Raw genomic sequence first — 48,064 nt, 5'->3', positions numbered from 1 at the left:
ACTACGAGTACACGCTATCTTCTTCGGTTGGTTGGCTGCTTTTAGCCAACATTCAGATCATGTTGCAACGAATCAAACCAACACCCCCAATATAATTCCCCAACACCTTCTTAACCGTCTATTAGGATACTATATTTAATCTACATAGATAAGTTAGACTGTTCTTTAGAATGGCAAAACGAAAGACTTAGAATATATTATTGATTTTATCCACGAAAACGCTGAATTATACATTTGGTAACGACCTAATCACCCTTTGCTGATCCAGTCCGATGCACGCTTACTTTTTCCGGTTACTCTGGCTCCTGGCAGCCGTTGCGTTTCTCCGCTGTTCCAGCCGGGAGACGGGCGAAACAAAAACCGATACGCCCGGTCAGGAAACCTTCGGCGATGCCCTTTCTTTTCTCAAAAAGCACACCGACGTTATTGTGCTGACCGCCCCCGACAACGACTCGGCGCAGGTTGCTGTCGTGGGTGCCTACCAGGGCCGGGTCATGACGAGCACGGCTACGGGCAAAGCGGGAAGCAGCTACGGCTGGCTGAACCGGACGTTTATTGCGGCCAACCGCTACGAGCCACACATGAACGCCTACGGGGGCGAGGACCGAATCTGGCTATCGCCCGAGGGTGGGCAGTTCTCCGTTTATTTCCGTCCGGGTGCACCCTTTGATTTTGCCAGCTGGCAGGCCCCGGCCATCATCGACACCGTTCGCTACCGACTGGTCAGGCAGGATAAGACGCAGGCCCTGTTCAGCCAGTCGGCCACGCTCGTCAATCATAGCGGCACGCGTTTCGACATCCGGATCGATCGGAAAATAACCGTACTGCCCCGGGCGCAGATCAGTCGGTTGTTGGGGGTAGAGACGCTGGCGGGACTGCAGGTGGTTGGCTACGAAACCGAGAATACCCTCCGGAACGAAGGGGCCGACTGGCAGCGCGACAAGGGCGCGTTGGGTATCTGGATACTGGGCATGTTCAACCCTTCACCCCAGACGACCATTATCGCCCCGTTCACAAAACAGCGGTCGGCCAGCGTGCAGCTGACCGACAACTATTTCGGCAAAATTCCTACTGACCGGCTACAGATTCAGGACTCGGTGGTGCTGCTCCGGGCAGACGGCACATTCCGCAGCAAGATTGGAATTGCTCCCGCGTCGGCGCGACCAGTGGCGGGCAGTTACGATCCCGTGCGGGGCATACTGACGCTGGTCCAGTTTGACCTGAACCCTACCGGCGACTACCTGAAGTCGGCCTGGGAACGGCACAAAGAACCCTACAAAGGTGATGTGCTGAACGCGTACAACGACGGCCCCCTCACCGACGGCAGCCAGATGGGGCCATTCTACGAACTGGAATCCAACTCGGCGGTACGTCCGCTGAAGCGGGGCGACAGTCTCATTCATCACCACCGGACGTTTCATGTCGAAGGAGACCGGGATGCGTTGCAGCGCCTGGCCCAGGCCGTTCTGGGTGTCGACCTCCGGCAACTACCCAAGTGGCCAAACAAGCGGGATTGATCGGTTATACTCTGACCATCAGCGGCTTATTTCATTCCAGCCGAGTCCCTTTGGCGAGCATTCTCCTTTTCTACGGTAAAAGGCGTATTTTTAACAAAAAAAAGCCCAATGGTCGTGCGCCAGCCCATTCCTTTTCAAGCCTTCGTTTTTGGCTTTCTGCGGCTTATCCGGGTGCAGAATCTGCTGATCGTTGTGCTGACGCAATTTCTGGCCCGTATCTTCCTGGTTGGTCCGGAGCCTGATAGCGTCCCAACCCATTGGCTCCGTATCCTCACCGACCCAACTATCTGGCTGCTATCGTTGTCGACGGTGTTTATTGCGGCTGCGGGCTACATCATCAACGACTATTTCGATGTAAAAATCGATCTCGTCAACAAGCCGGATCGGGTCGTTATTGGCCGGTATCTGAAGCGTCGGGTGGCTATTGGGGCTCATCAATTGCTAAGCGTTATCGGCTGTCTGATCGGTTTGTACTTAAGCCGTTGGGTCTTTGTCATCGACGTCATATCGGTATCGTTGCTCTGGTTCTATTCGGCCCAGTTCAAGCGCCAGCCCCTGATCGGCAATATTGTCATTTCCCTGTTAACAGCCCTGTCGTTCATTGTGCTGGCCGTTTACTACCGCCAGAATGCACAGATGCTCCTCATCTACGCCCTGTTCTCGTTCGGTATTTCACTGATACGGGAAATCATCAAGGATATGCAGGACATTCGGGGTGATGCCCGCTTCGGGTGCCGAACGCTACCCATCATATGGGGGTTACGCCGAACGAAATACCTGCTGTATGTACTTATCGGGGCATTTGTCCTGACCTTATTTCTCATTGCCGACTCACTGGGCAACCATCACCTGACAATAAGTTTCGGGCTGTTACTGCTTCCTCTGGCTTTCTTCACCTACCGCCTGGTTCTGGCCGACACCCGGCGCGACTTCGGTTACCTCAGCACCTTATGCAAGTTCATTATGCTCATGGGCGTCATGAGTATGATGTGGGCCTGAACTACCAACCATATGTATTTTATATACATCATTACATAAGTGGGTCTGTGTGTGTATCTTGTCACTATCTTCCGTTTAAACCACCACACAGATGAAAAAAGTACTTACTCTCCTATTGATCAGCCTGTATGCAGGCATCCCCGGCCATGCTCAGGAGTGTATGGGCATGACCCTGAAAACGGGTATGAGCTTCGAAATGACCAATTTCAACCCAAAAGACAAACCCACCGGCAAAATGGCCTACCAGGTTACGAAAGTCGGTAAAGAGGGCGCATCAACCGTTGTCGACATTACCGTTCAGATGCAGGACGACAAGGGCAAACAGCAACCACCCTACAGCGTTCGGTATACCTGCAACGGCAATGAACTCGTAGCCGATCTGTCGGGGATGATGCAGGCCATGCAGACCAGTATGAAAGACATGGAGGTGCGGATGAAGTCGAACAAACTGATTTATCCGGGCAAGTTGAGCGTAGGTCAGACGCTGGTCGATGGTGAACTGGAAGCCGACATGTCCAGCAAAGGCAACACCATGATGCAGATGAGCATGAAGATGACCAATCGCAAAGTCGACAGCAAGGAAACGGTGACGACACCGGCCGGTACGTTCGATACCTATAAAGTTTCGTCAGATATGAACGTAGAGAACCGGGTTATGGGTATGCCCATCCGTAGCACTATGCACACCGTTAGCTATCGTGCTGATAACCAACTCCTCGATATCAAGTCAGAAACCTACAACAAGAATGGTAAACTGATGGGTTACTCGCTGCTGAGTAAGGCGAACTAGGCCGGTCTGTCAAAAAGGATAAATATTCGCAACTAAGTTGCAAAAAAGCGAGTTAAGGCAAAGTACGATTCGTGGAAGCGTCGTACTTTTGTGTGCTGCTTATGAAAACAGACCTCCTTTCCCGCAAAGCCGACTACATCGGTATCACCGGTTCGGTGCTGTGCCTGATCCATTGCCTGATCACACCAGTGTTGCTGATGACGAGTGCGCTGATGCGTGACGAACACCTGCGCATTGGGTTCCTGAGTCTGGATTATGTCTTTATTGGCGTCAATATCATAGCCGTTTACGCGGCTACCCGAGGGCATGTCTCGCCTGGCATCAAGCGGGCCTTGTGGGGATTTCTGGCCTTGTTTGCAACGGGCATTTTACTGGAAGATGTCAGCGAGTCTTTTGAGCTTATGGGGTACATTGCCTCGGCTGGCCTGGTTATGACCCACCTTCTCAACATCCGTCAGCACCAGCAGAAACATGACCATTCCCGGTCAGTTCGGACCAAGCCGCCGGTCGCTGATGTAGTCGAAATCGGTTAACGTCTGCAAAAACGCAATAATCTGCTTTTGCTCTGTTCCCGTCAGCGGAATACCCGGCTTGCCATCCGTACGCAGCGCCGGGTCCAGTTCGGGTACCTCCTGCACCCCACTCGCGTAATGCTTCAGCACCTGTTCGAGGGTCAGGAAACGGCCATCGTGCATGTACGGCGGTGATCGATCGACGTTACGAAGACCCGGCACTTTAAACCGGTATTTGTCTTCCGGCCGCAGCGTAACCAGCGACCGCCCTTTGTCCTGATTCAGAGCCCGGCTCAACCCGTTATTCCGAAATGTCTGGTCGGTAAACAGCTCGCCGGCATGGCAGGTGGCGCATTTCTGCTGGAAGAGCGTCTGCCCGGCCAGCTCATCGGGGAGAAGTTCACCACCCGCTTCCTTCCGAACAAACTTATCATAGCGGCTATTGGCCGACACCATCGTCAGCATAAACTGCGACAGCGATTTCAGAAACCGTTCGGTTGTGATAGAGTCTGATCCATAGGCCGTTTTAAACAGGGCCGGGTATTTTGGGCTTTTCCGCAGGTTTGCCAGCAGGACGCCCATATTGTGGCCCATCTCGACCGGATTTTCGATGGGTGCAATGGGTACAAGATCCAGATCCGATACGCCCCCGTCCCAGAAAAACGACTTGTAAAACGCCAGGTTCTGAAGGCTCAGGTTGTTGCGCGTACCAATTTTGTCGTTTATACCGTGGCTCAGCGCGTGGTCGGTATGGGCAAAAGCCGACCCCTGCTGGTGACAAAAGCCACAACTGATGGTTCCATTAGCCGACAGGGCATCATCGTAAAACAAGACACGACCCAATTCAACGCCCTCCACCGTCATGGGATTTCTGGCGAAATTATAGATCGGATCGGGAAAGTTGGCAGGCTTTTGCCAGATGTAGGGCGTCGTTTTATAGTCGACCGGTTTAGGCCCGACCGGAACGACCGGCTCGCTCCCACCCGGCTCGCCAGACTGGCAGGACACCGCAGCGCCAAACAGCCCCACACTCACGATTAGCCCGATCAGGTTCCAGCGACGCATAGATTTAGTTGCTTGTAGCCGTTGTCATTCCTTTGTAGGTCATCATCCGCGCGTAGTTGTTGGCGACAGTTTGCGAATAGTCGGACACCATCACCTCCGGATTTTTGGCGATGCTCACCGCAGCGGGTCCCTCGAAGATTTTAAGCACATCGGTTTGTACCGTCACGGTCGGCACCTGCGCTGGTTTTACCGAGGCCAGGTCACTGCCGAAGTCGATCGTGACCGTTTTCAGGTTGTTGATCGTGCGGGTATCGCGCCCGCCGAAGAAACCAACGTGGTAGCGAAAGGTGCTGTTACCAGTGGCATCCGTCGGGGCGCTGGGCGATGTCCCTTCGAGCTTCATGAAAATGTAGCCCGAATTCCACGACCAGTACATCCCGTTGGCGCTGGTATGATCACCCGCCGGATCGAGAACCCCCGTCCGCCGACCAATGTCCATGGTGCTTCGCAAACTGTCGACACCAATCAGGAACGAAACCGATTTGTAATCGCCCACCGGTACGTTTGCCAGCGATATTGTTTGCGAAGTCGGCACATTCTCCCTGATCAGAAAATAGCTGCTATCCTGCGGCACTATGTATTGGCGGCCATCGGTAGCAGTCAGTTTGATATTGCTGACGAAATAATTGAAAGCCGTGGGCGTGAACGATTCACCCGTGGCATTGCGGTAGGTTCCGGTAGTGAGCTGTAGATCCTGGGCACCCGCCACATTGTCGAAGGTCAGGTGCAGGGTGCCGGTTTGCACCAGATCGGGGTCGGCGGTATCGCAGGCCCATACCGCCAGACCGAACAGCCCCGTCAACAGCAGCGATCTGTACATAGTTGGTTTCATGCCGGATCTATTTTCGTCTAACTACCCTAGTTTATTACGCCCGAACAGGACGATCAGCGCGATGATACCCCCGCTGATGAACATCAGAAACAGCCAGACAACAGCGTCAGTGGCATTGAACGGCTTCTGCAAAAACTCATTGATCAGACCAACCACAGTGCCGATGAAAATACCGATCAGGCTGATAAAAATGAACTGGACAATAGGCGGCAGTCGACGGAGCATATATATAGCAGGGGGACAAATGGTTAACGATCAACGCCATGTACTATTTTTTAGTTTGTTCTCTTTTTCGACCAGTTAGCGCCCGTCTTGCCCGATTTTTAGTAAGTTAAACTATGGGTATATCCTTTCGATCATCCGGCTCGCGGGAAACAGAATTCGTTTCCATGCAGTTGCGTTACTAAATTATATGGCTCACGCACACGATCACTCCCACGATCACCACCATCACGGCCCCACCGTTCTGACGAACGTTAACCGGGCGCTGATCATCGGGGTCGTTTTAAACACGGCTTACGTGCTGGTCGAATTCAGCATGGGCGTGTACTACAACTCACTGGCGCTCATTGCCGACGCAGGTCATAACCTGAGCGATGTGGCGGGTCTGCTGCTGTCGTTGCTGGCCTTTCGGCTGGCCCGGGTCCGGCAAACGCCCACCTTCACCTACGGCTATCGGAAGAGCACGGTGCTGGCCTCGCTCATCAACGCGGTTATTCTGCTGGTGACGATTGGTGCTATTTTATGGGAAAGTATCCAGCGGTTCAAGGATCCTGAACCCATTCCGGGCATACCGGTAGCGTGGGTAGCCGGGCTCGGACTTGTGATCAATACCGTATCGGCTCTGCTTTTTTTTCGCGATAAAGACCATGACCTTAACGTCAAAGGCGCTTACCTGCATCTGATGGCCGACGCGCTGGTATCCCTGGGCGTCGTCATTGCCGGTATCGTGATCAATTACACGGGCTGGTCATGGCTCGACCCCGTTATTGGCGTCGTGGTGGCCTTCGTGATCCTGGGTTCGACTTGGCGACTGTTGAGCGAAAGCCTGCGGTTATCGCTCGATGGGGTTCCGGCCGGAATCGACATGGAGGCCGTTCTAACCGATCTGCGGGATGTGACGGGTGTTCAAACGGTACACCATGTACATATCTGGGCCATGAGCACCACCGAAAATGCCCTTACCGCCCACCTCGTCTTAACCCCAGGCCTTACCGACGCCGATGTGAGCACCCTCAAGGCCGATGTCCGCCACCGGCTCGAACACCACGCCATCCGCCACGCTACCCTCGAAACAGAGATCACCGCCGAAGCTGAACACAAAGCCTTCAACTGCTGATACCCCGAACCCAGTCCGAAAAAAAACGGTTGGCTACCATAAACCCGTTCCCATCTATGGTAGCCAACCGCCCAACGGTTCGTGTGGCGCTGGTGCAGGCCGCACCCGTCGCGTTTGATCTTGAAAAAACACTCGATAAACTTCAATCGCTGACGAACGATGCGGCCCGGCAGGGTGCGCAACTCGTGCTTTTCCCCGAAGCATTCGTATCGGCCTACCCGCGCGGGCTGGACTTTGGCGCGGTGATCGGGTCACGGACCGATGAAGGGCGCGAGTGGTACCGGCGCTATTGGGCCAGTTCCATCGAGCTACCCGGCCCCGATGCCGACCGCATGGGTGCCATGGCCCGCGATGCTGGTGTTCATCTGATAGTGGGCGTAATTGAGCGCGATGGGGGCTCACTCTACTGCTCGGTGGCTTTTTTCGGGCCGGACGGTACGTATCTGGGCAAACACCGCAAACTGATGCCTACGGCTGCTGAACGCGTCGTCTGGGCGCAGGGTGACGGTACAACACTACCCGTTTTCAATACGCCCATCGGCAACATCGGCGCGGTGATCTGCTGGGAGAACTACATGCCCCTCCTTCGAATGGCTATGTATGAGCAGGGAATCGAACTCTACTGCGCCCCCACCGCCGACAACCGCGACAGCTGGATTGCCAGTATGCAGCATATTGCGCTCGAAGGCCGGTGCTTTGTGTTGTCGGCAAACCAGTTTGCCCGGCGCAGCGATTACCCGGCCGACTATCCAGCGTCGTTTATGGATGCCCGTGAGGAGACGATCATAAGCCGGGGTGGCAGTTGCATCGTGGGGCCGATGGGCCAATTGCTCGCCGGACCGGTATACGACTCCGAAACGATCCTGCTGGCCGACCTCGACCTGAACGACATCATCCGCAGTAAGCTCGACTTCGACGCAACCGGCCACTACGCCCGACCCGATGTTTTTAAACTGCTGGTCAACAAATAAATCCGGATCGAAAGAACGTCTGCGGATCGAATACCCAAAATAGTATGTTGTGGACGGGGTAAGTTGGTCATCGGTCGTTGACGATGCGCGACTCTCCGATTACTAAAACATCAGGTGCAGTTAATGGGTAAGCTAGCCCAACTGCGTATTTTTATAGCCGTTTATCAACGGCTTTAGCCCCTCATTCCATGCAACTTCTTTACAGTTATCTGCGCCGTTACTGGGGCTTGTTGATCCTCGCTCTGGTGCTGGCCGCTATCAATCAGATCTTCTCACTGCTCGATCCGTATATCTTCCGGAAGATCATCGACCAGTACGTTGTCAAACCCGGCGGATCGCTGCAAAAACTCAACTTCTGGGACTTCCTCGGCAACGGAGCCGGTCTCCTGATCCTCCAGGCGCTGGGTGTGGCCATGGTCAGCCGGATCGCCAAGAATTTTCAGGATTATTACGTCAACGTAATTACCCAGCGGCTCGGGGCGCAGCTTTACACCGACGGCCTGCGCCACTCCCTCGAACTGCCCTATCAGGTATTCGAAGACCAGCGGTCGGGCGAAACGCTGGGTAAACTCCAGAAGGTACGCTCCGACGTAGAAAAGCTGATCCAGTCGTTTGTCAACGTCCTGTTCACATCGGTTGTCGGGATTATTTTTGTGATGTGGTACGCCAGTACGGTCTACTGGCCCATTGCCCCGGCCTATTTCCTGACCATTCCCCTGCTGGGTTTCGTGAGTTCGCTGCTCAGCAAGAAGATCAAGACGGTTCAGAAAACCATCGTGGCCGAAACCACCGCCCTGGCCGGATCAACGACCGAGAGCCTGCGTAACATCGAGCTGGTCAAAAGCCTGGGTCTGGCGCAGCAGGAAACCGAGCGGCTCAATGCTACAACGGAAAAGATCCTGAAGCTGGAGTTGAAAAAAGTGCGCTACATCCGGTCGCTGTCCTTCGTGCAGGGTACGTTCGTGAACCTGCTCCGGAACGCGATCATGCTGCTGATGCTGTTTCTGGTGGTACAGGACCGGATTACGGTGGGCGAATTTTTCTCGCTGTTCATCTACTCCTTCGCCATCTTCGGACCGCTACAGGAGTTGGGCAACATCATCAACATTTATCGCGAAACGGAAGCCTCGCTGGCCAATTTCCAGCAGATTCTGGATACGCCCCGCGACGTGAAGCCCGCCAATCCCCAACCGGTCCGGCAGCTCAAAACCCTCGCTTTCGAGAATGTACGCTTCAAACACCTTACGGCAGAGAACCCGGCGCTGGATGGTATTTCGTTCGAGGCTTCGGTTGGCGAAACCATCGCCTTCGTTGGCCCCAGCGGATCAGGAAAAACAACGCTGGTGAAGCTGCTCGTGGGCTTATATCCACCCCTGGCCGGGCGCATTCTGTATAACGACATTCCCGGCTCCGACGTCAATCTTGATGAACTGCGGGAGCAGATCGGTTTCGTGACGCAGGATACACAACTTTTTGCGGGTACCATTCGGGAGAACCTGCGCTTTGTAGCACCCCAGGCTACCGACGATGAATGCCTGACGGCACTGCACCAGGCGGCAGCCGATTCGTTGCTATCCCGTGCTCCGCTGGGGCTGGATACGGTCATTGGCGAAGGGGGCGTGAAAGTATCCGGGGGCGAAAAACAACGGCTGAGCATTGCCCGCGCCCTGCTGCGCAAACCAACATTGCTTGTGTTCGACGAAGCAACGTCGGCTCTCGATTCGCTGACGGAAGAAGAAATTGGGCGGACGGTGCGCGAACTGTCCGGGTCGCGTCGGCACATCACCATCCTGATTGCCCACCGCCTGAGCACGATCCTCCACGCCGACCGGATTTTTGTGCTGGAGCAGGGACACGTAGCCGAGCAGGGACGCCACGCCGAGTTGCTGGAACAGAAAGGGCTCTACTACGCCATGTGGCGGCAACAAATTGGTGAGCGCAAGGAAATGGTAACGGCTTAGTAAGAACCTGTCCAGGGTTTTACGTTGGCCTATAGTTTATCTGGCCAAGCGACCAGTGTATCCTGGACGGCCACGTCCGGGGTGAAAATGTATGTCATCTATACCCGGACGTGGCCGTCCAGGATACGCTGGCTATCAATTCACTACTTCATTTTATAACACTGTTATTAATTAGATAAAAATAAAAGGCTATAAGCCCTTTATAAACCGATTGATAGCCTCTTCTACCAACTGCTCGAAGCGGTTGACCTGCTCCGGGTGGGAATCGTGACGGGCCAGCGCCACAAACCCTTGCATGGTAGCAAACCAGTGCATCAGTACCGAATCGACGTTTTCTGTCGTCAGTTGTTTCAGTACCGTCCGAATCTGGTTCATTCCCGCCATGGACTCTTTGGACTCATCATGATGACAAACGGCACCGTCGAGGTTAAACATCAACGCATACCGCTCCGGATTCTCCATGGCAAAGTGTAACATGGCCATCGATACCGCTTTCAACTGCTTTTTCGGTTTTCCTTCCCGGCTGGCCAGCGCAGCCAGTTGAACCGCACATAGCTGCCGGAATCCTTCCTGCTGTAACTCAACCAGTATGGCATCTTTACCGCCGAAATAGTGATAAATAGCCGTTGTACTCGTGTTCAGCCGATCAGCAATCTTGCGCGTCGATACACCCGGCCAGCCTTCCTCACCAGCCAGTGTTAGGGTCTGGTAGAGAATATCCTGCTTTAATGATTCCTGATAGTCGGCTTTTCTAGACATAACGTAATTCCTGTAACAGTGTTATAAAACAAACGTTTACAGATGGTTGAATCCATAATCACGTTCTACTTTACAGATTCTGACTTTGTAGGATTCATACCACTTTTCGCGGCCTGTCTGTTGGGCCAGCCGGTGCTCGGCATCCTGTTTCCAATGCCGAATGGCTTCCAGGCTAGCCCAGTACGAAACCGTAATGCCTACCGCCTGCCGGGCTGATTCGACGCCCAGAAAACCGGGCTGACCGTGAGCGAGTTCAACCATCCGGTCGGCTGTATCACCGTATCCCTCTGTCACATCGGTACGAATGGATGTAAAGATAACGGCATAATAAGGTGGTTCGGGGGTTTGAGCGAGCATGGCCGTATCTGTCTAACGAAGCGTATGCAAGTATACGACTTTACGCGCTGGCAACTGTTTGCCCGTGAAATCCAGCTATCTATCTTTATCGATCTAAACACCCTAACCGTATGCGTGCTACGCTCTTACTCCTGCTCCTGAGTTGCTTAACCCCGGCCATGGCGCAACAGTCGCCAGCCCGACCGAACGCGGCCCGACCGAACGCAGCCCGACCGCCCGCCCGTACCTATTGCAACCCAATGGATATCAGCTACCGGTATAACTTTGAGCAACTGAACGAAAAGGTATCGTACCGCTCCGGGGCCGACCCGGTTATCATCAACCACAAAGGTGAATATTACCTGTTCGTAACCATTCAGGGCGGCTGGTGGCACTCCAAAGACCTGTTCAACTGGAATTATATCGTGCCGGACAAGTGGCCTATGGAAGACATGTGTGCCCCGGCCGCGCTGTCGGTGCGCGACACGCTGTACCTGTTCCAGAGCACGTTTGAGCAGCGTCCTATCTTCTACTCCACTGAGCCCGAAAAAGGCAAACTGAAGTTTTATAACCGCTGGCTACCGCGTCTGCCCAAAGATATTGGCCCCTGGGACCCGGCACTCTTCCACGACGACGATACCGACAAATGGTATATGTACTGGGGGTCATCCAACGTTTATCCGCTTTTTGGGGCCGAGCTGGACAAAAGCCGCAACCTGACCTACGCGGGCAACAATCCCGCCGAAGCCTACAAAGCCATGCTCTGGCTCGACCCCTATAAACACGGCTGGGAACGCTTCGGGCCCAACCACTCCGACCCCTTCAAGCCCTTCACCGAGGGGGCCTGGATGACAAAATACAACGGCAAGTACTACCTGCAATACGGTGCGCCCGGTACCGAATACAACGTATATGGCAATGGAACGTACGTCGGGAACAGCCCGCTGGGACCGTTCGAGTATGCGCCCTATAATCCCATTGCCTACAAACCGGGCGGCTTCGCTACGGGCTGCGGCCACGGCAATACGTTTCAGGATGTATATGGCAACTACTGGAATACCGGCACCACCTGGATTGGCGTGAACTGGGGCATGGAGCGCCGGATTGTCATGAACCCCGCGGGCTTCGACAAGGACGACCAGCTCAATGCCAACACGCGCTTCGGTGACTATCCGCACTTTCTGCCAACCCGGAAAGTACAGAGCCGCGATGAACTGTTTACGGGCTGGATGCTGCTGAACTACCGTAAACCCGTAACCGCTTCGTCAACGCTGGCAACGGCTCCAACCGATACGGTTACCGCCGATCGGGTGGCCGACGAAAATCCGCGCACGTTCTGGGTGGCCGGTCAAAATCACCCGGGCGAAACCCTGACCACCGACCTCGGTGCGGAACACGACATCCGGGCCGTGCAGGTCGATTACTTCGACTACAAACTCGATATCTACAACTCCGATTCCACGGTGTATACCCAGTTCAAAATCCTGACCTCGGCCGATGGGAAGACATTCGAGGTGGTGGCCGACCTGACCAAAGAACCCAAAAAAGACCATGCCTGTGCTTACGTGGAGATTCCCGCCCGCGCTGATGGCAAACCTGTTCGGGCGCGGTATGTCCGCTATGAGCACGTGTATACCGCCGGAAAGCACTTGGCCATAAATGCTTTTCGCGTATTTGGAAACGGACTGGGGAAAGCGCCCGCGCCCACAATGATGACTGCCAAACGCCAGAAAGACGAGCGCAACGCCGACCTAAGCTGGACCAAAGTACCGGGTGCTACGGGCTATAATGTTCGCTGGGGGATAGCGCCCGATAAACTGTACCAGACCTACCAGTTCTGGAACGACCACGCCAACCATTTCGAACTCCGCGCGCTGAACGTAGGTGTTCCCTATTACTTCGCCATCGAAACATTCAACGAGAACGGCGTTTCGACGATCAGTACTGTTGTGAAAGCTCAATGATGATTTTCCACCGTTTTTATTTCAGAACTGCTCTATGCCCGACTACCAATTCCGTAACGACCAGCCCGACGATTTTCTCAATACCCTCCGCGAAGTAGGACAGTGGCTGGTCGACAGCGGTCAGGAAATGTGGGAAGTCCAGACCCTGACGCCCCATAACCTTATCGACGCGTATACAAAGGACAATTGCTACGTCCTGTACGCAACGGGAGCCGATGGTACGGCGGTGCCCGCAGCCACCTTCATTCTGCAATGGGAAGACCCGCTCTACTATGCCGAAGTCCCGCCCAATACCGTAGGCATCATTCATAAAGTAGCCATCCGGCGGGCCTTCGCGGGTCAGAATCTGTTTCAAGTCTTACTCGATTTTTGCCAGACCGAGTGCCTGAAACGAGGTATCCACGAAATCCAGCTGGAGACCGATGCGACGCGCCCGGCCCTGATGCGTTTCTACGAACGACATGAATTCGAACCCACGTATCAACAAACGATCCACGAGTTCGGGCAGACGTTTGTATGTCAATACTACCGGCTCCGCTTCTGACCGGATATCAGCGTATTGTTATTAGTGCGGACTGAAGCGGAGTCGTCCGCCCGGCCGCGTTACGTAACGCGGCCGGGCGGACGACTCCGCTTCAGTCCGCTTGGTATAGCCCATTTCAGACAACTGAATTTACATTAGTCAGGCTGCCCGTTTTAGTATAGCATCGTCGCTGAAAAATACGTTTCGCCGAAACCAGAGGTAGCCGCTCAGGCCAAGCAAGAGACTGATTTCGGCGAAGGGACGCGCCAGCCAGATCCCATTCAGGTGCATCTGTAACGGATCGGGGAGCAGAAACAGGAACAGCGCGATCAGCACGAAGCCCCGCGCAATGTTGATGGTCGTCGACAGCACTGCCTTCCCGATGATCTGAATGTACATCACCAGAATGTAGTTGGAACCCGTTGCCAGAAACAGGACAAATGAGAGCAGAATGGCCTGGGCGGCTACCCGTTTGAACTCACCCGATTCATCGCCGGACACGATGTCGATCATGAAATTGGCCAGAAAAGCCCCAACCAGAAAGACCCCAATCCCAACGGCAAACGAGAAAATCAGCGCAAAACGCAGGGTCTCGAGGACACGACGCGGGTTCCGGGCGCCAATGTTAAACGCCATGATGGGTTGAACAGCCAGCATGGACGCGGTGAACAGCCGAAGAAACAGGTTGCTTAACAAACTCACGACGCCAAAGGCCGATACCGCCAGCGTACCGTAAGGCAGCAGGTTCCGGTTGATGAGCAGGAAGCCGACCGCTACCGACAACTCCGACACGAACGACGGAAAACCCGACCGTAGCAACTCGCGCCAGTCCGCCAAACGAAGCGTGAACTGAAACCGGCGGAGGTCGAGGTGCCCGTTGCGGTTGCGGATACGCACAAAGAGATACGCTAGCCCCACCAGCAGTGCCAGACCCGTAGCAATGGCGGCACCCGCCACCCCGAATGGAAAGACGATCACCAGCAGCACATCGAGCCCAATGTTAACCAGGGCCGACAGCATACTGGCATTACGCGACACGTCGGGCGCGTTGTCATTCGACAGAAATCCGCCCCAGAGCACCCGGAGCAAAAAAGCAGGCAGAAAAATGATGCTCCAGAAGGTGCATTCGGTCGTGTACTGAACAATGAGCGGGGACTGACCAGAAAGGGCGTGATAAACGGCGCGTATAAGGCAACAAGGCCACTGACGAGCACTACCAGCGTGGTACAAAACCGGAATACCTGCCGGGCCTCGTCGTACCGCTGCGCCCCTACACGCTTGGAAAACAAGATACCGCCACCAATCATCACCGCCAGCACGAAAGCAATGAAAACGAACAGGACGGGTGTGTACAGGCTGATAGCGGCCAATGCTTCTTTGCCCAGTTGCTGCCCCAGAATGATGCCGTTGATGATCTGGTGAAGCGCAATAGACGCCATACTAACCAGACTCGGCCCGTAAAACCGAAAAAACAGCGACCGCACAGGCGCATGACCTAAATCGCTGATTACGGGCTGTTCGGTAGTATTCATAAAGGGACGGAAGGAAACGGGGCCACGAAGGTAACAGCCAAACCCGTGTTGCGAAGCTTCCGGCGCTCATCTAGTGCATTTTACAACAAATCCCCGACCGCTACCCGGATACTCGCCGACATCCGGTCGGTGGGTAGATCGTTGTCGTCCATGCCGAACGGGTCTTCGATTTCTTCAGCGATCAACTCCAGACTGGTCAGCACATAAAACACGATCATCACCACGGGAATAACCCAATAGTGCAGCGACAGCACGTAGCCAATGGGCAAGGTCAGGCAGTAGAGCGCGACGAATTTCTTCAGGAACGACGAGTACGAATACGGGATAGGCGTGGTGTGAATACGTTCGCAGATGCCGCAGATGTCCGTGAAGGATTGAAATTCGGCGTTGAGCACCAACAGATGTTCAGGTCGCAGCACCCCGCGCTGGTAGAGTTCATCCATCTTGCCAAACAGCCTTGTCGCAATCTGGTTGGGCTGGTGGCGCTTAGTGTCAATACTGGCCGGATCGAAACCGGGGCAGGCTTCCCACTCGTCGGGCTGGGCAACCCCGCGCAGGTGGTTCTTCAGCGCATAGGCGTAGTTGGGGATCATGGCCCGAAAAAACTGTCGGTCGGCTTCATGGTCGGCCAGAATATGGGCCAGTTTAATGGCCAGGTTGCGCGAATTGTTAGTCAGACTCCCCCAGGCCTTCCGTCCCTCCCACCAGCGGTCATAAGCCGTGTTGGTACGAAACACGAGCAGGGTCGAAATCACGAACCCCAGCAGCGAGTGCATGATGGCAATGTTCTTCAGATCGGAGTCGGGTCCGGGATGAACGTATTCGATGATAAAGTAAGCAACTGCCGTGCAGTAGGCCATCATTCCAAACAGAACGAACCCCAGTTTACGGGCAGTGTCGCCTTTGTGGAGCGAGAAAATAGTGTGTAACCACTCCTTCGAATTGTAATCAACCATATATCACTAACAAAAACCCGGGGTAAAGTTACAAATTCCAATGTAGAGACGCGACCCTTCGCGTCTGGGATGCGTCAGCAACGATTGTAGAATTACCCAGACTACCCAGACGCGCCAGGGCTGACGCGTCCCAGACGCGAAGGGTCGCGTCTCTACACGGTTACTAGGCCTACTTTCTGTCGTCTGTACGAATAAACATGCAACAGGACAAATTTGAAGGCCGTTACCGGATTGACTCAGCACGACTGGCTGAGTATGATTACGGATCGAATGGAATGTATTTCATTACCATCTGCACGCAGGATCGAGAGCGCTGCTTTGGCGAAGTGATTGCCGATAAATCAGGTGAATGGACCATCCAGCCTACGATCATCGGGCAACGGGTTATAGATGGCTGGTTCGCCATCCCACACTATCAACCCTCTGTCTTGCTGGACGCCTTTCAACTTATGCCGAACCATGTGCACGGCATATTGTGGATCTGTAAATCCGATTACGACGATTGGCAACCAAATACATTTGGGCCGCAACGACGTAATCTGGCCTCCATCGTACGTGGATTCAAATCCGGCGTCAAAACGTTCGCTACCACGAACGGGCTCCTGTTTAACTGGCAACCTCGCTACTACGATCGGGTTATTCGTGATGATGATGAATTAAGACGTATACGCCATTACATTGACGCCAACCCATCCAATTGGAACAAAGACCGTGACAATAAAGAGAATTTATACATGTAGAGACGCGAAGGGTCGCGTCTCTACAGAATAATAAATCCGGAACGCTGTATGAGCGGATAGCGGGGTAACTTTGTACTATGCCGAATCCTCGTCCGACCCGCGATCGCCGACTGCTTCATATCTACGCTATTATCTTTATCGACGTTATCGTTGGTTCGGCCATTGGGCCGGTGCTGCCGGAGTTTGTGAAAGGTCGTTCGCAGCCGCAACTGTGGCTGGCGCTGGGTACGGCGCTGTTCCTGGGGGTGCAACTTTTTTCGGCTCCGCTGCTGGGTAAACTTTCCGATGGCTACGGGCGACGGCCAATTTTTATCATCTCAGCTATTGGCACGTTCCTGGCCGACTGTCTGCTACTGCCCGTTACGCTTGGCTCACAGCTCGCCAACCGCTTCAGCGACGGGCTTACCAATGGCATGTATGCCACGGTTCGGTCGGCCATCACCGATATATCACCCAAAGAAGAGTTATTCAAGAACCTCGGCATAGAGGGGGCCATTCTGTCGCTGGGGTTCGTTATTGGACCGGCCGCGTCAGGACTACTGCTCACAACCTTCGACGTCGTAGAAGGCGATCAGGCGCGGGTGGTGGTCATTATGGCCGTTATCCTGTCGTCGGTGAACATGCTCCTGAGCTGGACGCTGCGCGAAACCCATGCCAACCCGTCCGGCGTATCGACCCAAGCCCTGAAAACAGAACTGATCAACTCGCTCAACGTCCAGCGGCTCTGGTCCCGCCTGACCGACAAAGACCGTAAGCAACCCGGCCTAAAGCGGCTCGTTCTCATGCAACTAGCACTCACGATGAGTACGGGTTATTATTTTTACTTTGTGACATTTGCCAGTTTTGGAGCACTGAACATGGATGCCAAAGCTATCTCGTACTTTTTCATGTATTTTGGCGCGTTGAGTGTCGGCATCAACTACGTTTTCTATACCTACTTCGCCGACCGAATCAACCAGCGACGGGGAATCCTCTGGCTGGCAGCACTGGGCGCACCGGTACTGGCAGGATACGGATTCGTTGGCACATCGGCCCTGTGGCTTTACATACTGGTCACGCTCGATTGCCTGACGTTATCGCTCATCCAGGGATTGATTGAAGGCCTGATGGCCCAACTCACCAACGACGATGACCGGGGCGAAGTATTCGGTATCAACCAGGCATTGCAGGGGGTAGCCAGTTTTGGTACAACGGTGGTATTCGGGGCCTTGTCCACACTCGACCTTAGGCTTCCATTCGGCTGGTTTGCGCTTTGTCTGGCACTGGTAGCAGTACTGGCCAGTCGGACGAAGTCACCCCCGGTTCGCGAAGCTCAGCCCACTGAGTAAGCAACGCGCCTACCCGCCTTTTTCAAGTATGCGTCCTGCCCTCGTTTTGTCGCTGCTCGTGCTGGCCCTGAGCTGCCAGTCGCCATCCCAGCCTACCCCTGTTCCCGCCACGGAGCCAGCCCAGTATAGCGTACCGGCTGAGGTGGAACCCTATGTAGCGATTTTCCGGGATATGGCCCGCCAGCGAAATATGGCCATTCAGGCAGATAATCTCATCATTACATTCGGGAAAACGACTGAAGTCGGTGCCTGTGGACAGTGTTTGCTGGAAACGGGAAAGACGCCCCGTATCACCTTAAGTACCGATCCTACCTGCTGGAAGCAGGTCAGCACCAATGAGCGGGAATGCCTTGTCCTTCATGAACTGGGCCATTGCCTGCTCAAACGCCCGCACCTGACCACGCGCTTCCCGACGGGCATGTATGCCAGCCTGATGAACCCCGACGATATTGGCGTGTATGCTACCTGCATTTATCCGCTCGATACCGATGTGTGCGATAAACGCCCCCGCCGGAATTATTACATCGATGAGCTTTTCAATCCAACTACCCCCGTACCTGTTTGGAGCAATCAATAACTTACTGCACCTGAACTAACGCCTTACCCACCACCGGCCGACCATCGGACGTGACGCCCTGAATGACGATACGCATGGTTCTGACAACGTCGGACAACGGCACAATCAGCTGGGTGTGGCCCTGACTGTCTGTCTGGCTGACCGGCTTCCAGTACAATACGTCCCGCCGGTCGATCCGGGCCGACTCGTCCGATGGATTTTCGTCAGTCCTGCTTTCATAGCGAGGCACGTAAAACTCGCGCCGAACCGAAGGATAACCAATGAGCGACAGCGTTGTCGAACTGGATTTAGACCCGGTGATGAGCTCCCCCGGCCGGAAACGTTTGGTGTAAAAAGCAATTGCCCCGCTCCCGCCCCGAACTCCATATATACCCGCTGTACCCGCATTTTTCAATACCTCGACCCGTTCGATGTCCTCGGGATTAAAGGCGAGCAGACCTGTTCCGTCGGTACTCATCACCGGCCGCCCATCCATCAGGAACAAGGGTTGTGTACTACTTTCCAGACTACCCACACCCCTTATGATTACGCTGTACTCACCGGTTGTCATGTTCTGCGAAACGTTTACCCCCGCCAGCCTGCCCCGGATCATTTCATACAGATTGGCAAACCGGGGCGATCGGTCATCGAACACAAGGGTAGCGTCGGGCCCGCCGTGCAGACTCGCCCGCCGAACATCATCCGGACGTTCTTCCAGCTTCCGCGCCCGGACCGTCACTTCTTTCAGGAGTTTAACAGTTTTATCGCGGTATAGATCAGCATTGCCGTCTTGCCGGATTCGGGCTGCGGCCAACTGAGCCCGCAACGAAGCCCAGTCCGAAAGTAGACTGGTGTCCTGCTCCCACGATAGGCCCGGTCCGTCGAGCACGACGCGCGCTTCCTTCACCGGCAGGTTTTTCAATTGCCGGTCAGCCAGTTGCATCAGCAGTTTCACAGTATCGGCAATGGCAAGCCCCGCCAGCCGAAACCGACCCTTTTCATCAGCTCCCGCCGATCGCATGAACGACAAACCCGATGCGGTTGACGCCACGATAACCTGCGCGCCAGGTATAGGCTGGTTTTTTGCGTTCAGCACCCGCCCCATCAGCGAAACACCGCCAAGCGTTTCGGTAGCGGGTGTGCCACGCACGCGTCGCCAACCCTGCGTCAATAGCAAATCGTCTAGTGCCCGGCGGGACCCGGATGAGCTTTCGTTGAAATAGGCATTGGGTTGTTCGACCTTCCCCCGCAGTTCGCCCGTCAGCAACAAGTGGGCCTGAATGGTAGCTGCAGCCGTGTCGTCGGGTACCTGTTCGGCATCGGTGATAGCGACCGACAGCGCGGCTAGGGCAGGCAGTCCATCGTCATTCAGAGTAACACTCACAATAGCCTGTTCACGGGGTTTATAGCGGGCTTTGTTCACGCTGAGCACAACACGAACGGGCGGCACACGTTCGGGCAAAAACACCAGCCGTTCGGCCTGAGGCCGCGCCATCGCGTCGTAAAGGGTAATCTGATTCAGGCCGGCAGGCATCAGCGCGGTTGACAGACTCACCCGCGCCGTTCCGTTCTCTAGCTGTATTTTGCGCTGATCGACCAGCCGCCCCTGTTGTTGAATCAGCACATAAACCGAATCAAGGTCAAACTTTCTGCCACCCCTGATCGTCAGTAACAGCCGGTTCGTATCACTAACCGCATCGGCCGACAGCGTGAGTCCTTTCGACTCGAACGGGGGCAACGGCACTACCTGATTCTGGCTATGATGGTGAACGTCGGCCGTATACGTTTGTCCCGCCAGTGGCGTCAGCACAAAGCTGCCCATCCCTCGGGCACTGGTTTTAAACTGACCTACTTCAACTCCCTCTTTGTTTACTATCCGGCCCGTTGCCGACACGCCACGCCCATCCGGCCCAACCAGTTTAACGCCCAGACGCGATTCTACCCCCGCCACCCAGCGTCCGCCTTCGGGCAGAAACTGAACATCAATCGGTTGAGGAGTGGTATCGGGGAGAGCAGGAGGAGCAGACCGGGTCAAATTATAAACAGCCACCGATCGCTCGAAAGCCGGTCGCCGTTGTTCATCGTCCTCATCGGTATAGGCCCGGAGCCGGTATGTTCCCGTTTCCAGCGAATCCGACAGCCGAAAATCACCGGCCGTTCGCCCATCGTCAACGCGTAGCCACTGGTGTTGCACGAGTTTTCCGCTGGGCGTCAGCAGGTCGACGTGAATAGCCGTTTCCCCGGCGAGTAAGCGATTGGTACCCGCATCGAGCAGATAGGCACTCAGCCATAATCGATCACCCGTAGCGTAGATCGGCTTATCCGTATGCACAAACAGCACCGGGGCCAGCGCACGAAAGCGTTCGTTGAATGTCGCTGTAATTCGCCCGAGCCGGGCATCGGGCGGCATCAATTTTCCCTGGGTGAGGACGGGTGCAGCGGCAACCGGATCGGCCCGGTTCGGCTTCCAGTCATCGGGCAGCATCGTCGACAGCCGGTCATCGGCTAATGATCCTTGAATTTCCATACCCTCCGGGGCCGTGATCACCCCATCAACAGTGAGTTGCATGCGCCCGGCGGGCAGTGTTATCTGCGAATAAGCAAAACGGGCGTCAATGTAGGGGGAATAGTTTGATGTGGCCAGTGTGTTAAACACGACGAGTTGCCGATCCGATACCAGGCGCCGTTCGAACGGCAATTGACCCGGCAGAATCAGCTGCTTGATGCGAAGCGGTTGCAGTCGATTATTTATGGAACCAGCCAGCGTCGTCCGGTTATCCCGGTTTCTGGCGATTGACTTCGTCATGTCTTCCTGATACACCAGAAACCCCTCGCGCTCATAAGTGCTGTCAATCAAGCTGGTCATCAAATGTCGGATCGAGCCTTTATAAGCACGCATCCGGTTACGCAGAAACCGGTTCGCCTGCCGCTCGTCGGCAGCCTTCAATTCCTCGAACCGCGTTGTACCTGCGTAGTATACCTTTTGAGAGTTTCCGGCGAAATGAATCAGTTCATACCACATGCGATAACCCAGGGCCTGGTTTTCGATCACAATTGGCTCGGTAGCCGTAGCCCTCAACTGCCCGTTCTCTTCCTTGAAACTGAGCACCTCACTATTCATGATCTGGCACTGCGCTCCAAAGGGTTCGCCAAACAATTGCCGCTGAAATTGCTTGAGATGACGCTGCCATAACTTTGGGTTAGCCCGAACAATTACCGTAGCCAGCGTTTGGTCACTGGGTTTGAGTTGAAAGTTAGCCCGCATTCCCTGGCTGTCATTCAGCCGAAGGGTGCGCCGTTGGGATTGGTAGCCCACAAACGAAGCCACTACTTCGACCGTACCGAGGGGCACACCGGATAGTTTATACTGGCCGTTTTCATTGGTCAGCGTACCCCGGGTGCTGCCGTTAAGGTATATGTTGGCAAAGGGCATGGCTTTACCGGTTACCGCATCGGCCACAGCGCCCGTAAGTGTCGTAGTCTGGGCAACCGTTATCGTAGCCAGCCGGCTGAGCAGGCCAATCGTTAACCAACTGATAAAGAGCCAACGATTCATGGAGTCCGGCCGTTAAGTTGCCACTATACAGAAGCTGAAAATCAGTTGTTTTTACTCACCGATCCGGCGGCAGTACCTCCTCCAGTTTCTCTCCCGAGAAGGCCACGGCTTTGTCGGCAAAGAGTAATTTGGTGGCGGCCCAGGTGGTGCGGAACAGATCGCTCCGGCGGTAAGCGTCGAGATCGTCGGCGGAGTTCCACAGGCTATAAGTCATGCGGATTGCCGGGTTGTCAGGATCACGCAGCAGTTCGAGGTGGGCGTTGCCGGGGAAAGCCCGGATATGGGATTTGGAGCGGTCGAAGATAGCGTGAAAGTCAGCCAGTTTATCTTCCTGAAACGTCATACGGACGATACGAACGAGCATAGCGGGTGCGATGAGATGCTGGTACGAGTTACGATTTTTTGCCAGTATTCGCTATCTTCCGGCTTCTCCCCCACTAATTCTCTACGACATGTTTTCCTTTCTACGTGCTATCCTGCTGGTCGGGGTGCTGCTCGGCCATTCTGTGTCGGCCCAGACCTCCTATTTTTTCCCCGCCAACCCCGGCCCGCTTAACCCGGCCATTCCCACACCCGAACAGTTTCTGGGCTATCCCGTCGGGTCACATATGACCCGCTACGACCAGATGGTGGCTTACTTCCGGGAGCTGGCCCGGCTCTCCGACCGCGTTCATGTTGAGGAGATTGGCCGAACCTACGAACACCGGCCGCTCCTGATGGCGTCATTTACCAGCCCGGCCAATTACACCAACCGCGAAAGCATCCGCCAGAATCACCTGAAACAAGCCACCGCCGATGCCGGAACGAACGTACCGCTCGTTATTCAGATCGGGGCCAACGTCCACGGCAACGAACCCTCGGGGGGCGAATCGACCATGCTGACGGCCTACTACCTGGCCGCTTCGGAAAGTGAGGAAGTGAAGCGATGGCTGAACGAGATGCTTATTTTCGTGGAGCCGATCCTGAACCCCGATGGCCGCGACCGATTTGCCAACTGGGCCAACATGCACAAGAGCGAAACGTCGGTGGCCGACCCGGCCGATCGGGAGCACAATGAGATCTGGCCCGGTGGCCGCATGAACCACTACTGGTTCGACCCTAACCGCGACTGGTTCCTGTGTGCTCATCCCGAAGCGCAAGCGCATGTGCGCTGGTTTCATGAGTGGATGCCGTATGTCGTCGTCGACCATCACGAGATGGGCACGAACGCGACGTTCTACTTCGATCCCGGCAAGTACAGCAGTAACAATCCGGTCGTACCCGCCTACCTCTACGACACCGTTTATCCGGCTTTCGGCAGCTACTTCGCCAAAGCCATGAACGGTATCGGCTCGCTTTATTTCACCAAAGAAACCTTCGACAAGCTTTATCCCGGCTATGGGTCCAGCTACACCAATTTTTATGGCGGGGCGGGGTTTCTGTTCGAGCAGGCCAGCGCGCGCGGTATTGTGCAGGAAACAACCACCATTCCCATCACCTTTGCGTTCACCGTCCGTAACCAGCTGACAGCCGCCCTGACCACCATCCGGGCGTCGCTGGCCGAGAAGCCCATGCTACTGAAACTCCGTCGGGATTTTTTCACATCGGCCACCGATCAGGCCCGGAAGAGCGCTGTCAAAGGCTACGTCTTTGGCGAACCCGCCGACCCGACCCGCACCCACGCGTTTGTAAACCTGCTCCGTCGGCACCAGATCGACACCTATGAACTCGACCGCGACGTAACCGCCGGGGGCCGTACCTTCCGCAAAGGGCAGGCGTTTGTCGTGCCTACCGAGCAGCGCAATTACATGATGGTCCGGTCGGCGTTTGAAAAGCAGATCACCTATACCGACAGCCTGTTCTACGACGCGACGACCTGGTCGCTGATCCACGCGTTCGGCCTGCCCTACGCTGAACTGAGCAGACCAACAGGCAAAGGCGCAGTGGCTGCCTTACCCCTCGGCAAAGCGATTACGCAACCATTGACGAGTTCGGTACCCGCCGTTGGGCGTAGCGCCTATGCCTACCTGATAGCGGTAAGTGACTACAATACCTACAAAGCCCTGTATAGTTTACAGGTGGGCGGAGCCATCGTCAAAACCGCCTTCAAACCGTTTACCGCTCGCATCGGCCCTACCGACCAGTCGTTCGGTTATGGTACCCTGGTCATACCTGTACAACAGCAGACGCTCACGCCCGACTCACTCTACCGCCTGGTCAGTAGCGTTGGGCAACGGTCGGGTATTACGATTCAGGGGATCGACACAGGCTTCAACACCCAGGGTGTCGATTTGGGCAGTAATCAGGTTCGTACCCTGCGCCGGCCCGAAGTCCTGATGCTGGTAGGTCCGGGCGTAAGTCCTTATGAAGCGGGCGAAGTCTGGCACCTGCTCGATCAGCGCGTGGGTATGCCGATCACCAAACTGGACCTGGCCAACCTGGCGCGCGTGAACCTCAACCGCTACAACACGCTCGTGATGGTGTCTGGTGCCTATCCCGCCGACAGAGCGATAAGCGACAAGGTGAAAGCGTGGGTGCAGGCGGGCGGTACGCTCATCACCCTTAAAACCGCCAGTGAATGGGCTATCAAACAGGGGCTGACCAAAGAAAAGCTTTTGGCCGCCGACACGACCCGTAAAGCCCTGCGCTATAACTACGACGAAGCGACCAACTACGAAGGGGCCAAAGCCCTCGGCGGCAGCATTTTCACGGCCGACCTCGATCTGTCGAGCCCTATCGGATTTGGCTTCACGGACCGGCGTCTGTCGCTGTTCAAAAACAACCAGACCATTTTACAGGCCAGTCAAAACCCGTATAACACCGTAGCTCAGTACACAGACAAGCCACTGGTAGGGGGGTATGTACATCCGTCTTCCCTGAAACGTGTTGCGAAGTCAGCGGCTATTCTGGCCAGTGGCGACGGCGCGGGACGGGTGATCCTCTTTGCCGACAATCCCAACTTCCGGGCCAGCTGGTACGGCACGAACAAGTTATTCCTGAATGCGCTTTTCTTCGGCGGTGTGCTAACGGTACCGAGTGTTGAGGGCGAAGAATAATTTTATCCTATCCTCCGAACACACCCTGACTTGCCGTGTTCACTAGAGTAAACCAGACCCCGTCCGGGTCTTATCGCTGCGTTTAAATTAATTGTTGATTATGCAATACCGTACATTCGGCCGTACTGGCTGGCAAGTTTCTGAAATTGGTTATGGCATGTGGGGCCTCGCTGGCTGGACCGGCTCCGACAAAGCCGAAGTCCTGCGCGCCCTGCAACGCTCCGTTGAACTGGGTTGCAACTTCTTCGACACGGCCTGGGGCTATGCCGAAGGCGTCAGTGAACAGATACTGGGGCAGTTGCTGAAGGACAACGCGGACAAAAAGCTATATGCTGCCACCAAGATCCCGCCCAAAAATCGGACGTGGCCTTCCAAACCTGAATTCTCCATCGACGACGTATTTCCCGCCGACTACATTGTTGAGTACACGGAAAAGAGTCTGCAAAACCTGGGCGTCGAGACGATCGATCTGTTGCAGTTTCACGTCTGGGAAGACGGCTGGGCCGACCGCGACGAGTGGAAAGAAGCGATCCAGAAATTAACCGAGCAGGGCAAAGTGAGCGCCTGGGGCGTTTCGGTGAACCGCTGGGAGCCGGAAAATTGCCTGAACACACTCCGCACAGGCCTGATCGATTCCGTGCAGGTGATCTACAACATCTTCGACCAGAATCCCGAAGATGCGCTCTTCCCACTCTGCCGCGAGCTGAACATCGGCGTTATCGCCCGCGTCCCCTTCGACGAAGGTACGCTGACGGGTACGTTCACCAAGGAAACGACTTTCCCGGCCGACGACTGGCGGTCGACGTATTTCGTCCCGGAGAATTTGAACAGCAGTGTCGATCATGCCGATGCCCTCAAGCCGATCATTCCGGCGGGGATGACGATGCCCGAACTGGCGCTGCGTTTCATTCTCAACAATCCCGATGTGCACACCACCATCCCCGGTATGCGCCAGATCCGCAATGTAGAGGCCAACACCGCCGTGAGCGATGGTAACCCATTGCCTGCCTCGTTGGTACAGGAGCTAGCAGGCCACCGTTGGGACCGCACTCCAACCGAGTGGAGTCAATAGCCCACCATTTTAATGGTGGGTTGCTAAATGGTGGTCGCCAAATAATGGGACACCCAATAGTGGGTTTCGGGTGGTTTAAATTCCATTAAAACTACCTGTTCTGTTCATAGGCAGGTGATGACGAACTGTACCTTTCAGCTCGATATCACCTGCCTATGAATTTTTTAGTCACTACATTTTTCTTCATTCTGATCGCGATTGCCAGTCTGGGACAAACCAGCCGTGTTATCCGCGTCGAGGATAGTATTACCCACCAGCCCGTTATCGGGGCTACGGTTCAGTCGAAAAGCCGGGTTAAACCGGTCGTCGGTGCCCTGACGGACGTGAACGGAATCGCCAGTTTATCCAACCTGTCCGGTGAACTTACGGAGCTTGTAGTTAGCGCTGTGGGCTACGAAACGGCGATCTTCCCCCTGGGCGGTGCTTCCCCCGTAGACACGCTGGTCTTCAGACTGAAACCAGCCACCGAATCGATCGACGAAGTAACGGTTACCGCTACCCGGACCAACTCCCGCATCGAGGACCTTCCTATTAAAGTGGAGGTGCTGGGGCCGGAGGACATGGACGAAGAGAGCGCTGTGGTGCCAGGCAATGTGAGCAGCATTCTGGGCGATATTTCCATCATTCACATCCAGCGGACATCGGCCGTCAACGGCAACCAGGCCATCCGAATGCAGGGGCTTGACCCTAAATACACGCAAATTCTGCGCGATGGATTACCCCTTTATGAAGGTTTTTCGGGAAACCTGGGCGTCCTTCAGATTCCGCCCCTCGACCTGAAGCAGGTAGAGATCGTAAAGGGCTCCGTCTCGACGCTCTACGGGGGCGGGGCCATTGGCGGCATGATCAATATTGTTTCCAAATCGCCCACCTCCGAAACACCCGAATTTACGGCCCTCATTAACCGGTCGGGACTGAAAGAAAGCAACGGCAACGCCTATTACTCGCAGCGCTATGCCGGTGGCAAAACCGGCCTGACGTTCTTTGCGGGCTATACCGACCAACAGGCCGTCGACGTAACGGGCGATGGGTTTACGGATAGCCCGCTCATCCGGCAGTTCAACCTGCACCCGCGCTTTTTCTGGAACCCGTCGGACCGGACCCGGCTCAACATCGGCTACGCCTACACCAACGAGCACCGCGAAGGTGGCTACCTGCCCGCGCTGGAGGGCACACTCCCGAACGCTTACCGCAACATCACCGATCTGCAACGCCACACGGTCGATTTCAACGCCAGCCACAACACCTCGGCCAGCAACGTGATCTCGTTCAAGGGAGCCGTCAGTACGTTTCACCGTCAGAATACCGATTACCAGAAGCTCTCCGACGGCCGCCAGGCATCAGTCTACCTGGAAGCCAACGACCTGGTGCAGGTTGGTAAACATCAGCTCATTGGCGGGTTGAACCTGACGACCGAAGCCTTCCGGAAGAACCGGGACAGCACGCGGCTCGTTGATTACACCTACCAGACCGTCGGTGCGTTCGTGCAGGACGACTACCAGTTGACCAACAAAATTGCCGTGCAGGCCGGGCTTCGGTTCGACCACCACAATACGTTCGGAAGTTTTCTGCTGCCGAGGATCTCGGTCAAACTCAAACCGTCGGAACCCTGGACGGTGCGGCTAAGTGTGGGAACGGGCTATAAAACCCCAAACCTGTTCGTTAATCAGACACCCGGCCAGCTGGGCGTAAGCCTGATTTTCCCGCGTTTGCTGCCCATTAATCCAGCTACCGTAAAAGCCGAGCGGTCGATAGGAGCCAACGCCGATATTGCCTACAGTAAGACGTTTGAAAATGGTCTATCGGTGCAGGTCGATCAGGCCTTTTACTACACCATCGTCAACGCGCCGGTGGTGTCGACCTTTGCCAGCACATCCAGTAACCTGGGCGCTTACACCCAGTTCGTCAATGCGCCCTATGACCTGCTCAGTGTGGGCACCGATACCTATGTACGACTCGAATACAAGGCGTATGAACTGTACCTGGGCTACAACCACACGCTTTCGCGACGCAACGGACCGGCCGACAAGTCTTTTCTGGCACTAGCTCCGCAAGACAAGTTTTCGACAACGCTCGCCTGGGAGAATGACCATTTCCGGTTTGGAGTCGAAACGGCCTATGTAGGCAGGCAGTATCTTTATACGAACCAGCAGGTGCCTAACTACTGGTTCTTTGCCGGGGCCGCCGAGTATCATTATAACGAACACTGGCGGTTGGTGCTGAATGCCGAAAACCTATTTAACGTAAGGCAGGCCAGGTACGAAACCGTCGTAACGGGCTCTATTTCCCAACCCACGTTCCGGCCCGTCTGGGCTCCTCTCGAAGGCCGCATTGTGAACCTGGCCCTCAAGTATACGCTGTAGCTTGTTAATGAAGAGGGTAAGTGATTAGCCAGATGCCACCTGACTGATCACTTACCCTCACCCGTCTATTCGTTCTGCGGCTAGTACTCCTGCTCCAGCGGGTGTACCATAAATTCGTCGATGACGACGTGGGCGGGGCGGCTGACGATGAACAGCATCGACTCGGCCACATCCTGCTCTTTCAGGTAGTGCGCCGATGTTTCATGGCCATGTCCTTTGTCGTGAAAGTGCGAATCGACCAGACCGGTGTAGACACCACTCACTTTGATACCCATTGGCCGGACTTCTTTGCGGAGCGCTCCCATAAAAGCTTCCTGCGCATACTTGCTGGCGGTGTAAAGCGAACCGCCTGCAAACGTTCGTTTCGCCACATCCGACGCAACCACGACCACGTGGCCCGATCCCTGCGCTTTCAGCGTGGGTAGTGCGGCTTTGGTCAACAGGAACGTACCTTTTACGTTGGTTGCCATCAGGTCGTCCCACTCGGTAGCCGTGATCTCTTCTACATTCTTGAAAATGCCGTAACCGGCGTTGTTAATCACGATGTCGATCGTACCGAATCGATCAAGCGCCACCTGTACGACGTTGGCCATATCGGCTTCGTTGGCAACATCGCCGGGAACAGCCACAATGCCGGGGTGTTCCTCTTCGAGGGCCGCCAGATCCTTGGCGTTACGGGCGGTAGCGATGACGTTGGCCCCCTGATGGGCCAGTAGCAGGGCCGTAGCCCGGCCTATGCCGCGCGACGCGCCGGAAATAATAACGGTCTTGTTCTGAATGTTCATGGAGCAAAAGTACGGGTAAATTATACAGAGCGCGGAGACCCCCGCAAAAACAGCGACACCAACTTTTCCGTAGCTTTGCCGTATCAACTAACCAGCAGCACCTGTTTAGGATCACCGGCAGGAAGCGGTCTGTTGTATCCTGGCCGGGCTGGCACACCAGCGGCCACGTCCGGGTGAGACTATTTTATCTAGGCCTGGTCCGGTTAGTGTATCCTGGACGGCTACGTCCGGGGTGAAAATGTTTTATCTACGCCCGGACGTGGCCGTCCAGGATACACTACCTTTTCCCTTGCCTCATGCACGAATCCCTTTCCGATAAACTAACCCAGCTGGAACAGAAATTTGCGGCTATGGGGCAGGATATGGCCTCCTACCTCGAAGGCCTCCTCCAGGCCGACTACCTCACCTACTGGGACTATGTGCATCTGGACACGTTACTGTCACTGCAAACGCCTAAAACGGCTTACCCCGACGAACTGATCTTTGTAACCTACCACCAGATCACAGAGTTGTATTTCAAACTCGTTCTGCACGAAATTGCTCAGATCGCCGAGGCCCAGCCGTTGACACCGGCATTTTTCACGGCCCGTATGCAGCGCGTGAATCGTTACTTCGATTTGCTGGAACAGTCATTCGGCGTGATGATCGCCGGAATGGAGCGCGAGCAGTTTCTTAAATTCCGCATGGCGCTGCTGCCGTCAAGTGGCTTTCAGTCGGTGCAGTTTCGCGAGATCGAGATCGTTTCGACCGATTTTCAGCAGCTGCTGGCAGACGCTCCTGCCGAGCCCGGCTCCATTGCCGACCGCTATGACTTGATTTACTGGAAGCAGGGCGCGACCGAACTGGCAACGCAGCAGAAAACGCTGACCCTGAATCAATTCGATCGGCAGTACAGTGGCCGGCTGGTGCGGCTGGCGGAAATCTATCAGACCAAAAATCTGCACAAACGGCTTCAGGAACTTGAACAGACAGGGCAGCTAACCACTGAGCTGGCCGACGTGCTGCGCGAGTACGACCACCGCGTTAACGTTCGCTGGAAACTGGCACACCTGCGGTCGGCGGTTCAGTATTTACACAAAACGCCAACCGATATTAAAGCCACGGGTGGTACCAACTGGCAAACGTATCTGCCGCCCGTACAGCAGCAACGTATCTTTTTTCCTGCGCTATGGTCGGCCGAAGCGTTACAGCACTGGGGACGGCCATCGCTACAGACCTGACCGGTTTTTCTACGATAGCTTCTTAAAATACCGGGTCATTTCGCCATAGCCCATACCCATCGACAGGCCCCTCACGGCCTGGGTGATGCGCTTGGTTTTCGTCTCCATCGTTCTGGCCGATTCGATCCAGTTGCTGAAGTATACCTGATGCCCTTTCGCCAGGGTATTGAAGAAATCAAGCGCTGTTGGGTCGTCGGCCAGACAGGTCATCAGATCGGCAGAAAGCGGCATGGGCGAATCGTCGGCCTCCAGCGTGACCCGTACCGTAGCTCCTTCCTCCTTTCGAATACCCCGGCGCATGGTCGCTTTGACAGCCATGATAAACGAGCCCGTTGCGTCCCCCGACGTACCCATTGGTATTAGGGCGACCAGCGCAATGGGGTACGTATCGAGTGTACCTTTTACCCGAAACGAGGTTTTCTGGCCAGGTTTGAGCGCCTGGGTAATATCGATGGGAATGTCAATATAGGTCCAGCCGGTCTTTTCCCCTTTCTGCTCAAAACGCTGGAGAACTGCGGTAAATGTGTACATAATTAGGCATGGCCTGGGGTTTGGTAACGATCGAGGGCAGCCTGTAGCGACTCTGTCATAGCCTGAACAAGCGCTTTGGGCTGCAAGACTTTCACATGGTCGCCGTAGGAGCGCAGATGCATCAGCAGGTCGCGGTTGGGCGCGAGTCGCAGGCGAATCACACATTCCGTTTCGGTGTCACGAATCACTTCCTGCGTCTGGTGAATGGGTTTGGCTTTGACATAGCGACCGAACAGGGGCGAAAACGACAGCACGATCTCCTCCACCGGGCCGCTGCTATCGGTAATGCCGTAAATGTGTTCGAACAACTCGCTCACGTTGGTCAGGATGGCAGGTGGCACAGCGCAGGGTTCGTCGGTCAGCGACAGATCGCTCATGCGGTCGAAGGCGAACGTGCGTTCTTTACCCGTGGCTTCATCATACCCGATCACATACCAGCTGTCGGCCACTTCCCGTAACAGGATTGGATGCAGACTACGTAGCCGGGGCACATCTGCCAGCGCGTTTGGGTCTGTAATTTCGTGTTTGGTATACCGGAACTGAATTTGCCGGTTCTGGTTGATCGCCCGGATCAGCATGGGCACATACTGCCGGTTTCCACCCAGAATCCGCTCTTCTACATACACGATCCGGCGCGTGAGGGCATCGGTCTTTACCTCCCGGATAATATCCAGGCTTTGCCGCACCTTTTGCAGGGCGTTGGTCAGTTCATCGGCCACAGAAGCCCCCTGGGTAGCTGCCAGCACCTCGCGGGCATAGTCGAGCGCTTCCATGTCGTCGGGCGAAAGCATCAGCCGCAACAGCCGGAATTGCGGATTGGTATAGTAGTACCCGTTACGCCGTTTACAGTAGGCGATGGGCGCATCATGATCTTCGCGCAGCCGCTGAATGTCCTTCTCCAATGACGATATGGACCGAATACCGCATTTCTCCTGACACAGTTCAAACAGTTTCTGTTTGGAGTACTGGCGCGGGTATCGACTAATGATCTCATCGATCAGGCGGTAACGCTGAAAAGCAGAACGAGTTATCGGCATGACATGTAGAGACGCAACCCCTTGCGTCTGTTTTAAAACGCAACCCTTTGCGTCTGTTTTTTCAAGTAGAAGAAGACAAAAAAGGGAAATATTTCTTACACAAAAAAGAACAACGTAAAAAGATTACGTTCTGGCCGGTAGAACTTTGTTCTGTCAATTTTTTTAAACAACCAGACTAATGAATACGCCCTTCCTACCCAAACCACGAACGCCGTCGATTTTCGGCCCGGTTCGTTCTCAGTCTTCCAGAAACGCGTCGCTGTCGTTCGGTCAGCTGCTCGATGTCGAATTAGGTCTGTTTCTGCTTTCGCAATTGCAGCCTACAGCCTCCCCCGATGCGCTGCCCGAATTGATGGGGCATGTGGAGTTGCTGGCGACCGACCGCCCCGTCTGGACGCCCAAACAACATAAATACGTGAACCGGGGACGGGCGCTACTGGCTCATTGCCTGCACCCTGCTGTCTGGAGCGCCCTCATCGAGCGGTATGCCATTGCCGCCACAACGGTCAGCGCTTATGACGTTAGCCGCGACCGTAGCTGGTTCGGCGAAAAAACGGTTGGATTTTCGCGAAACCGCTTGACTGTACTCCGCAAAATGCTGGCCTGACAGCCGACGCGACACGAAAAAATAATAAAAGAAAAATAGAACAACGTAAAACATTTACGTTCTCATAGGCTGAACTTTGTTCAGAACAGTAAACAACAACTACAACATGAACATGGTCTTATCATCCACCCGTTTTACCGTCCGCCCGGCTTTAACTGGCCTGTTGGGCTGGCAGGAACCCCTGGCAACCCGCATACGCCACCGCCATGCGCTACCCGGCCTGGTAGCCAACCGGCTGCTCAACGTGGAGTTGGGGCTGTACCTGCTGGCCGAACTCTTGCCTTTTGCTCCCCCACAGGCACTGCCCGACCTGCTCAACAAGCAAGGGGTCGTATACCGACAGCGGCCCGTATGGTCGCCCCGTCAGCACCGGGCGCTCATTCAGGCTCAAACGCTCCTGGCTCCCTACCGCGACCGCACGGCCTGGTACAAGGCACTGGATAAATACGCTACGCTGCCGCAGGAATTGCGAACGTTTGCGGTCAATGGCCGGGGTGGCTGGAATCCCGAGATCAGTAGCTACGTGCTGCGTGACCGGCTCAGCTTGTTTCAGCGGGCCCTGGCGTAAGGAGTCAACGCCAATTTCTATAAGGCCCTATAAAAACAGCGCTGTTTAGTACCCCGGTGTGGTGGTGCTAAACAGCGCTATTTTTATGTTAATTGACAGGAATTGAAGACACCTATGTCCTAATTGGGAGTCTTTTTATTTTCAACCACTACCAGGGGCGTTGCCCACTGGCAGGGTTGTAAGTGGTAACCCTGCCAGTGGGAAAAGCCCCTGGTAGTGGTTGAAGAACAGTACCCTTAGCAAAATTACGGGTCATGCTCTACCACCCGATTAACTAAGGTTTATAGAAATTAGCTGTTACTCAAGTTGCCCGCCAGGGTACGAAGCGAAGAAGCCATCCCTTCCAGGCGGGGGGCAATATCACCCTCCGAACCCATCAGGGTGCTAAACTCCGTAGTTTGTGTGGCCAGTGTCGACAACAGTTCGCTAAGTTCATCGGCGTTGATCTGGTCGCTTTCCAACTGCGTTTTTACCCGTTCCAGCGTATCGGTGATGTCGGTCGCGTTTTCGGTCTTGCGCAGTTCAACCAGCCACTTGTCAATGACGCCTTTGCCACTTTGGGGCGTCGTATCGGCTATGTTTTCCTCGAGGACGCTCATCGTCGCGTCGAGCAGTTCGGTTGATTGTTCGTGTGAGATCATATCAGAATTGACTACTAAAATTACGAAGTGCTTCGGCTAATTGCCGAAGCTGATTGGCCATTTGACCGTTGGCAACAGAAGGCTCTCCCGCCAGGGTTGAGGTGTGGCTGGCCATACTCAACAGCAGGTGACGAATCATGTTTCCGTCCGGATTACCTGAAGCCAGGTTATCGCGCAGGGTTTCCAGCTCGGCTCTGATGCGCTCAGCACCCACGTCGCCCCGCAGGGCGTTGAGCCAGCCTTCGATCAGCAAAATACCCCTGTCGGGGGCAACTACTGCCGTACTGCCTTCACCAAATGCACCGAGTGTATCGGTAAGCATTCGCTGTTCCAGTGATTCTTCCATAGTGTAGTGAATTAATAAACGTTAGCTAGTACATGTCGGGACAGTGGCCAGCCGCACAAACGCGTAGACAGGTTCAACAGGCACCATCCTACGAAGGGTTATAACTTGCTTCCGAAATTTCGGAGAATCTTCGACAGGCTTTCCAGCCCTCCGGTCCAGGTACCTTCGGCCGTTGGCCCTTCGGCGATCTGCTGGGTTTTGTCGGCCAGGCCTTCCATCACTTGCCGGATGTGTGGGGCGTCTGGCTGAGCCGATTGCAATTCGGCCCGTAACTCATTGAGTTGACCTTCCAGATCGTCCAGATTCGGGTCGCCCTGTAGCGCCTGTAGCCAGCCGTCGATCAGCATGACACCCTGCGCCGGCGAAACACCCGCTTGGGAGCCATCGCGAAACGTGGTCAGTGTGTCTTCGAGCATTCGCTCTTCCAGTATGTTCGATCCCATCGTTGAAAATGTTTACCCGTTAAAGTTTATTGCCCAGGTTACGCAGCGCCGTAGCGAGCTTTTCGAGCTTGTTAACCGTTTGCTCCTGTAGGTGAGCACCCTGAGCCACCTGGGTTGTATGGTCAGACAGGCTGCCAAGCAGATCACGAATCCGATCGGGATCAGGCTTGGCAAACTGCAGCTGGCCTTTCAGTTCAATCAGTTGCGCTTCTATACTGGCTGTTAGGTGTGTCCCCTGGATGACCTCCAGCCATCCGTTGATCAGTTGAATCCCATCGACGGGGGCGGGTATAGCGGCATCGTCGGCACCCAGCTTCGAGAATACCTGTTCAAACAACCGTTGGTCCAATGCGTGTGAAGGCATATTCGTATACATTACAGCCGGGTTCCGTGAGCCATCTGCCCATAAGAAGACAGCCCCGGTCCACGACTCAGTTGACTTGATTAAACTACGGTGGAGAACTGACCGGCAAAGTTTCGCAGGGCCGTCGACAGCGTCGTTAGCCGCGATGGTACGTCTCCTTCTCCCTTGGCTGCCAATGCTTCGGTCATGTCGGCAAGCTGGAGAAAAAGCTGCCGAAGCCGGGTTCCTTCCGGTGCTCCACTTTGAAGTTCATTCCGTAGCTCCGTCAGCGGCTGCATTACATCGCCAGCGATGTGGTTATTTTTGATCGATGAAAACCAATCGGTAATCAGCGACATTCCTTCCTGAGGAGATGCCGCCTGACCCTGATCGAAGGCCCGGATGGTGTCGTCGATCAGCGTAGTAGCCGACGAGCCGTCTGTGGATGAATGTTGATTTGCCATAGTTGTTGAGTAACGTTGGTATACTGCTTCTATCGGGTAAAACACACCTGCCGGTGGTTTGTTTACGACCGAAAAAGAAGCGTGCCGATAATGATAATACCAATTGAGGTAACGGATGGATGGTTACGCAGGCTGCGTCTCATCGGTCCGTTACCTCAACACGGTACTTGCTGCGAAATAGATCAATACTGGGAACGTCCGCCCGATGCGGCACTGCCCGACTCGGCCGTACCACCCGAAACGCCTGAACGCTGCGTACCGGAATTGGTGCTGTAGTCATCGCCACCGCCGTCCGATCCGGTACCGTAGCCCGACCCATACGAACCGCCATCCTGCTGCTCAGCCCCGGCGCTACCGGTAGTAGCCTCGGCCGCCGGTGCCGAACCGCTATCCATGGTACCGCCGTTTCGGTTCGTTAGCTGGTCGTCATCGTCTTCGCGAAGGGTCGATGCCCCGGCCCCGCTGTTGGTCGATTCGCCACCTACGGTACTTGTCATAGGTGCCTGCCCGCCCGACTCGCCGGGCATGACCGTATCAGATGGCTGCGTGTTCATGGCGGCCATCTTCTCCGATCCACCCAGTTGCTGACGAAATCCCTGCAAAGCGTTCACAAGGGGGTCGAGGGTTTCCTTTACTTCGGCATCGGCCGATGAGGCTACCTGATTGGCCTGATCGACCATGTAGCCCAGCAGCTGCTGGATTCTGGCTCCGTCCGGATTACTACTTTGTAACTCGGTTCTGAGTTCGTTCAAGCCACCCGCTACAGAATCTGTATCCTGATCACTGTTGCTGAGGGCGCTGATCCAGCTATCGATAAGCGAAATACCATCGATCGGTGAAATACTCGTCGTATCGCCATTGAAAGCGTTTACGGTTGTCGTGACCAGATTGGCCGCGTGTTGATCAAGTGCCATAATTGTTCAGGTTTAGTTATGACTCATCACCCGCGCTGGCGGCAACCTGGCTGTGCAGATTTTCGAGCGTGGCGATCAGTTGTGACAGTTCGGTTTGTTCGGCGCTGGCCTCGGCCGACTGCATCACGGCCTGGGTTTGTTGGATCAGATCCTGCAGGATCTCGGCAATGGCTGAGGCATCCGGCTGGCCTTCGTTCTGGCTCGGATCCAGTTCTGAACGCAGTTCTTCCAGCGTGTCGGCAATCTCGTCGGTTGCGTCGTCACCAACTTCATCGAGCCGGTCGAGCCATTTATCGATCAGCGCAATACCATCCTGTGGTTCAATCGTGCTGATACCACTATCGAAGGCATTGACGGTCTGATCGATCAGTGCAATCTGGTTTTGATCCTTGGAAATCATAACGTGAGCTTAGTTTTGCCGTTAGTTTATCCCCCAACAGACCTGCCGGTCGACGGGTCCTTTTCCAACCTAATGCAATCCTATAATGTTTGTAGAGTTGTGTTTCTTTTCTGTAAAACTTACCCTGAACCAGCACCTGTTATTTTTACCGGATACCGCAAAATTCCGGGAACGTTGGCAACCAGGTATTGTTCTGGATTGTGTATAATCCCTCCCTTATGAACCCGACCCAACTGCTTGCCGATGTTCAATACCAGTTTGCCCGCAGTGGGGGCGCGGGTGGCCAGAACGTAAATAAAGTAGCCACCAAAGCTGAACTTCGCTTTAGCGTCCGGGATTCGGCGCTGCTGACCGACCCCCAGCGGACGGTTCTGCTGGAGAAACTGGCCAACAAGCTTACCACCGAGGGTGAACTGGTGCTAACGCATCAGACCGAGCGGACGCAACTGGGCAATAAGGAGAAAGTGACGAAGAAATTTCTGAAGTTGATTGGAAAAGCGTTCGAAACGCCCAAACCCCGCCGGGCTACCAAACCATCGAAATCAGCCGTAGCTGAGCGCATTTCCAACAAGAAACACAAAGGGGATATAAAGGCCAACCGCAAGAAGATAGCGCTTGACTGAACCCAACGCAAACATGAGTCATCCCGAATGTTAAAAGTCGGTATCTTTTTAAGGTTCGAAGTGAAAACAAGAGTATCGCGCGGGGTGTCAGGCCCCTTGACCTACCGTGTATACACTTCTTATTTGCTTCTGAAAAGCCCTGTAGGGGCGACCTGTCAATAGAAAAGAAAGCAAGGGTAGCCTGTAAAGCGCCGTAGGTGCGACCTGATGTAGTTCATTCAGGTCGCACCTACGGCGCTTCAGACAAGGCAGGAGCGATAACAATTATTGACAGGTCGCCCTTACCGGGCTACCTGACCAATACTGGAGATGTACACATACTATACGTCACTTGACCTGACGCCACGCCCCCGCAGATGTGCCGGAACCAGGCTGCTTTTTGGGTAAGGTCATCCCGTTTTACAAGAAAAGCGTCTACAGTTCGCGGATTTGCACGTTTCGGTACCAGACACGCTCTTTAGGGCTATGATTTTGGAGAGCAATCTTCCCTTTGGCGTGCGGTTGTACATAAGGCCAGCTGGCAAACTTGCTCTTGGCTACCATGGCTTTCCAAGCATCGGAACCATATTCGTACTCCACTACTTTTTTTCCGTTCAGGTAGTGCTCAACGTGATTATTGTTGACCAAAATCCGGCCTTTGTTCCACTCGCCGACAGGCTTTATGGCGTCGAAATCAGCCGGGGGAATAACGTCATAGTTAGCCCCGCTCATCTGGCTGTCTTTCAGCTTGTAGGGCTTGCCATCTCCATCCAGATAGCCTTTGTCGTCGATAACCTGATACTCCGGGCCCGACATGTATGTGCTTTTGATATCCGGGCTGTCGATTATTTTGTAAACGACACCACTATTACTCCCCTTAGGTATTTTGAAATCGAACTCAAGTTCGAAGTTCTCATATTCCTTGTCGGTGACCAGGTCGCCACCGGTCCCGTCGGGGGTCATGGCACCATCCTCAACATACCAGCCAACGACACCTTCTTTGTGGTAGCTATGCCAGCCTTTAATGGTTTTGCCATCGAACAGGCTGGTCCACTTCGATTTTTTACCGGGAGGTGTCGCCATCGCCAACACACTCAGTAGCAGGCAGGGAATCAACAATTTTTTCATGAGGCTTATCGGTTTTAAGGTAAAGGTAAATACATTGGCAAATTTAACGGAAATGGGTGATCAACTTTACCAATGATCTAAGCATTGGTAAAGTTGATCACCCATTTCCATTGGTCTTCGTCAGCCACTTAGCTTGCCATATCCCGGGCTGCCTGTGGGTCATTGTATTTACGATCCAGTCCGTCGGTCGATTTCTGATCCGAGCGGTCGGGACCACTGACCATATCCTGCGCCTGAATGCTGCTTTCGTCGGCCAGTTCACGCGGCAGTTGCTGCGCTTCTTTGCCTTCCTCGCGACGCTCACCCGGCTGGTACTGGTCGGTATCCTTGGCATCGACATCATACCGATGAGCCGAATCGCCGGTATCAGGTTTTTCAACCATACCTTCTTCAGGTCCACTTCCCATACCCTCATACTGGTTACCCGGTACTGCTTCGCCCGGCTCCAGGTCCTGAGTGGGGTCGATACCCACGATCCCGGCCGTGTAGGTCACGAAGTTGGCACCGGCGTTGATCTCATGCGAACGGTCGGGCTGGTCCGGCTCCTGAATTTCAGGAGTTCCGGGCTTTGGCGTTCCGGGCAGATCGGGAATCTCGGGGCCGGGCACTGGGTTATAAGGCGGAGTTTCGGGAATACCCGGCACCGGCTGCATAGGATCGGGTATTCCCGGTGTGGATGGGATCATATTCCAGACACCAAACGAGCCCGTTGGTGTGCTGTCCTTACCGGCTTCGGTCTGGTCCGGCGCATCTTCCGATGGTAGACCCGTAGCCACGGTAGACCCCGCGTCGGGATTGCCCGTGATATCACCTACAGCAATGGGATCATTCGGCATCACCGATACGTCGATGACATTACCCGCCCGCAAAGCCGCTTCCGAGTTTTCGTACTTCTTTTTATCGTCGCCGGTAAGCGCCCGTTCTTCATCGCTACCCAGGCGAATACGGGGCATATCGTCAGAAACATCAGATTCGGTATTGCCGATGGGCGTCAGCTTACCGTCGACCAGCTTAACCATATTGGTTTCAGCCTGATCGGCACTGAACATTGTTTCGGCATGTTCAGACGATACAATATCAGCCTGTTGTGCACCATCGCTGAGGTTCGCGTTATTTTCCATAATCGTTGTGAATGTTTTGGTCTATGGAAAACCACCGGAACCGGAAAAGGTTTTTTGTAAGGCAGCTGACGTAGCGCGGACTTCAGTCCGCTGTGTGTGTAGTACAGCGGGCTGAAGTCCGCGTTACGTCAGGGCGTCGAACAGAATTTCGGCCGGGTGCTGGGCGCGCCGGTGGGTACCATCCTTGATCTGATGGCGGCAGGAGGTACCGGCTGCCGATACGATGACATCGGCGGTTGTTTTGCGAATGGCCGGAAACAACACCAGCTCGCCAATCTGCATCGACAGGTCATAATGCTCGGCTTCATACCCGAACGATCCGGCCATGCCGCAGCAGCCCGACGGAATCAGCGTTACGGTATAATTTTCGGGCAGCGATAACACTGTTTTGACCGGCTCCATCGACGATAAGGCCTTCTGGTGGCAATGGCCATGAACCACCACCTGACGCGTCCGGGTCGTAAACAGCTTCCTGTCGATTCGGTTGGCGCTGGCTTCGCGGGCAAGCCATTCTTCGAACAGAAACGTGTTTTTGGCAATGCGCTGTGCATCGGCTTTTAGCTCAGCCGGAACCAGGGCCGGGTATTCGTCGCGAAACGTCAGAATGGCCGACGGCTCAAGACCGACCAGTGGGGCGTCGTCCGTGACGATATCTTTCAGCAGTGTTACATTCCGGATCGCGATCTGCCGGGCATCGTCTACCAGGCCCTTCGACAGGTATGTACGACCGCTTTCGACGTGGTTGGGCATCGTGACGGAATAGCCTAACCGCTGCATCAGCTGAATAGCTTTCTGCCCAACTTCAACATCGTTATAATTCGTAAATTCATCGGCAAAAATCAATACGCTGCCCGTTGGTGCATTTGCCGTTTCGGCTTGTGTCGAGAGGGCATTGTGCTTGCGTCGTTCCCGCTCGATTCGCTCATTTTCTTCCTTTTTATGTTCCCACCACCACTTGCGCAGTGTTGTCGGGGCCAGTTCGGGCATGGTCCGGTCGGGGTGAAAACCAACGGCCCGGTTGGCCGCACGGCGTAGCGCAGGGGTACTGTAAATGGCATTATAGGCCCAGGGGGTCAGACTCGCCAGCGACATAAGCCGGGTAAAATTACCCACCAGCCGCGCCCGCAGGGGCACCCCGTTCTCGCGGTACTGCTGCTGCGTGAACTCCGCTTTCATGCGCGTCATATCCACACTGCTCGGGCATTCCGACGTGCAGGCCTTGCACGACAGACACAGATCCAGCACGTCTTTTACCGTTTCGTAGTCATGGCTGGTGGGCCGGGATTTGTTGCTGTAAAAATGCCGCAGGATGTTGGCCCGCGCACGGGTAGTGTCGCGTTCGCGCCGGGTGGCCATGTAGCTTGGGCACATCGTCCCGCCCGAGATTTCGGTCTTCCGGCAGTCGCCCGAGCCGGAGCATTTTTCGGCGGCTTCGAGGATACCGCCCACGGCCGAAAAATCGAATATCGTTTTGGGTGGCGCTATCACGACATCGGCCTCCGACCGCAGCGATTCGTTCATGGGGGGCGTATCGACGACCTTACCAGGGTTGAATAGATTCTGCGGGTCCCAGAGGGCCTTTACGTCCTTGCAAAGCTGGTAGTTTTCAGGTCCGAGCATGAACGCAATACATTCGCCCCGCAGCCGCCCATCTCCATGCTCCCCCGACAGCGAGCCGCCGTACTTTTTCACTAACTGCGCGGTATCCATCAACAGGTTACGAAACGTCGTTCGGCCAGCCGATGATTTCAGGTTGATGAGCGGCAGCACGTGAATTTCGCCCGCCCCGGCATGGGCGGAGTATTCGAGTTTCAACCCATGGTTTTCCCAGGCCATACGATCGAGTTCATCGATGTAGTCGGGCAGGTCGCGCACGTCGACGGCCGTATCTTCGATGACGTTGGCCGGTTTCTCATCGCCGGGAATGTTATACATGATACTCAACCCCGCCTTACGCAATGCCCACGGCTTCTTGGTATCGTCGTCGTACAGGGTTGGGTAAGCATACCCCAGCAACCTGCCCTGTAGATCGGCCACAAAGGCGCTGGCCCGGGCCGTAACCTCAGCCCGGGTAGCACTAAAGAATTCGACCATCAGAATCGCTTTGGGATCGCCCTCCACGAAATGACGGTTTTTGGCCTGTTCGATGTTGGTCTTGGTCAGTTGCAGAATGTAATCATCGACCAGTTCCGATGCCGCACACCCATGATCGAGCGCTACCAGGTTGGCTTCGAGCGACTGTCGAATCGTATCGAAATGAGCGCATACCAGAGCCGTTTCGGCGGGTGGCAGCGGCAGCAGATTCAGTTTGGCTTCGGTGATGAAGCAAAGCGTCCCTTCCGACCCGGCAATGAGTTTGGCGAAGTTGAATTGGGAAGGAGGGAGGAAGGAGGAAAGGGAGGAAGGGAGGAGGGAGGAAAGGGAGGAAGGAGGAAAGGGAGCGTTGAGGGCAGGGGCTTCCTCCTTTCCTCCTTCTCTCCTTCCTCCCTCTCCTCCTTCCTCCCTTTCCTCCTTTCCTCCTTCCTCCCAAAAACCTACCATCGCATCCAGTGCATACCCTGTATTCCGGCGGGTTACGGTTGGTTTGGGGTAACCGGCGCGAATGTGCTGCTGCGTGGTTTCGGTAGAGAGCCAGTCACGAAATTGAACATACAGTTGCTGTTCGAGAGGACTGGCCACGTTTTCGCCCCGGCATTTAGCGTCGAACTCCGGGCGGGTAAGCGCGCCGAACGTTACCTCGGCACCGTCGCTGAGCACGGCTCTAACCTCCAGCAGATGGTCGCGGGTGGTTCCCCAGATGATGGAGTGCAAGCCGCAGGAATTATTGCCGATCATACCCCCGATCATGGCCCGGCTGGCGGTAGATGTTTCGGGGCCGAACAGCAGGCCGTGCGGCTTCAGGAACGCATTCAGGTCGTCGCGAATGACGCCCGGCTGCACCCGTACCCACCGCTCCTGCGCATTGACTTCCAGGATCTGACCGAAGTGTTTCGAGATATCGACGACGATCCCGTTACCCACGACCTGCCCGGCCAGCGATGTCCCGGCGGCCCGTGGAATCAGCCCAACCGGAACCCCGAGTTGGGTATGCTGTTTGGCGAATCGCAGCAGCCGCTTGATATCGGCCACCGACTTTGGTATAGCCACCGCAACGGGCATTTCCTGATAAACGGAAGCATCGGTGGCGTAGAGGATTCGTTGCGCCGTGTGCTCAGGCGATTCATCAAAATACAGGTCGCCCTCAAAACTGGGCACCAGGGTGGAGAAAGGCAATTTGGGTGTCAGGCGAAACATAAGGGCCAGGCTTAATCAATACCTAAAGGTACGAAGAAACAGGCTTAGGTACGGTCTGCCGCTCTGTAGACCCGGCCGGCAACGGATAGAATAGAGGCTATTTATCGCCCATAAATTTCTTCATTTCAGCCATAACGTCGATTGGTTCATTACGTTGCAGGGCAGTCGTAATTCGGGCAATCTCGTCGTAGGGAAGCGCATAATCCGGCTCATCGGCCTCATCGTCCTTGTCAGGATCGATTACATCGTCCGTTGGTTCGTCGGGCATGACCGTGATCTGAACCCGGCGGGTACCGAAATAGGCTTTGATGCTATCGATGAGGTTTTGATCTGCCTTGTCGGCATCGAGGTGAAATACGAGAGACTCCATAGATTCTGGTTTACCCATGATAACCGTGTCAGGCTAACCGAAGTTTTTTATGGCGCTACTTACCCTTGTCCAGTCCGCGCTTGAGCAGCCCACCGATAAAGCTACCGGCAAAGGTCAGGATCATGGACCCATACAGACCAAAGGCTTCGACATCAGCGTCGGCCGTATCGGTTGCGGTTGGCACGAAGATCATATAGCCGAGCCAGATGATGGCCGCCTGCACCACCGCCAGCAGCCAGCCCCGGCGCGGCTCCAGAAAACCCAGTCCAGCCGCCAGCGCAGGCGTTACGAAATAAGGAAGGTGAATACTGGAAGCGATCTTGATACAAACAAGGATTAGCACACTGCTGATGAGTGTCAGGCCCAGGCTGATGAGTAACTGGCGGTCAAACGTCATACGAAAACGGTCTAAACAACAATGACTACTGAAGAACAGAGCAAGCCCCATTGTTCAGTAGTCACCCTATTGCAGACAATCGAAACAGGTTACTGGTTCACGTAAACGCTGCCGTTACTGGCCGAAATGTTCACCGCAATACCACCCCCGTTGAGTCGGCCACGAACGCGGTCTTTCTCAATGTCGCCGTCGAATTTAGACAGGGATGTCGGTATGGTAACCCGGTTGCCGCTCAGGTTGAGGTCCATACCTTTGTCGAGCGGCATTTTCACCCGGACGCTGCCAACGCTGGTACTCAGCCGGACATACTCGCCTAGTTTTACGATACTTACGTCAACGCTTCCCGCGCTGGTGTTGGCTTCTACGCTGCCCGAAATATTGGCCAGCCGCACCGACCCACCCGATGTACCCGCTTTAATGTCGCCCGTAATGTCGCTGCCCTGAACACTACCGCCACTGGTCTGCGCGTCGATGTCACCTCTCAGATCGGTAAGCCGGATGCTGCCGCCCGACGTATGCAGCCGCATGCTGCCCGACGACTCTTTTGCTTCGATACTGCCCCCCGAGGTTTGCAGGTCCATCCGGTCTTTGCTCTTGCAGCGGTCGAGGTGGATGCTGCCGCCCGATGTCTGGCCGTTAATATCACCGTCTACATCGGTCAGGTTCAGGCTTCCGCCACTGGTCCGGAACCGCTGTTTGCCGGATAGTTCGTTCAGCGTGATGCTGCCACCCGAGGTCCGCAGGTCGGTAGAGACGGCGCGGGGGGTATAAAACTTGAAACTGATACTCACCGACCGCTTCCAGTCGTTGTTGCTTCCCCGCCGTTTGGCGGTAGCCACGATAGTGCTTCCCTCCCTGACGATAGTGATATCATACTCTCTAAGCCGCTCCTCAATTTCTTGCTTGTCTAAGTTGTCTCGTGAGTTATTGGCCCGGACATACATTTCAACTTTGGCGTTGCGGTCGGTGCCACCTTCGACCGTCAGGCTACCGCCCGATGTTTCGGCCCGCACGGCGTTGATAGTACCCGAAAACGTTTTGACTTGATACGGTGTATCGTCGCTGCCAGCGCCTTTACGGTCGGGTACGTTTCCGGCGATGGTGGTTAGCGAGTATAGGCCTGCACTCAATAGGGTCAGTAGAAACTGGTAGCGTTTCATAAAGAGTTGGTTTGATTTTTGGGTAAAGATGATAAGGCCGACCGGAAGGTTGCATGGCGTGACTTATTTTGTGCACGGCTCCAGATAACGGCCCCTATCATAAAGAGAGCAATCGGCAGGCCAACTACTCAACGCCTTCATTTTCAGCCTTCTGCCAAACAAAATATCTCCATTGGTGTCCATCCCCGGACAATCCCTGTTCGGTAACGGACATAATTAACCCTTTGGATCAGGCAGGCTGATTACAAGAGGCTTGTTTGCTATTGCAGAGGTTTCTGATCAATTTTAGCGCACCATCAGAATTGCACAAACACGGACATGGAAGAAAATAAGAAGACAATAGCCACCGAGCAGGTAGAAAGCACCAAAAGCGCCACATCGGAGAAGTTCGAAGCTTTCAAAACGGAGGCAAGTACGCAGCTTAACGCAGCCATAACGCAACTCGATGAGTTCAAAGACCAGCTCATCGCTAAAGCGCAGGAAGTGGGCAAAGACATTGACATCGAGGGCCTGAAAGTTCAGGCAACCGAGCAGTTCGAAGCAGCCAAAGCCGCCACCGCAGAGACCATGACCCACTTACAGGCCCAGGCTGAAACGACCTTTGCGGCCGCAACCGCCAAAGCCGATCAACTCGCAGACGTAGCCGAAGACAAGTTCGACGACCTGAAAGCCGAAGCCACCGAGCAGCTCGAAGCCGCACAGGTGAAACTGGAAGAGCTGAAAGCCGAGGCCGCCGTTCAGCTGGAGGTAGCGAAAGAGAAAGCGAAAGGGTTCTGGGACGGGCTCTTCGGTAAATAACCGTAATGGGCACCGACGCTGCGCTATGTAAGCCCTACGGGCTAACTCGAACAGCTTCTTAACTTCGCCAAAGTTTAGAACTTTGGCGAAGTTGAACGTCACGTTACACTTTTTGCAAATACATGGTCTTCAGGACCATCACTGTCCGGTCGACACGGCCTTCAATTTCCTCTGCATCGTCGGTGAGTCGGATATTCTTAACCACCGTTCCCCGCTTCAGCGTGGCCGATGAGCCCTTTACTTTCAAATCTTTGGTAAGTTTTACGGAATCGCCTTCGGCGAGTGTTGTTCCGTTACTGTCTTTTGCCTCCATTTATTTGTCTACGGCTGCTACGTGTTCGTGAATGGCCGCGAAGATACGTGTTCTTTATCCAACCTCGCGCCGACGCGCCAGCTTAGCCACACCAGCGGTTAGTTCTTCTCCAGTTTCTTCAGTTCCTGCTGAATATAAGCTTTCGAAAGCCAGTTCGTACCGATCATCACGCCTTCGATATTCCGGGTTTGGCCGATGTCTTTCAACGGGTTACCACTCAGCAGCACCAGATCCGACACATTTCCCGCTTTGACAATGCCCGAATCAGCCTTCTTCAGGTAAGCCGCTACGTTGACCGTACCCGTCCGCAGTGTTTCATATGGTGTGAGTCCCGCGTCGACCATGTATTTCATTTCGTGGTGAATTGAAAAGCCCGGTACATTGAATATCTGGGGCGCATCGGAGCCCAGCAGAAGCTCGACGCCGTTCTTCTGGCATTCGTAGATCAGCTTCCGGCGTATCTGCACCAGCTTTTCGGCGTGTTCTTTCGAGAAGTTCGGATTGCCCATATACGTGTTTTTCGCGTTTACCCAGTTCTGGACATCCTTCGGCTTCATGTATTTCATCTCCGGATCGTCGGTAAAGGCCCCGGCAGGCAGGGGCGACAGCCAGCGCTCAGCCAGCGCCTGGGTAGGCACCACCCGGATTTTGTTGTCGCTGAGCGCTTTTACCAGCTTCGGAATCAGCGCGGGGTCGGCGCGGTAACCGATCCACGACCCGAACAGGCCCGTTTCGGGCTCGGCCAGGGTGTCGCTACCCGGCGTGATGGCTTCGATAAATCCATCCAGATGGTCGATCGTGGAATAGTGTGCATCGATCGCACGCCAGACACCCACATTGAACGAGACATGCCCTACAAACGGAATACCAACCTCCTGCGCCGTTCGGGCAATGGCCGGAAACGTTTCGTTGGTCAGGCCGGGATGCAGTTTCAGGAAATCGTAGCCCGCAGCTTTCTGCTCACGCACCATCTCGGCACCCCGCGCAGCCGTTTTCACCGTCTGCCCGTTGAACGACGGGCCCGTTGCGTAGAAATGAGGTCCCAGAATTTCACCGCTGTTTATTTTGCTACGGAGTTCGAGGTGTTTCGGGTGGCCCAGCATCCCGCGAATCGTTGTGATGCCGTTCGCCAGGTACAGTGTCAGCACCTCTTTCATCGGCTCAATGTCGTCGATGGGCGGGACGTGGGCGTGTATTTCGGCCCAGCCCGGCGTCAGGTATTTACCGGCCGCGTCAATGACCAGCGCATCCTTACTGACGGTCACACGGCCGACATCACCAATAGCGGCAATTTTACCATTACGCACGACAACGGTCTGATTTTCGATCACGCGCTCCCGATCCATCGGAATCACGTTGACAGCCCGAAATACAATATCGCGCTGGCGGTTGCTGACCAGTTCCTGGGCGAAACCCGATGAAGTCAGCCCAAGGAGAAAAAGAAAATAAATGAATCGCATGCAGTAGGGGCGTTTAAGGCGTAACGAGTGATTTGGATACTGACCGTTGAGCCGGTAAATTTATCCAATCCAGTACGAATATCGGATAACGATCGGCCTGCATCTCTTTTTTGACTAACCCGCTTATTCATGAAAATCAACGCAATTATTACAGGTGCCACCGGCATGGTTGGTGAAGGCGTCCTGCACGAGTGTCTGCAACATCCCGATGTTGAGCAGGTGCTGGTTATCAACCGAAAACCCGGTGGCGTTTCGCACCCGAAACTGCGCGAGATCATCCAGGCTGACTTTATGAACCTGACCTCCATCGAAAGTCAGTTGAGCGGATATAATGCCTGCTTTTTTTGCCTGGGCGTATCATCAGTAGGCATGAAAGAACCCGAATACCGGCGACTCACCTACGACCTGACACTGTA

At 54.9% G+C, this 48,064-nt stretch carries 49 protein-coding genes (1 of these 49 only partly in view); 21 read left to right on the top strand and 28 right to left on the bottom strand.

What is annotated here, in order from left to right; genetic code table 11:
- The first annotated feature begins 272 nt into the window (after positions 1 to 272).
- The 4 genes from FH603_RS04925 to FH603_RS04910 all read left to right on the top strand — a co-directional run bounded on the left by FH603_RS04925 (position 273) and on the right by FH603_RS04910 (position 3,839).
- Complete coding sequence (locus FH603_RS04925; protein WP_186736338.1) at positions 273 to 1,517, top strand: DUF6786 family protein; 1,245 nt, start codon at positions 273 to 275, stop codon at positions 1,515 to 1,517.
- Between the two features lie 108 nt (positions 1,518 to 1,625).
- On the top strand, positions 1,626 to 2,516 hold the full coding sequence (locus FH603_RS04920; protein WP_186736337.1) for a geranylgeranylglycerol-phosphate geranylgeranyltransferase: 891 nt from the start codon (positions 1,626 to 1,628) through the stop codon (positions 2,514 to 2,516).
- Positions 2,517 to 2,607: 91 nt separating this feature from the next.
- Positions 2,608 to 3,306: a TapB family protein gene (locus FH603_RS04915; protein WP_186736336.1), complete on the top strand. Its 699-nt coding sequence runs from the start codon at positions 2,608 to 2,610 to the stop codon at positions 3,304 to 3,306.
- A gap of 101 nt (positions 3,307 to 3,407) precedes the next feature.
- Positions 3,408 to 3,839 (top strand): MerC domain-containing protein, encoded by a 432-nt coding sequence (locus tag FH603_RS04910; RefSeq protein WP_186736335.1) that lies wholly within the window; start codon positions 3,408 to 3,410, stop codon positions 3,837 to 3,839.
- On the opposite strand, the gene FH603_RS04905 is transcribed toward FH603_RS04910, so the two are convergent.
- The 3 genes from FH603_RS04905 to FH603_RS04895 are packed head-to-tail and all read right to left on the bottom strand — an operon-like array spanning position 3,792 to position 5,940.
- On the bottom strand, positions 3,792 to 4,883 hold the full coding sequence (locus FH603_RS04905; protein WP_186736334.1) for a cytochrome-c peroxidase: 1,092 nt from the start codon (positions 4,881 to 4,883) through the stop codon (positions 3,792 to 3,794). The genes FH603_RS04910 and FH603_RS04905 overlap by 48 nt on opposite strands.
- Before the next feature lie 4 nt (positions 4,884 to 4,887).
- A complete protein-coding gene (locus FH603_RS04900) occupies positions 4,888 to 5,715 on the bottom strand; it encodes an MbnP family protein (RefSeq protein ID WP_186736333.1) in 828 nt (275 codons plus the stop codon).
- Positions 5,716 to 5,736: 21 nt separating this feature from the next.
- Complete coding sequence (locus FH603_RS04895) at positions 5,737 to 5,940, bottom strand: hypothetical protein (protein ID WP_186736332.1); 204 nt, start codon at positions 5,938 to 5,940, stop codon at positions 5,737 to 5,739.
- Positions 5,941 to 6,127: 187 nt separating this feature from the next.
- On the opposite strand from FH603_RS04895, the gene FH603_RS04890 reads away from it, so the two are divergent.
- The 3 genes from FH603_RS04890 to FH603_RS04880 all read left to right on the top strand — a co-directional run bounded on the left by FH603_RS04890 (position 6,128) and on the right by FH603_RS04880 (position 9,986).
- Positions 6,128 to 7,054, top strand: coding sequence for a cation diffusion facilitator family transporter (locus FH603_RS04890; protein WP_186736331.1), 927 nt, complete (start codon positions 6,128 to 6,130; stop codon positions 7,052 to 7,054).
- A 56-nt stretch (positions 7,055 to 7,110) separates the two neighbouring features.
- A complete protein-coding gene (locus FH603_RS04885) occupies positions 7,111 to 8,025 on the top strand; it encodes a carbon-nitrogen hydrolase family protein (protein ID WP_186736330.1) in 915 nt (304 codons plus the stop codon).
- Between the two features lie 188 nt (positions 8,026 to 8,213).
- Positions 8,214 to 9,986, top strand: a complete 1,773-nt coding sequence (locus FH603_RS04880; protein WP_186736329.1) for an ABC transporter ATP-binding protein — start codon at positions 8,214 to 8,216, stop codon at positions 9,984 to 9,986.
- A gap of 189 nt (positions 9,987 to 10,175) precedes the next feature.
- Here the strand turns inward: FH603_RS04880 and FH603_RS04875 are convergent, their stop codons facing one another.
- Both FH603_RS04875 and FH603_RS04870 read right to left on the bottom strand, forming a co-directional pair.
- The gene (locus FH603_RS04875; protein WP_186736328.1) at positions 10,176 to 10,745 is read right to left on the bottom strand and encodes a TetR/AcrR family transcriptional regulator; all 570 of its coding nucleotides are present in this window, start codon (positions 10,743 to 10,745) and stop codon (positions 10,176 to 10,178) included.
- 36 nt (positions 10,746 to 10,781) lie between these two features.
- Positions 10,782 to 11,102: an antibiotic biosynthesis monooxygenase family protein gene (locus tag FH603_RS04870; RefSeq protein WP_186736327.1), complete on the bottom strand. Its 321-nt coding sequence runs from the start codon at positions 11,100 to 11,102 to the stop codon at positions 10,782 to 10,784.
- Between the two features lie 110 nt (positions 11,103 to 11,212).
- Between FH603_RS04870 and FH603_RS04865 the strand changes: the two genes are divergently transcribed.
- The gene (locus FH603_RS04865; RefSeq protein ID WP_186736326.1) at positions 11,213 to 13,045 is read left to right on the top strand and encodes a family 43 glycosylhydrolase; all 1,833 of its coding nucleotides are present in this window, start codon (positions 11,213 to 11,215) and stop codon (positions 13,043 to 13,045) included.
- Positions 13,046 to 13,079: 34 nt separating this feature from the next.
- Entirely contained in the window at positions 13,080 to 13,589 is a 510-nt protein-coding gene (locus tag FH603_RS04860; protein WP_186736325.1) for a GNAT family N-acetyltransferase, read from the top strand.
- Between the two features lie 138 nt (positions 13,590 to 13,727).
- Here the strand turns inward: FH603_RS04860 and FH603_RS04855 are convergent, their stop codons facing one another.
- The 3 genes from FH603_RS04855 to FH603_RS04845 all read right to left on the bottom strand — a co-directional run bounded on the left by FH603_RS04855 (position 13,728) and on the right by FH603_RS04845 (position 16,056).
- Positions 13,728 to 14,648: an MATE family efflux transporter gene (locus FH603_RS04855; RefSeq protein WP_317171337.1), complete on the bottom strand. Its 921-nt coding sequence runs from the start codon at positions 14,646 to 14,648 to the stop codon at positions 13,728 to 13,730.
- Positions 14,543 to 15,100: an MATE family efflux transporter gene (locus FH603_RS04850; protein WP_186736323.1), complete on the bottom strand. Its 558-nt coding sequence runs from the start codon at positions 15,098 to 15,100 to the stop codon at positions 14,543 to 14,545. The genes FH603_RS04855 and FH603_RS04850 overlap by 106 nt, the downstream gene beginning before the upstream one ends.
- Before the next feature lie 80 nt (positions 15,101 to 15,180).
- Positions 15,181 to 16,056 carry a bestrophin family protein gene (locus FH603_RS04845; protein WP_186736322.1) on the bottom strand — a complete coding sequence of 292 codons (876 nt, stop codon included), beginning with the start codon at positions 16,054 to 16,056 and terminating at the stop codon, positions 15,181 to 15,183.
- Between the two features lie 197 nt (positions 16,057 to 16,253).
- On the opposite strand from FH603_RS04845, the gene FH603_RS04840 reads away from it, so the two are divergent.
- The 3 genes from FH603_RS04840 (at position 16,254) to FH603_RS04830 (ending at position 18,701) form a co-directional block, all read left to right on the top strand.
- Positions 16,254 to 16,796, top strand: a complete 543-nt coding sequence (locus tag FH603_RS04840) for a transposase (protein WP_186736321.1) — start codon at positions 16,254 to 16,256, stop codon at positions 16,794 to 16,796.
- A 77-nt stretch (positions 16,797 to 16,873) separates the two neighbouring features.
- Complete coding sequence (locus FH603_RS04835; RefSeq protein ID WP_186736320.1) at positions 16,874 to 18,124, top strand: MFS transporter; 1,251 nt, start codon at positions 16,874 to 16,876, stop codon at positions 18,122 to 18,124.
- Between the two features lie 28 nt (positions 18,125 to 18,152).
- Complete coding sequence (locus FH603_RS04830; RefSeq protein ID WP_186736319.1) at positions 18,153 to 18,701, top strand: hypothetical protein; 549 nt, start codon at positions 18,153 to 18,155, stop codon at positions 18,699 to 18,701.
- 1 nt (position 18,702) lies between these two features.
- On the opposite strand, the gene FH603_RS04825 is transcribed toward FH603_RS04830, so the two are convergent.
- Both FH603_RS04825 and FH603_RS04820 read right to left on the bottom strand, forming a co-directional pair.
- Positions 18,703 to 22,236: a carboxypeptidase regulatory-like domain-containing protein gene (locus tag FH603_RS04825; protein ID WP_186736318.1), complete on the bottom strand. Its 3,534-nt coding sequence runs from the start codon at positions 22,234 to 22,236 to the stop codon at positions 18,703 to 18,705.
- 55 nt (positions 22,237 to 22,291) lie between these two features.
- On the bottom strand, positions 22,292 to 22,600 hold the full coding sequence (locus FH603_RS04820) for a putative quinol monooxygenase (protein WP_186736317.1): 309 nt from the start codon (positions 22,598 to 22,600) through the stop codon (positions 22,292 to 22,294).
- An 88-nt stretch (positions 22,601 to 22,688) separates the two neighbouring features.
- On the opposite strand from FH603_RS04820, the gene FH603_RS04815 reads away from it, so the two are divergent.
- The 3 genes from FH603_RS04815 to FH603_RS04805 all read left to right on the top strand — a co-directional run bounded on the left by FH603_RS04815 (position 22,689) and on the right by FH603_RS04805 (position 28,706).
- Positions 22,689 to 25,271, top strand: coding sequence for a M14 family zinc carboxypeptidase (locus FH603_RS04815; protein ID WP_186736316.1), 2,583 nt, complete (start codon positions 22,689 to 22,691; stop codon positions 25,269 to 25,271).
- Between the two features lie 100 nt (positions 25,272 to 25,371).
- Complete coding sequence (locus FH603_RS04810; protein ID WP_186736315.1) at positions 25,372 to 26,343, top strand: aldo/keto reductase; 972 nt, start codon at positions 25,372 to 25,374, stop codon at positions 26,341 to 26,343.
- A 155-nt stretch (positions 26,344 to 26,498) separates the two neighbouring features.
- Positions 26,499 to 28,706: a TonB-dependent receptor gene (locus FH603_RS04805; RefSeq protein WP_186736314.1), complete on the top strand. Its 2,208-nt coding sequence runs from the start codon at positions 26,499 to 26,501 to the stop codon at positions 28,704 to 28,706.
- Between the two features lie 80 nt (positions 28,707 to 28,786).
- On the opposite strand, the gene FH603_RS04800 is transcribed toward FH603_RS04805, so the two are convergent.
- The gene (locus FH603_RS04800) at positions 28,787 to 29,491 is read right to left on the bottom strand and encodes an SDR family oxidoreductase (protein ID WP_186736313.1); all 705 of its coding nucleotides are present in this window, start codon (positions 29,489 to 29,491) and stop codon (positions 28,787 to 28,789) included.
- A gap of 296 nt (positions 29,492 to 29,787) precedes the next feature.
- Here FH603_RS04800 and FH603_RS04795 point away from each other — a divergent pair, with 296 nt between their 5' ends.
- Complete coding sequence (locus FH603_RS04795) at positions 29,788 to 30,711, top strand: tryptophan 2,3-dioxygenase family protein (protein ID WP_186736312.1); 924 nt, start codon at positions 29,788 to 29,790, stop codon at positions 30,709 to 30,711.
- Between the two features lie 9 nt (positions 30,712 to 30,720).
- Here the strand turns inward: FH603_RS04795 and FH603_RS04790 are convergent, their stop codons facing one another.
- Entirely contained in the window at positions 30,721 to 31,242 is a 522-nt protein-coding gene (locus FH603_RS04790) for a YdeI/OmpD-associated family protein (protein WP_186736311.1), read from the bottom strand.
- A gap of 2 nt (positions 31,243 to 31,244) precedes the next feature.
- The gene (locus tag FH603_RS04785; protein ID WP_186736310.1) at positions 31,245 to 32,279 is read right to left on the bottom strand and encodes a helix-turn-helix transcriptional regulator; all 1,035 of its coding nucleotides are present in this window, start codon (positions 32,277 to 32,279) and stop codon (positions 31,245 to 31,247) included.
- A gap of 178 nt (positions 32,280 to 32,457) precedes the next feature.
- Between FH603_RS04785 and FH603_RS04780 the strand changes: the two genes are divergently transcribed.
- Together FH603_RS04780 and FH603_RS04775 are read left to right on the top strand one after the other, a co-directional pair.
- Positions 32,458 to 32,886, top strand: coding sequence for a pPIWI_RE_Z domain-containing protein (locus tag FH603_RS04780; RefSeq protein WP_186736309.1), 429 nt, complete (start codon positions 32,458 to 32,460; stop codon positions 32,884 to 32,886).
- Positions 32,887 to 32,992: 106 nt separating this feature from the next.
- On the top strand, positions 32,993 to 33,454 hold the full coding sequence (locus tag FH603_RS04775) for a pPIWI_RE_Z domain-containing protein (RefSeq protein WP_186736308.1): 462 nt from the start codon (positions 32,993 to 32,995) through the stop codon (positions 33,452 to 33,454).
- Between the two features lie 290 nt (positions 33,455 to 33,744).
- Here FH603_RS04775 and FH603_RS04770 read toward each other — a convergent pair whose 3' ends face one another.
- The 7 genes from FH603_RS04770 to FH603_RS04740 form a co-directional block, all read right to left on the bottom strand.
- Positions 33,745 to 34,095, bottom strand: a complete 351-nt coding sequence (locus FH603_RS04770; protein ID WP_186736307.1) for a hypothetical protein — start codon at positions 34,093 to 34,095, stop codon at positions 33,745 to 33,747.
- Between the two features lies 1 nt (position 34,096).
- On the bottom strand, positions 34,097 to 34,441 hold the full coding sequence (locus tag FH603_RS04765) for a hypothetical protein (protein WP_186736306.1): 345 nt from the start codon (positions 34,439 to 34,441) through the stop codon (positions 34,097 to 34,099).
- A 98-nt stretch (positions 34,442 to 34,539) separates the two neighbouring features.
- Positions 34,540 to 34,884, bottom strand: a complete 345-nt coding sequence (locus FH603_RS04760) for a hypothetical protein (RefSeq protein ID WP_186736305.1) — start codon at positions 34,882 to 34,884, stop codon at positions 34,540 to 34,542.
- A gap of 19 nt (positions 34,885 to 34,903) precedes the next feature.
- Positions 34,904 to 35,248 carry a hypothetical protein gene (locus FH603_RS04755; protein ID WP_186736304.1) on the bottom strand — a complete coding sequence of 115 codons (345 nt, stop codon included), beginning with the start codon at positions 35,246 to 35,248 and terminating at the stop codon, positions 34,904 to 34,906.
- An 80-nt stretch (positions 35,249 to 35,328) separates the two neighbouring features.
- The gene (locus FH603_RS04750; protein WP_186736303.1) at positions 35,329 to 35,691 is read right to left on the bottom strand and encodes a hypothetical protein; all 363 of its coding nucleotides are present in this window, start codon (positions 35,689 to 35,691) and stop codon (positions 35,329 to 35,331) included.
- Between the two features lie 182 nt (positions 35,692 to 35,873).
- The gene (locus tag FH603_RS04745) at positions 35,874 to 36,605 is read right to left on the bottom strand and encodes a hypothetical protein (protein WP_186736302.1); all 732 of its coding nucleotides are present in this window, start codon (positions 36,603 to 36,605) and stop codon (positions 35,874 to 35,876) included.
- A 16-nt stretch (positions 36,606 to 36,621) separates the two neighbouring features.
- Positions 36,622 to 37,005: a hypothetical protein gene (locus FH603_RS04740; protein WP_186736301.1), complete on the bottom strand. Its 384-nt coding sequence runs from the start codon at positions 37,003 to 37,005 to the stop codon at positions 36,622 to 36,624.
- Positions 37,006 to 37,223: 218 nt separating this feature from the next.
- Between FH603_RS04740 and arfB the strand changes: the two genes are divergently transcribed.
- Positions 37,224 to 37,628: an alternative ribosome rescue aminoacyl-tRNA hydrolase ArfB gene (gene arfB / locus FH603_RS04735; RefSeq protein WP_186736300.1), complete on the top strand. Its 405-nt coding sequence runs from the start codon at positions 37,224 to 37,226 to the stop codon at positions 37,626 to 37,628.
- A 414-nt stretch (positions 37,629 to 38,042) separates the two neighbouring features.
- Here the strand turns inward: arfB and FH603_RS04730 are convergent, their stop codons facing one another.
- The 6 genes from FH603_RS04730 to FH603_RS04705 form a co-directional block, all read right to left on the bottom strand.
- Complete coding sequence (locus FH603_RS04730; RefSeq protein WP_186736299.1) at positions 38,043 to 38,735, bottom strand: 3-keto-disaccharide hydrolase; 693 nt, start codon at positions 38,733 to 38,735, stop codon at positions 38,043 to 38,045.
- 128 nt (positions 38,736 to 38,863) lie between these two features.
- A complete protein-coding gene (locus FH603_RS04725; RefSeq protein ID WP_186736298.1) occupies positions 38,864 to 39,856 on the bottom strand; it encodes a hypothetical protein in 993 nt (330 codons plus the stop codon).
- A gap of 123 nt (positions 39,857 to 39,979) precedes the next feature.
- The gene (locus tag FH603_RS04720) at positions 39,980 to 43,150 is read right to left on the bottom strand and encodes an FAD-binding and (Fe-S)-binding domain-containing protein (RefSeq protein WP_186736297.1); all 3,171 of its coding nucleotides are present in this window, start codon (positions 43,148 to 43,150) and stop codon (positions 39,980 to 39,982) included.
- 97 nt (positions 43,151 to 43,247) lie between these two features.
- The gene (locus FH603_RS04715) at positions 43,248 to 43,520 is read right to left on the bottom strand and encodes a hypothetical protein (protein WP_186736296.1); all 273 of its coding nucleotides are present in this window, start codon (positions 43,518 to 43,520) and stop codon (positions 43,248 to 43,250) included.
- Between the two features lie 55 nt (positions 43,521 to 43,575).
- Positions 43,576 to 43,917, bottom strand: coding sequence for a hypothetical protein (locus FH603_RS04710; protein WP_186736295.1), 342 nt, complete (start codon positions 43,915 to 43,917; stop codon positions 43,576 to 43,578).
- 89 nt (positions 43,918 to 44,006) lie between these two features.
- Positions 44,007 to 45,077 (bottom strand): DUF4097 family beta strand repeat-containing protein, encoded by a 1,071-nt coding sequence (locus FH603_RS04705; RefSeq protein WP_186736294.1) that lies wholly within the window; start codon positions 45,075 to 45,077, stop codon positions 44,007 to 44,009.
- A 318-nt stretch (positions 45,078 to 45,395) separates the two neighbouring features.
- Here FH603_RS04705 and FH603_RS04700 point away from each other — a divergent pair, with 318 nt between their 5' ends.
- The gene (locus tag FH603_RS04700; protein WP_186736293.1) at positions 45,396 to 45,875 is read left to right on the top strand and encodes a hypothetical protein; all 480 of its coding nucleotides are present in this window, start codon (positions 45,396 to 45,398) and stop codon (positions 45,873 to 45,875) included.
- Between the two features lie 103 nt (positions 45,876 to 45,978).
- Here FH603_RS04700 and FH603_RS04695 read toward each other — a convergent pair whose 3' ends face one another.
- Together FH603_RS04695 and FH603_RS04690 are read right to left on the bottom strand one after the other, a co-directional pair.
- A complete protein-coding gene (locus tag FH603_RS04695) occupies positions 45,979 to 46,188 on the bottom strand; it encodes an alkylphosphonate utilization protein (protein ID WP_186736292.1) in 210 nt (69 codons plus the stop codon).
- A gap of 98 nt (positions 46,189 to 46,286) precedes the next feature.
- On the bottom strand, positions 46,287 to 47,648 hold the full coding sequence (locus FH603_RS04690) for an amidohydrolase family protein (RefSeq protein ID WP_186736291.1): 1,362 nt from the start codon (positions 47,646 to 47,648) through the stop codon (positions 46,287 to 46,289).
- 129 nt (positions 47,649 to 47,777) lie between these two features.
- Here FH603_RS04690 and FH603_RS04685 point away from each other — a divergent pair, with 129 nt between their 5' ends.
- On the top strand, positions 47,778 to 48,064 hold the 5' end (the start) of the coding sequence (locus tag FH603_RS04685; protein ID WP_186736290.1) for an NAD-dependent epimerase/dehydratase family protein. It continues 376 nt past the right edge of the window; only the first 287 of its 663 coding nucleotides appear in the window; the start codon lies at positions 47,778 to 47,780; its stop codon lies off the right edge, out of view.

The sequence above is a fragment of the Spirosoma utsteinense genome (assembly GCF_014282275.1).
Taxonomy (GTDB): Bacteria; Bacteroidota; Bacteroidia; order Cytophagales; family Spirosomataceae; genus Spirosoma; species Spirosoma utsteinense.
The sequence above is the reverse complement of the archived record's forward strand: the minus strand, read 5'-3'. Positions and strand labels throughout refer to the sequence as shown.

What these genes read in the sequence shown, in the direction of transcription:
- FH603_RS04870 (WP_186736327.1), bottom strand. Translation starts at nt 11,102, where the DNA reads ATGCTCGCTCAAACCCCCGAACCACCTTATTATGCCGTTATCTTTACA.
- FH603_RS04755 (WP_186736304.1), bottom strand. Translation starts at nt 35,248, where the DNA reads ATGCCTTCACACGCATTGGACCAACGGTTGTTTGAACAGGTATTCTCG.
- arfB (WP_186736300.1), top strand. Translation starts at nt 37,224, where the DNA reads ATGAACCCGACCCAACTGCTTGCCGATGTTCAATACCAGTTTGCCCGC.
- FH603_RS04750 (WP_186736303.1), bottom strand. Translation starts at nt 35,691, where the DNA reads ATGGCAAATCAACATTCATCCACAGACGGCTCGTCGGCTACTACGCTG.
- FH603_RS04725 (WP_186736298.1), bottom strand. Translation starts at nt 39,856, where the DNA reads ATGGAAAATAACGCGAACCTCAGCGATGGTGCACAACAGGCTGATATT.
- FH603_RS04900 (WP_186736333.1), bottom strand. Translation starts at nt 5,715, where the DNA reads ATGAAACCAACTATGTACAGATCGCTGCTGTTGACGGGGCTGTTCGGT.
- FH603_RS04890 (WP_186736331.1), top strand. Translation starts at nt 6,128, where the DNA reads ATGGCTCACGCACACGATCACTCCCACGATCACCACCATCACGGCCCC.
- FH603_RS04695 (WP_186736292.1), bottom strand. Translation starts at nt 46,188, where the DNA reads ATGGAGGCAAAAGACAGTAACGGAACAACACTCGCCGAAGGCGATTCC.
- FH603_RS04925 (WP_186736338.1), top strand. Translation starts at nt 273, where the DNA reads ATGCACGCTTACTTTTTCCGGTTACTCTGGCTCCTGGCAGCCGTTGCG.
- FH603_RS04710 (WP_186736295.1), bottom strand. Translation starts at nt 43,917, where the DNA reads ATGACGTTTGACCGCCAGTTACTCATCAGCCTGGGCCTGACACTCATC.
- FH603_RS04705 (WP_186736294.1), bottom strand. Translation starts at nt 45,077, where the DNA reads ATGAAACGCTACCAGTTTCTACTGACCCTATTGAGTGCAGGCCTATAC.
- FH603_RS04795 (WP_186736312.1), top strand. Translation starts at nt 29,788, where the DNA reads ATGCACGAATCCCTTTCCGATAAACTAACCCAGCTGGAACAGAAATTT.
- FH603_RS04840 (WP_186736321.1), top strand. Translation starts at nt 16,254, where the DNA reads ATGCAACAGGACAAATTTGAAGGCCGTTACCGGATTGACTCAGCACGA.
- FH603_RS04830 (WP_186736319.1), top strand. Translation starts at nt 18,153, where the DNA reads ATGCGTCCTGCCCTCGTTTTGTCGCTGCTCGTGCTGGCCCTGAGCTGC.
- FH603_RS04770 (WP_186736307.1), bottom strand. Translation starts at nt 34,095, where the DNA reads ATGATCTCACACGAACAATCAACCGAACTGCTCGACGCGACGATGAGC.
- FH603_RS04880 (WP_186736329.1), top strand. Translation starts at nt 8,214, where the DNA reads ATGCAACTTCTTTACAGTTATCTGCGCCGTTACTGGGGCTTGTTGATC.
- FH603_RS04790 (WP_186736311.1), bottom strand. Translation starts at nt 31,242, where the DNA reads ATGTACACATTTACCGCAGTTCTCCAGCGTTTTGAGCAGAAAGGGGAA.
- FH603_RS04885 (WP_186736330.1), top strand. Translation starts at nt 7,111, where the DNA reads ATGGTAGCCAACCGCCCAACGGTTCGTGTGGCGCTGGTGCAGGCCGCA.
- FH603_RS04850 (WP_186736323.1), bottom strand. Translation starts at nt 15,100, where the DNA reads ATGAATACTACCGAACAGCCCGTAATCAGCGATTTAGGTCATGCGCCT.
- FH603_RS04800 (WP_186736313.1), bottom strand. Translation starts at nt 29,491, where the DNA reads ATGAACATTCAGAACAAGACCGTTATTATTTCCGGCGCGTCGCGCGGC.
- FH603_RS04700 (WP_186736293.1), top strand. Translation starts at nt 45,396, where the DNA reads ATGGAAGAAAATAAGAAGACAATAGCCACCGAGCAGGTAGAAAGCACC.
- FH603_RS04740 (WP_186736301.1), bottom strand. Translation starts at nt 37,005, where the DNA reads ATGATTTCCAAGGATCAAAACCAGATTGCACTGATCGATCAGACCGTC.
- FH603_RS04780 (WP_186736309.1), top strand. Translation starts at nt 32,458, where the DNA reads ATGAATACGCCCTTCCTACCCAAACCACGAACGCCGTCGATTTTCGGC.
- FH603_RS04720 (WP_186736297.1), bottom strand. Translation starts at nt 43,150, where the DNA reads ATGTTTCGCCTGACACCCAAATTGCCTTTCTCCACCCTGGTGCCCAGT.
- FH603_RS04860 (WP_186736325.1), top strand. Translation starts at nt 13,080, where the DNA reads ATGCCCGACTACCAATTCCGTAACGACCAGCCCGACGATTTTCTCAAT.
- FH603_RS04835 (WP_186736320.1), top strand. Translation starts at nt 16,874, where the DNA reads ATGCCGAATCCTCGTCCGACCCGCGATCGCCGACTGCTTCATATCTAC.
- FH603_RS04845 (WP_186736322.1), bottom strand. Translation starts at nt 16,056, where the DNA reads ATGGTTGATTACAATTCGAAGGAGTGGTTACACACTATTTTCTCGCTC.
- FH603_RS04775 (WP_186736308.1), top strand. Translation starts at nt 32,993, where the DNA reads ATGAACATGGTCTTATCATCCACCCGTTTTACCGTCCGCCCGGCTTTA.
- FH603_RS04730 (WP_186736299.1), bottom strand. Translation starts at nt 38,735, where the DNA reads ATGAAAAAATTGTTGATTCCCTGCCTGCTACTGAGTGTGTTGGCGATG.
- FH603_RS04810 (WP_186736315.1), top strand. Translation starts at nt 25,372, where the DNA reads ATGCAATACCGTACATTCGGCCGTACTGGCTGGCAAGTTTCTGAAATT.
- FH603_RS04910 (WP_186736335.1), top strand. Translation starts at nt 3,408, where the DNA reads ATGAAAACAGACCTCCTTTCCCGCAAAGCCGACTACATCGGTATCACC.
- FH603_RS04715 (WP_186736296.1), bottom strand. Translation starts at nt 43,520, where the DNA reads ATGGAGTCTCTCGTATTTCACCTCGATGCCGACAAGGCAGATCAAAAC.
- FH603_RS04920 (WP_186736337.1), top strand. Translation starts at nt 1,626, where the DNA reads ATGGTCGTGCGCCAGCCCATTCCTTTTCAAGCCTTCGTTTTTGGCTTT.
- FH603_RS04825 (WP_186736318.1), bottom strand. Translation starts at nt 22,236, where the DNA reads ATGAATCGTTGGCTCTTTATCAGTTGGTTAACGATTGGCCTGCTCAGC.
- FH603_RS04905 (WP_186736334.1), bottom strand. Translation starts at nt 4,883, where the DNA reads ATGCGTCGCTGGAACCTGATCGGGCTAATCGTGAGTGTGGGGCTGTTT.
- FH603_RS04895 (WP_186736332.1), bottom strand. Translation starts at nt 5,940, where the DNA reads ATGCTCCGTCGACTGCCGCCTATTGTCCAGTTCATTTTTATCAGCCTG.
- FH603_RS04875 (WP_186736328.1), bottom strand. Translation starts at nt 10,745, where the DNA reads ATGTCTAGAAAAGCCGACTATCAGGAATCATTAAAGCAGGATATTCTC.
- FH603_RS04815 (WP_186736316.1), top strand. Translation starts at nt 22,689, where the DNA reads ATGTTTTCCTTTCTACGTGCTATCCTGCTGGTCGGGGTGCTGCTCGGC.
- FH603_RS04865 (WP_186736326.1), top strand. Translation starts at nt 11,213, where the DNA reads ATGCGTGCTACGCTCTTACTCCTGCTCCTGAGTTGCTTAACCCCGGCC.
- FH603_RS04690 (WP_186736291.1), bottom strand. Translation starts at nt 47,648, where the DNA reads ATGCGATTCATTTATTTTCTTTTTCTCCTTGGGCTGACTTCATCGGGT.
- FH603_RS04820 (WP_186736317.1), bottom strand. Translation starts at nt 22,600, where the DNA reads ATGCTCGTTCGTATCGTCCGTATGACGTTTCAGGAAGATAAACTGGCT.
- FH603_RS04765 (WP_186736306.1), bottom strand. Translation starts at nt 34,441, where the DNA reads ATGGAAGAATCACTGGAACAGCGAATGCTTACCGATACACTCGGTGCA.
- FH603_RS04785 (WP_186736310.1), bottom strand. Translation starts at nt 32,279, where the DNA reads ATGCCGATAACTCGTTCTGCTTTTCAGCGTTACCGCCTGATCGATGAG.
- FH603_RS04805 (WP_186736314.1), top strand. Translation starts at nt 26,499, where the DNA reads ATGAATTTTTTAGTCACTACATTTTTCTTCATTCTGATCGCGATTGCC.
- FH603_RS04745 (WP_186736302.1), bottom strand. Translation starts at nt 36,605, where the DNA reads ATGGCACTTGATCAACACGCGGCCAATCTGGTCACGACAACCGTAAAC.
- FH603_RS04760 (WP_186736305.1), bottom strand. Translation starts at nt 34,884, where the DNA reads ATGGGATCGAACATACTGGAAGAGCGAATGCTCGAAGACACACTGACC.
- FH603_RS04915 (WP_186736336.1), top strand. Translation starts at nt 2,608, where the DNA reads ATGAAAAAAGTACTTACTCTCCTATTGATCAGCCTGTATGCAGGCATC.